We start from the raw sequence: 57,671 nt of genomic DNA, 5'->3' as shown, positions 1-57,671 counted from the left end.
GATTGGTTTTTCCTTGTCATCACTAACAAAATCCAATTCTTGTAGCAATGTATATTTTAAGATTTCTTGTTGATTTGATTTACGGGAACCTTTGCTAAATATGGCATCAAGAACAATATTGCGAACAGCTCGAGCGTTCCCAAAGCTTTCATCCACTTGTTCCCTCTCAAGTCTTTTTAATAATGCTTTTTTACCATCTTCCGTCATAACATAGTCATTACTCGAAGCCATTCTTTCACCAATTGCTAATAATTCACTAGGTGTATAATCAGGTAAATGAATCATATTAGAGGCTGGAAAACGACTTCTTAACCCATGATTACCATCTAGGAATTGACGCATTTCCTCTGGGTAGCCTGCTAAAATAACAGCAAACTTACCACCAAACTCAGACCCTGTCATTAAGGAAACAAGCGTATCAATTGCTGTCTGGCCATAATCATTACCAGATTGTCCCTCACGTTTTAAGCTATAAGCTTCATCAATAAACAGAACGCCGCCAACTGCTTGTTTAACAACAGAACGTACATTTTCTTCTGTTTGTCCCATATAGCCACCTATTAATTGGGATCGATCTGTTTCTACAACCTCTGCGCTAGGCAATACACCTAGTTCATGATATATCTTGGCCATTAGACGGGCAAGCGTAGTTTTTCCAGTACCTGGATTACCTGTAAAGATCATGTTTAGACTTAATTCATCCTGAATCATATAGCCTAATTTTTTTCTTGCTTTTTGGTAGCTTAAAAACTGATAAAAATCCTGTACTCTTTTTTTTACTGTTGCAAGACCGACCATTTGCTCAAGTTGCTCTAACGAGGAAAGTGTCGTCTGTTTTTCTTCCTTTTCTTCTACAAAAAGGCTTGCCCATTCCTTTTTAAGTTCTTGAAGCTCTTCTATTAACGTTTTTACACTTTCATAGTAAATCGATGTATGAAACACACCACTAATAGATTCGGCATACTCTTCAGCAGATTTCAATAGCTCAGACGTTTTCTCAATCACTATTTTTAGCGTTTGTTCAATGGTTTCATATTTCGCAACTGCCTCTTTATTATCGTAAACAGTAGCATTTATTCTCTGTTTCTTAATATGTGCCACTTCATCTTCCATTTGCTCTAAAAATGCGCGACAATTATTTATATATTGCTCTGCAATTTTGCGTTTTGCTGTTCGATTATCGGTTTCGCGAATATTAGGGAAGACAAGCTGATCGAGCAAGTGGCTGAAATTCTTCCAATCATATTGGGAAAGATATTTAAGAGCCATTGTATTGTCTGGGTTTAGCTCAATAGCTTTGTTTAACCATGCGACCGCAATTGTATCCTTTTGATTCCCATGCATCCTGGATAATGCCGCTATCGTTAATAATTGGGAAATTTCTTTTCCATTCTGTGCTTCATTTAGCGTTTGAATCGTATCTAAGATTTTTTTTTCATTTTCTACGAAACCATGCTCTTCAAACTCTTTCTCTAACAGATAAATTTCTTGATCTTTTATATTTGGTTTTACTTGTTCGTTATTCATATGTTCACTTCACTTAATAAATTTAGGATATACCTTTTTAATACTAACATATTCCTTTATTTTCGTTAATGATTATGTACCTTTCTCATAGGATTTATCTTAGTAAAGTACCTTTCATCCCTAATATCATTAGTACAAGCATTTTTTCCTTTTTTCCGTCAAAAATAAAGACAGCAATTACTCATTCTTTTCATCAAAAAAATGAGTGATTGCTGTCTAATTATGGTTTATATTTTGAGGAGACAATTATTCCCCTTTTGTTTGAATTACTTGAGCATGTTGTCCTGATTTATCTTGCATTTGCTTTCCTTTGTTTCCACCAAAGCTTCTTGATTTTGTCCCAATATGGCTTGGTACAAAGTGTTTGCTATCTTTTTTAGGATTACTCATCTAATCAACTCCTTCTTTTATATTTTGTACAAAAGTACAAGCAGAATAGATGGTAATTTCTAGATTTTAATATTAACGAGCTTTTTTCAAATGCTTTCTTTCTAATCGTTCTTCAATTTTTTCAATTGCTTCTCTATCCTTTAATAATTGCATTTTATTCTCTAATACTAATTCTTGAAATGAACGTTTGCGAGGTTTTCTCATGGCTCATTCTCCTTTATAAAAAATTTGTATTATCATATTTCCCAATAAGTAAAATAATTATTACATGAAAAGAAATAATTTTTGAATCTATTTGAAAAGTTTTTGTTTTCTGATAATTAAAACAAGGGGTGCACTCCTTATTACTACATTTGTAATTATAGTATATCACCAGCAGTTTGTAAAGCGCTTACATGCTAATTTATATTATTTTCATTATTTTTTACTTTTTGTCAATTCTCTCATTTCTTTGAGGGTTAACATCGTAAAATGCTTATGGATGATATCTCCTTCTCTATTTAGGAAATAGGTGGTTGGTATACTAAGTATATGATATTGATTAGCAACCATATCTTTCTTGTCCATTAAAACTGGAAAAGTTAATTTTCTCTCCTGGACAAATTGTCTAACCCCTGCTTCATTTCCGCCATCAACATTTACAGCAAGGACAACAAAATCATTTTGTTTCTCCTTTGAAAATGTTTCTATATCAAGCATTTCTTTTTTACACGGTGGGCACCAGGTTGTCCAAAAATTGATCATAACAAATTTACCTTTAAAATCGGATAACTCTACTTTATTTCCATTAAGATCTTTTAATGTAAAATTTGGAGCTTTGTCTCCAATGTTTAAACCATTCTTAGCTAGCATAACATCATTTGGTGTTGTAATAATAAGCATAGCCATTAGCAGCATAAGGAAAAATACTCGTTTAGGTGACATAACAGCCTCCTTTTATAATTAAATGAATTGTAAAAGATAACTTTATTAAGTCTTTCTTATAGATTATCCCAAATTTTTTTATTTATTATATTGAGTGCGTAAAATTATTTAATTATTATAATAATTAAATTTCCATAATGGATCAGTTAAGCAAATGCTGTTGTTACCAAGTTAGCAATGTAATTAGCATACATACTTTAACATTCTTTATTTCGAAAAAAACAGCCCAATTAAATGGACTGTTTCTTCTTTTCATCATTTAGCACCTTTTATTGTTCATTAAAGGCTTCTGTTAAGACTGGTACGATTTGTTTTTTGCGTGACACAACACCTTTTAATAAAGCTGTGTTCGTTTCTAGCTGTACGTTAAATGCTTTTTCTACTGCCTGTGCTTTATTACCTAAAGCAACAGCAACAGAATCATTATTTAGAATATCTGTTACAACAAGCAGGAATAAATCTAAGCCTTTTTTAGCAATGATCGCTTGAATAGAAGATTCTAATTCTGCTTGTTTAGAAATTACATCATTTGTGTCAACTGCATTTACTTGGGCAATTTCCACTTTGTATGTACCCATTGAGAATTCTTTCGCATCAATGCTTAATAATTGATCAACTGTTTTGTCGCTTAGATCTGCACCGGCTTTAAGCATTTCTAAACCATACTCTTCCACATTTACACCAGCAATCTCTGCTAATTCTTTAGCAGCTTGTACATCTTGCTCTGTGCATGTTGGAGATTTAAATAATAATGAATCAGAAATGATTGCGGAAAGCATTAGCCCAGCAACTTCTTTCTTAATTTCCACATTATTTTCTTTATACATTTTATTCAAAATAGTAGCTGTACATCCTACTGGTTCTGCACGATAGTATAAAGGATCACTTGTTTCGAAGTTTGCAATACGATGATGATCAATAACTTCTAAAATTGTTACATCTTTAATGTCTTCCACACTTTGCTGAAACTCATTGTGGTCAACTAAAATAACAGACTTTGTTTCTGAACTTGCTTTTTCGATGAAACGAGGAGCTTCCTTTTTAAAATAATCTAAAGCGAACTTTGTTTCGCCGCTAATCTCACCTAGACGAACAGCTTCCGCTTCCACTCCAAGCTCTTTTTTTAATTCTGCATATGCAATAGCAGAGCAAATAGTATCCGTATCCGGATTTTTATGACCAAAAATCAATACTTTTTCCATTTAGCAAATCTCCTTATTACCATAATCTGATGACGTAATAACTAAAATCATACATCCCACTTTATTTTATCATAACTTACCAAAATTTAAAGAAAAGAACAGAAAAAAGAGGCGATTTTGCTTGGCATTTAATCACAATTTAATGTTTGAAAAGTAGAATGCCACACTAGCTAAACAACAGACCCCATTTATCTATACTTATAAAAGAAATAAATAAAACTGCAAACAAACTACCCATACAGGTGTTTATTTGCAGTCTAATAAGAGTTTGAAGCTCCTATTCTATTTAACTAGTATATTAGAATTTATATTGATAGTTTTCGATTTCCCAAGCATGAATTGTAGTACGGTAGTTATCCCACTCTTCTTTTTTAGCAGCTACATATTCAGTAAATACGTGCTCTCCAAGAGTTTTAAGACCAATTTCCCCAGCTTCAAGTTCTGCGATTGCAGCATCTAAACCACCAGGTAAGCTATCAATGCCAAGTTCTTCACGACGTTCATCTGTCATATGGAAGATATCTTCGTTAATTGGTGCTGGAGCCTTCAAGCCTTTTTCTACTCCATCTAATCCTGCAGAAGCAATAACAGCAAATGTTAGATAAGGGTTTGAAGATGGATCTGGACAACGAAGTTCAACACGAGTTGCCATTCCACGTTTTGCAGGAATGCGGATTAATGCTGAACGGTTGGATGCAGACCATGCTAAGTAACAAGGTGCTTCGTAACCAGGTACTAAACGCTTATAAGAGTTTACTAGCGGATTCGTAATAGCTACGAAATTTTTAACATTTTCTAATACACCAGCAATGAAAGAATATGCAGTATCAGATAACTCTAAATCATTGTTTGCGTCATAAAAACTATTGTCTCCATCCTTAAAGAATGACATGTTAACATGCATTCCAGAACCATTTATTCCAAATACTGGTTTTGGCATAAATGTAGCATGCAAACCATATTGAGCAGCAATTGTTTTTACAACCCATTTATATGTTGTAGCTAAATCAGCAGCTGTTAATACATCTGCATATTTGAAATTAATTTCATGTTGCCCTTCTGCTACTTCGTGGTGAAGTGCTTCAATTGTGAAGCCCATTGCTTTCAAAGTTTTGAAAATTTCCACACGAACTTTTTCCCCTAAATCTTTTGGTGATGGCTCAAAATAACCGCCTTTGTCACCTAATTCAGTAGTTGGATATCCATTTTCATCCGTAGCAAATAAGAAGAATTCTAATTCAGGTCCAACTGAAATCGTATATCCTTTTTCAGCTGCACGTTCAACAGTTTTCTTAAGAACATTTCGTGTATCGCCTTCAAATAAAGTACCATCTGGGTTTGTAACAGAGCAAAGGAAACGAGCTTCTGAATAACCTTCTGTTTCTGTCCAAGGTAATACTGCAAATGTGTTTAAATCTGGTAGTAAATAAGAGTCTGATTTGTTAATGGGAGAAAATCCTTTAATGGATGAACCATCAATCATGATTTTTCCTTCTACAGCATCATCTAATTGTTGTGCAGTAATAGTAATGTTTTTTAAAATACCTTCAATGTCCACAAATTGTAGATGTAATAATTCTACACTTTTTTCTTTAACGATACTTTCAATTTTCTCTAATGTAAATTCAGCCATGTTAACTTACCTCACAATTCATGTTCTATTATCTAACTTGCTTTCATTATAAGGAATTATTTCTCTTAAAACAATGTTTTTTTATAATTTTTTAAAAATTATATTAGGTAGCGCTTTCATCCCTTTTCGTCGTTTTTCTCCTGTTATTGACACTATTCGCTAAGTGGATAAAGTAGGCATATGTCGAAATAATAGATTTGTATGATTCTTTTCCATATAGCTACTTTTGTAAGAATTAGTAAGCATAAAGTAAAGTGGATCTACCATCTGTAACTATTTCCACTATACTCTCTGTTGCGTAGTTAAACTATCCAGACCTTTAACGGCTGTTAAATAACCACCTACCCTCCCTTAACTCTTATAGTCATATTGTTTTTCCTATTTCACTTCTGAATTTCGTGTATTAAATAATTTTTATTATAAATTAATAAAATTCCGAATTTTTGTTATTTTATGTACTTTTTATCTTCTAATCTCTTGTTTTCTTTTATTTTTAAAGTTTTTTAATATTTCCCATTACGAAATAAATAGCTTATATTAATTGAAATAGCCTTTTTAAGAAAAGGAGTGACTTATTATCCTTTTAACAAGCAATGAACGCATTAGATAGTAAAGCTCTCTTTAATTTTTTTAAAATAACATATGGACGGTGGTAAACATGCATCTATTAAAGCAATTTTCATTTAGTAAAAGGTTCCCTGAAATAGAAGTTGTCGGATCTGCTTTTGCAGGGAAACAAGATGATCTGATCCCTTTATCTTTTGGCTTTCCTGCACCTGAATCTCTTCCAGTTGATAAAATGACCGCAGCGACAGAAGCTGCAATGAATACACAAGGAAGACAAGCTTTGGCTTATAGTGGTGGAACTGGTCCTAAGAACATCCTAAATTGGATTAAAGAGCGATCTAAGCTGAGAGAAATTGAAGCAACAGAAAAAGAAATTATCGTTACTGCAGGAAGCTCCCAAGCGATTGATTTAATCACAAGAACACTCACAGATCCTGGTGATGAAATATGGGTAGAAGCACCAACCTTTTTTGGAGCCCTTAAAACATTTCGCTTAGCGGAAACGAATTTGCTTTCTTTTCCAATCGACGAACATGGCTTACGAGTGGATCTAGTCGAACAAGAGCTAATTCAACGGGTAAAAAATAATCTTCCTTTGCCAAAATTGATGTATATCATTCCAAATTACCAAAATCCAGGTGGCGTCAATTTATCTATTGAAAGAAGAAAACGCCTTGCTGAATTGGCTTATGAATACAATTTCTTTATTATTGAGGATGACGCCTATGTGGAGCTTTCCTTCAATAAAAACTACACTCCAGCTATTTATTCATTTGGACCTGAAAGAGTTATTTACTTAAGTACTTTTTCAAAGATAATCGCACCTGGCTTACGACTTGGTTGGGCAATTGGATTAAAAGAAATAATCGAAAAAATGCAAATTTTAAAAATAGATGGGTTAACAAGTGTGTATGTACAAGAAGTCACAAAGAATTTACTTGAACAAATAGATATGGATGAACAAATCAATAATTTGAATTCTATCTATCTTTCACGTAAAAACGCGATGGTTTCTGCGATAAAGCAACACTTTGGTGAAGATGTTTCCTTTCATGAACCACAAGGAGGTTTCTTTCTTTGGCTTACTTTCCCAGATGACATTGATACTAGTGAGTTTGTTGATGCCGCAATGCTGGCTGGTGTTTCCTATATCGCTGGTAAGCATTTCTTCTTACAAAACGAGGGATACAATCATATGCGTTTATGTTTTACTTTCTGTGAAGAAGAAATTATCCAAGAAGCAATTAAACGACTTGCAAAAACCTATTATGAGCATGTTAATAGTAAACAAATGATTGAGGAAGCAAATTAATGACTAATGTATCAAATATGCCTAAAATTTATATCAGAAGAACTATACCAGAAAAGTATCTTGCTCAAATATCTGCATTAGGAGCAGAAGTTATTGTGGATCATTGGGAATACGGAGAACCTGAACCACCGATAAGCCAGGATATTAGTGACTGTAATATTGTATTAACTTTAGGTTTAACTGATACCCTATCGATTTTGAAAAATGCCCCAAATATAAAATGGGTGCAATCATTAAGTGTTGGTCTGGATGCTCTTTTACATGAGGAAGTAAGAAAGAGTGATATTGTTATTACGAATACAAAGGGTTGCACATCTGTTCCAATCGCAGAACATACAATTGCGATGATGGCTGGTTTGGCAAGAGGAATACACTTAATGATTCGAAACCAGCTGGACAATAGGTGGGCGCCCACTCCTATTACGGACCTTTCAGGCTCAACAGTTGGAATAATTGGCTATGGGGAAATTGGAAAACAAATTGCTAAACGGGCAAAAGCATTGGATATGTTTGTCATCGGCTGTAAGAAAAGACCTTCCAAATTATCTGGTGAGGATCCTGCAGATAAAATCGTTGGTCTGGACCATATAGATGATGTGATAGCAGTGGCTGATTTTCTTATTCTTGCTTTGCCTTCAACCCCTGATACATACCAGCTGATTAACAAGGAAAGATTAGCAAAAATGAAAGAAAGTAGTTTTCTAATTAATATTGGAAGAGGAAATACGATCGAAGAAGAGGAACTCATCCATTTATTAAACGAGAAAAAAATTGCTGGAGCTGCATTGGATGTATTTGAGGTAGAGCCTTTGCCACATGAACACCCATTATGGGAGGTGGAAAATGTTATTATATCTCCACATAATGCCTTCTTTTCGCCAAACACTATAAATCGTTACATGGAGGTATTTCTAGAAAATATCCAGCGATTTAAAGATGGCAAAGACCTAATCAATGTAGTTGATAAACAATTGGGCTATTAATAAGGAAAAAACTGCCGAGATTAAATTCGGCAGTTTTTTTACTTGCTCATTCACTTATACTGTTTCAAACCCTTCTTTTTTCCATGCAGTTGTTCCGCCTTCGATAAAAGCAACATCAGTAAATCCCATTTGTTTTAATAAATATGCACCAAGTGATGCTTGTCCACCAAGACCGCATGTAACAAGAACTGGACGATTACGATCAGCTAATTCTGGATCTCTTAATTCTTCCGGCAATTCCAAATCAGCACGAATTGGAAGCATTCCTAAAGAGATATTAACAGAGCTTGGAATTAAGCCACATGCTCCTGCATCTGCTGCATCTTGCACATCAATTATGTAAGTGTTTGGGTTTTCCTCCATTTTCTTTTTTGCTTCTACAGATGAAATTCCAGGTACATTCTTTCTTGCTTCTTCGACTAGTTGACCAAAAGTTAATGGCATTTACATCACTCCTTATATTATCTAACATTTACATAGTAACAAAATTTTCCTCCATTTACTAATAAATCGCTTCCTTTTTTTACTCAGACAAGAACCTTGACATTATAATGGTAGAATAGTATTCTCCGTCTTCAAGTAGTTTATCCTTTTTTAATATTCCTTCTACTTCAAATCCAAATCGTTTATATAATTTTATTGCTTTCTCATTCGTTTCGATTACAGATAGTGTCATTTTCGCCATTTTATTTTCCGTTGCCCATGTTAAGGATGCTTGTAATAATTTCGGTCCAACTTTATAGCCCCAATAGTCCTTTAATACTCCAATGCCAAATTCTACTTTATGCATAAGACGTTTCAAGCTAGAGCCTTCGCATCGTGAAAAAGCAATAATTTGACCTGTTTCTGTTTCAGCTAGTAAAAACAATCGATTGAATCCTTGTAAATCTGTATGAATCAATTGTTTAAAATCATTTGGAGTTAGCATCCCTTCACCAGGATTTCGATCAAAGAAAGATGTTTCTCCATCTATTTTTAGCCTTATTTGCGAAAGTTGATCTGCGTCTTTTTCTTCTGCACATCTTATCGTATAACGTAATCCATTTTGATGATAAGAAATGGGAATTATTTTCATGAAATAGTATTCTCCTTCATTTAAGATTGTAAATATATACTAATATTATAAAAAATTACGCTAAGGTATGTAGAGGAACTATTAAGTCAATAGAATGAATCAATAAAAATCCTACTAAGATAATAATTCCTAATGAAAAAAACTCTCTCTAGAATGAGACATTTTGTCTAACTATTGAGCATTAACTTACCCAAAAAGCTAGAAAAAACTTGTCAACCTTCCATAGAGAGAGCTTCTCTTAATCTATTAGTTTTTTAATTTCTCACGTAATACCATTGGCAAAATACCACCATGGCGATAGTAATCAATTTCTACTTCAGAGTCAAAACGCACTAACGCTTCGAATGTAATCTTCTTTCCATCTTCTGTAGTAGCTGTTACTTCTAAGAAATCACGTGGTTTAACCGTTTCGTCTACATATACGTTAAATGTTTCTTTTCCCGTTAAACCTAAGCTTTCAGCATTCTCGCCCTCTTTAAATTGTAATGGAAGTACTCCCATTAACACTAAGTTAGAACGGTGAATTCTCTCAAAGCTTTCTGCGATAACTGTTTTAATACCTAATAGGTTTGTTCCTTTTGCAGCCCAGTCACGAGATGAACCCATTCCGTAATCTTTTCCTGCAATAACCATTAAGCCAGTTCCTTCTTCTTTGTACTTCATACATGCATCATAAATGGAGGTTACTTCACCTGTTGGCCAGTGCGTTGTGAATCCACCTTCTGTTCCTGGTGCAATTTGGTTACGAATACGTATATTCGCAAATGTTCCTCTCATCATAACTTCATGGTTACCACGACGAGAACCGTATGAGTTGAAATCACGTGGCGCTACACCATTATCTTTTAAGTATTTACCAGCTGGAGTATTTACTCCGATTGCACCTGCAGGAGAGATATGGTCAGTCGTTACCGAATCGCCGAACTTCCCTACAACTCGCAAGCTTTTTAATGGTAATACTTGTTCAGGATCAGGCTTTAATCCTTCAAAGAACGGTGGGTTTTGAATATAAGTAGAAGTATCATCAAAACTATATAACGAATCACTGCTTGTTTGAATTTCGTTCCAGCGCTCATTATCATCAAATACTCTGTCATATTCTTTATTAAATAGATCAGGCGTAACTGTTCGATGAACTAGTTCGTTTACTTCTTCTGTAGATGGCCAAATATCCTTAAAGAATACATCGTTACCATCTTTATCTTTTCCAATAGGTTCTTTTTGTAGGTCAATATCCACTGTTCCAGCAAGTGCATAAGCAACAACCAATGGTGGTGAAGCTAAATAGTTTGCTTTTACTAGCGGATGAATGCGGCCTTCAAAGTTACGGTTACCAGATAATACACTTGTTACAAGTAAATCGGAATCTGAAATAGCTTTCTCAATTTCTTCTTTAAGCGGACCTGAGTTACCGATACATGTCGTACATCCATAACCTACAAGGTTGAATCCAATTTGCTCTAAATATGGTAGTAGTCCAGAATCTCTTAAATAACCAGTAACTACTTTAGAACCTGGTGCTAAAGATGTTTTCACAAACTTAGGTACTTCCATACCTTTTTCTACTGCTTTTTTCGCAACTAATCCTGCACCAACTAATACATATGGATTGGATGTATTTGTACAGCTTGTAATCGCCGCAATTGCAACAGAGCCAGTCTTCATTGTAGTGGAATCTCCATTTGCAAAATCAACTACTACTTCTTTATCAAATTCGTCTGCTTTTAAGCCAAAACCTTGGTTTCCTTCTGGTGCTGTTACAGACGCATTAAATACCTCTTTCAATTTAGAAAGTGGAATTAAATCTTGCGGTCTTTTTGGACCAGAAAGATTTGGCTCAATTTCTGCTAGGTTTATCTCTACAACATCTGTATATACCGGTTCTAAATTCGGATCGAAGAATAAACCGTTTTCTTTACAGTAAGCCTCAACAACATTGATTTGCTCTTCGGAACGCCCAGTTAAGCGCATGTAGGATAAAGATTCCTTATCGACTGGGAAGAATCCACAAGTTGCTCCATATTCTGGTGCCATATTCGCAATGGTTGCACGGTCTGCAAGTGGTAATTGCGGGACACCAGGTCCATAGAATTCAACAAACTTTCCGACTACACCTTTTGAACGAAGTACTTGTGTTACTTTTAAGGCTAGGTCTGTTGCAGTAGAACCGTTTGGCATTTCACCAACAAGTTTTACCCCTACTACTTCTGGTACTGGAAAATAAGAAGGTTGTCCCAACATACCTGCTTCTGCTTCAATTCCACCAACACCCCAGCCAAGCACACCGATACCGTTAATCATTGTTGTATGAGAATCAGTACCAACTAATGTATCTGGGAATGTTTCGTATTCGCCCTCTGGCGTTTCATTAACATGTACTACATTTGCTAAATATTCTAAATTTACTTGGTGAACGATACCGGTTGCTGGCGGTACGGCACGATAATTATCAAATGCCTTTTGCGCCCAGCTTAAGAATTGATATCTTTCTGCATTTCTTTCGAATTCTAATTCCATATTTGCTTTTAATGCATCTGGAGTTCCGTATTTATCTACCTGGACACTGTGGTCGATAACTAGGTCTACTGGTTTCTCAGGATTAATTTTACTAGGATCTCCGCCTAAGTCAGCCATTGCTTTTCGTAGAGAAGCAAGGTCAACAACTGCAGGAACGCCTGTAAAGTCTTGGAGGATTACCCTCGAAGGTTTAAATGGAACATCAATTTCCTTTACCTCATCCGTTCCCCATTTTGCAAGATTTTCTACATGCTCTTGTTTAATAACAAAATCGTCCATTTGTCGTAAAACTGATTCTAGTAACACCTTGATAGAATAAGGCAATTTCGATACTTTACCGATTCCCTTCTTTTCCAAAGCTGCTAATTGATAGTAATGATAGCGCTTCCCACCTACTTCAAATGATTGGCGGGCATTATAAAAATCCTTTGCCATATGTATTACCCCCTCATTGTAATCATATACCAAAAATAGAAAAATAGTCGAACAATTTGATCACTCTATTATCTATTTACCATCTATAATTTTAATACAAGGAGCATGATAAGTAAATAACAAGTAAGTTATCAAATACGATAAGTTTTTCTTATTGACTTTCATTTTCTTGCTGAAAAAATAGACCATCGAAAAAGACTGGCTTTTCAGATGGTCTCCTATTTTAGATTTCGTTTACTTCGTCAACAATACTTTTTAAATCTTTTTGAAAGCTTTCTAATTGCTCCTTTTGATGCTCAGAAGCTACTTCCAAAGCATTTTCAATTTGTTGATATGTTTCATTTATTTCTTGTTTTAAATGCTTAAGCTGATGTCCATAATTAGCTGAGTCTTTTACTATATCCTGATAAAGATTCTGCGTTTCATACAAATTTCGTTGGGCATCTTGAAAAGCTTCTTGTTTATTACTATGATAAGGCATGTTCATATCCTCCTGCATTATATATTCATGTTGCTTACCAATAAGTTGTGCAGAGAATCATAAAAATATGCGGTATAAATGTCGGCTTGAAAAACCATTCTATAAAGGTAGTGAAGCAATACCTCTTCATGAAAAAACGAAAGGAGAGAATACAAATGAACAAAAATGATAGCAAAGATATGAGAAGAAACGCGCCTAAAGGGAATCAATCAGGACAGCCCGAGCCACTTAGCGGTAGCAAAAAGGTTAAAAATCGTAACCATTCAAGACAAAAGCATAACAACCACCATGATATGTAAGCAACACTAATTTATTTTTAATATATTATACTTGTCACACATTTACATGATCATATATGTGGTAAAAAGAGCCTTCTCAAAGTTGAGTTGGGCTCTTTTTACTTCTGATAAAAAGCAACAAAGAATTTTGTCAATCCATAAGCAAGCATTGAAATAATAACATCTATTAAAAAAACATGAAAATTATTTAGTCCTTTTACAAGGGCAATAAATCCAATTTTCTTTTCAATAGGAACAAATAGGAAGGCAATTACAGCAGCCAATACTATGGAGCATAATAGAAAATTCTTATCCTGTTTTATACAATACTGATATAATAGCATAAAAGAAACGGGAAGTAAGGAAGAGGTTATTCCAATGGCTTGTGGTAAGAACGGAAGAAGAAAATAATGATGATCCATAAGCCCCAATCTGATCAATATTATTTCTGTATAAGTCCATAGCATATGTACAGTGTATCCAAAGAATAGAATTTGAAGTGCTTTCCCTTTATCCAGTTTTATTAAAAGAACAATAAGTGGGAGAATTAAACAGGTTAGAATAATCCAAAATTGCCAGCTAGTCCAATCAGAATGCTCATGCCAATAGGAACTAATTAAAGAGGATACTTTCGCGCTTGCGTGGTTAATTTTACTCCAATACTCTTCAACTGACATAGTATTTCCTCTCATTAAAATTATTTATCTATTCTTCTGTAATTTGTCCTAGATACGTCATTTTATACTTAGGTGAAATGACTCTTTTTTAGTTATAAACCTATCTATCATGCCGTTATTTTAAAGTTTTGCTATAAAATCTTAAGAAAAAATAAAGAAATCTTTCTTATAATTAATTATTATTAAATAGGAAGGGAAAGAGAAAGCATGATACAATCTATTTCAAATACCAGCACAGGAATTACTAGCACAAGCACCCGTTCCTCTGATGTGACCAATCAAATTAAAACATTAGAAGCCCAAAAGCAACAATTACAATCACAGCAAACTCAAATTGAGCAAAATGAAAGCATTCAAGAAGAAGAAAGAGAAAAACAGATTGAACAGCTTAAAAAGCAAATTTCTGAAATAGAAGAACAGATTCAAGCACTGCAGAATCAGAAATCAGAAGGAAGTAGTAGTTCCAATACAGCTTCAAAAATACAAGAAGATAATATACTTATCAGTAGGGAAGCATACACTTTGTACAAGGATTCAAAAAAAGAAACGGAGAATAATCCAAAATAGTCCATATATCAAAAGTGAATATCCTATTCTTCACTTGATAAATATTGTTCAAAGCTTTGCTAAGATAGTGAGACCGATTTCAAGAGGAAACCGGTCTCCGTTATCTTTTATACTGAATAAATCTTAGCCAATGCTTTCAATAGTATTTTTCAAACTTGTATTGTCATACAAGCCAATTGTTTTTTTAGTTATGAAATGATTCATGCCTTCAGTAAGCTGTCATTGTGAATAATTCATGTTATCTGGTCTCCACGAACTTCTCCTATTTTTTCATTACAATATAGGCAAATTTAAGGCTGTATCAATATTTTGCAAATTAAGATTGATTTGTTCCTTTGGCTCAAAAGCGTGATACCAGCCTTTTTCAGCCATATAACTTGATAATCTTTCATGCATATCAAGTGCTTCATCTAAATGACGTCCGAGTATCTCTTTTATTTCAGGATGAACAGTTTCCGTTATTGCCATAGAATAATTTCTGATTCCGCTTTTTACTGAAATTAATAAATCAGTCGCAATCATTTGATCGGTTAAAGCATCCATGCCTGTCAAATATTCAATAATAGAATTCATTGCATTTTCACTCCTAAGCCTTCCATCTCTTTCGCTTTTGATAAGATAGAGGAAAATTCTTGTAGCTGTCTAGTTGAAAGGTCTACATCCTCCATCATCATATCTTTTAGCAGAGGGTCTGATACTAACGCACGCATTGTTTTGGATTTTGTCAAACAAATCGTTTTAAAAGTAGCTAATTCTTGAACCTCTAGCACCTCATGTAAACAATAGTTCATTTTATTCCCTTCTTTCCTTATGGTTTGAGAACAACTTTTATACAATTGTCTGTTTTCGTATCAAAAATTTCATAGCCGTGCTTTGCTTCACTAAGAGGTATAACGTGGCTAACTACATCACTTGGATCAATTTTGCCACTAGAGACTAATTCAAACATATATGGCATATAATGAATAACCGGTGCTTGTCCAGAACGAATATTAACATTGCGCTGCATAATATCCCCTAATGGAAAACCATTATATCTACCACCATAAACCCCTGTTAGTTGAATGGTTCCACATTTGCGAACTGCTTGGGCTGCCATGACTAGGGCACTCATTGTTCCGCCTTGTAGCTTCATGCCACTTGCTAGAAATTCTAGGTCATTCATCTTCCCATCCATTCCAACCGCATCTATTACAACATCTGCTCCACCTTTTGTGATTTCCTTTAAATAGTTTCCTACGTTTTCATGCTGTTCAAAATTAACTATTTCTACCTTATTCGTCCGTTTAGCATGTTGAAGCCGATAATCAATGTAATCTACAGCTATCACACGCTTTGCTCCTTTTAGCCAAGCAAACTTTTGTGAAAAAAGCCCAACAGGTCCACAACCAAATACAATGACCGTATCACCTTCCTTAACACCTGCATTATCAACACTCCAAAAACCTGTTGTCATTGCATCGGAAATTACACTTAGCTTTTCATCGGGCTCCTCACAAGTTTCTGGAATTTTAAAATGGGTAAAATTAGCAAAAGGCACCCGTAGATACTCTGCTTGTCCACCTGGATAGCCACCTGTATTTCCTGAATAGCCAAAATAGGCACCCATATCTCCATGATCATTGGAATTATCACATTGACTCTCCAAATTATTTTTACAATACTGGCATTCTCCACAAGCAATATTAAAAGGAATAATGACTCGATCCCCTTTTTTTAGTTTCGTTACACCGGGTCCAATTTCTTCCACAATTCCCATCGGTTCATGGCCAATTATATAATTTTCCTCTAAATTTGGAATCATTCCATGAATTAAATGCAAATCAGATCCACAAATAGCAGTGCTCGTTACCTTTATAATCATGTCATCTGCCTTTAAAATCTTCGGATCCTCTACTTCTTTCACTTCCACATTTTTAATTCCTTGATATGTTACTGCTTTCATTCCATATACCCTCCAAGTTTAATGCGCATCAGGTGTCCGATCAAACATTCCTTTGCGATTTGTTTCACCAGTAAATAAGTTCATATTTCCAATCATTATTATATTCTTTGCAGAAAGCTGGTCCAATTGATATTGCTCACTTAAATCATGGGGATGAAACCACTTTTTTTCCAACATCAATTCGGTAATTTCTTGATGCATTTGAATTGCCTGCTTAAGCTGTTTGCGCAAGAGAATTCTTAAATCAGGTGATGCTGTTTCAGTTAGTGCTACTGCTAAATTTCTTACTCCTTCTTTAGCGCGAATAAGAAAATCGGTTGCTAAGGTTGTATCAGCAAGCTCTGGCATATTTAATGCATTAATGGGATCAAGATAGTCATTGTTCAACTTTTATACCTTCCTCTCCATCTAAAATTGGTGTTGGACGCATTTCTGGGATTACCGTTTCAAATGGGCCATTCTTATACATTTCTTGTAGTTCTGACAGTGCCAAAATAGACTGTTCAACATCTTTTTTCATTAAATTTTTTAAGTCTTGGTCAAAAACAAGACCTTGCATTAACTTTGATTTTGCTATGCATAGTGTTTTAAAATTGATAACTTCATGTAAATCCAATGATTCATGTGGAGTCAAGCTTTTGCTTTCCATGACCAATTACCTCCTGTCTTAATAAGAATTACTTAGCTATTTTCTCCTTCTTTCGTTGTCATCTCACTAACAATATTTAACAATTAATTCCTTTTATAATAAATCCTCTCTATTTCGGTAAAAGAGAAAATAAAATTATGTACATTTTCCCTTTAATGTTCTTGTTTCTTTTGCTCATACTAATAAAGCAAATGACTTCTTGAAAGGATTAGGTTCTTATGCTAAATAAACAACAAATGTCCCATTTTCAAAAAGTATTAGATGAACAGAAAATAGATTTAGAAGTAAGATTTGATCAAAATGATAATTTAGGATTGAAAGATGGGCATTACCATGAATCTGTTGGAGAGTTATCAAGTTATGATAATCATCCAGGTGATGAAGGAACAGAGCTTTATGAGCGTGAGAAGGATATCGCCCTTGCTGAACATTATCATCATGAATATATGGGAGTTTTAAATGCTTTAAAAGCAATAGACGAAGGAACATACGGAAAATGCGCAACCTGTTCTCAAGATATACCGATTGAAAGATTGGAGGTTATTCCTACTACACTTTATTGTAGGGAACATTCTCCTGATCAGAAAATTTCTGAAAAGCGACCTGTGGAAGAAGAAATTTTAATGCCTCCTTTCGGCAAGTTTGATATGGATAATAAAGATGAATCTGTCGTATTTGATGCAGAGGATTCTTGGCAGGAGGTTTCTAGCTGGGGAACATCCGAGACGCCATCTGATTTTGCCCATCCAGTCTTTGATCATTATAATGACGTATACACAGAGAGCAATGAGAATATTGGCTATGTGGAAGATTACGAAAATTTCATCGGTGTAGATATAGAAGGGAAAAATATAACTGTCTATCCGAATGAGCAGCATAAACGATATGAACAAAGCTTAGACGAAGAAGGCATTATGACAACATTTGGTGACTTGCCTGCATATGAGCATGAACCTTATGTTGAAAATGAGGATTAAAATTATTTGTCTTTCTTAGGGGAGAGTATTCTCCCCTATACTTTGTAGATTCTCCGTCACTCTTTCCCCCTCTTTAGAATATGCTACATATACTAAGGAGGACTTAATATGAATGATGATAACTGGATTCATTTAATGGATGAATGGTTTAAAAATCATTTTCTTGATCCACTTACTTCCGTATTAGATGAAGCAGAATTTCGCATTGATGTATATGAAACAGAGAAGGAGTATATTGTCGAAGCATTTTTACCAAATTGCCGAGCAGGCGATATTCATATTTCAGTTGAAAAAAATCTCCTAATTATTAAGGCATTCCTTCAAGATTCGATTTCTTCTGAGGAAAAGAGGAGAACAATTGATTTTCCGATTGCTATAACTCAAAATCCAATACATGCTGTATACACAAATCAAATTCTTGAAATTTTCATTCAGAAAGAAAAGCAACAGAACTATTTGCAATCATCTTCTGTCCCAATTCAAAATCTATAAAGATAATTCCCTTTCATATGTTTTTAACAATGTATAATATTGGATGCCTTTTGTATGCTTTAAAGCACTTTTAGCATGCCTTTTCGCAATGTCCTCTTCCCCATTTTTTAACGCAATTTCTGCTAATAGTGCTTCTTTCATCCATTTTTTCTTTATCGCTTTCATCGACTTATTAGCTTCTGCTAATTTATTTTCTTTAATAAAAATCAATGTTCGATAGTACAGCTTTTGTTCTGATTTCTTTATTTTCTCTACCTCTTCCCCAAGATATAACGTCTTATCAAAATAAAGAGAAAATATAATCGTGAAAAGAGCATACTGAGACTGATACTTTTTCTGTTTTATCAGTTTCCGATAGCTCGTAATCACCCTTTTATCGTCTTTATTGCTTATCGCATAAACAAAGCTGTAATAGGGATGCTTTCTATTTTTTTTAAATAGCTTTTCCAATTTATTTATATTTCTCGTTGCGTTAACACTAATCAATGTTGTTAAGTACATGATGATTAGGACTATAATATAACAAATTAATATATTCAGAGTGACAGGAAATGAAAAATAGTTGTCCAATAGAAAGAAAGTAAAAAAAGCAACTATTATCCCAATAATAAACGTTATTACGGAAACCAAAACTATTCCTCCCTTATGTAAATAAAGCACGTGCTAATCGTTGTATTCCTTCTTTTATTTCCTTTTCTTCCAATCCCCCAAAACCTAGTAAAAAAGGATATCTGTCTTTTTTCTCTGTATAATAAGATTCCGTTGTATAAATTTTAATCCCTATTCTTTCTGCTTCTTCAAGAAATCTATCTTCTTTATTTGGAATACGGATAAGTAAATGTAAACCAGCCTTCTCCCCAATTACTTGCACTTGCTCTCCCATATATTCCTTTATGCATTGGACTAAGAACACATATTTTCTTTCATATACCTTGCGCATTCGCTTAATATGGCGTTCAAAATCTCCGTTATGAATAAAGCTTGCCAATGCCTGCTGTAAAAGTGGAGAGCTTGCTTGTGAATCAGGCCTCCTTTTTTCTTTCCATTTTTCAAGCAACACGTCTGGTAAAATCATATAGCTTATTCGTAGAGATGGCAAAAAAGCCTTTGAAAATGTCCCTAAATAAATGACTCGATCCTGTTGATCAATGGCTTTCATGCTTGGAATTGGCGCTCCTTGAAAACGGAACTCACTGTCATAATCATCTTCTAAAATATAGCCATCTCTTCTTTCTGCCCATTTTAATAGCTCTATACGTTTTCCAATAGGCATAATCTTCCCTATCGGAAATTGATGAGAAGGGGTAACATATGTAAGGTTACATGCACTGTTTAGAAGTGCCGACAAGTCATGCCCGTCCTCTTCTAAAACAGGTATTGATTGAATCGGGATTCCCCTTTCCATAAATACATTTCGTACTCCATCATATCCTGGCTCTTCCATCCCAATAAATAAGGACTTATCTTCCATAAGAGATAGCACTAGATGAATTAAATGTTCTGTCCCTGCCGTAATGACAAGATTGTCAGCAGTAGTTTGAATGCCCCGAGATCTATATAAATACCCAACCAATTCTTCTCTTAATGCTAATTCTCCTTGTTTATTGCCATACTTCATCCAGTGGGTCTGATTGTCCTCCATGACGGCTTTAATCGTCTTCTTCCAACCGTTTAGAGGGAAATTAACCCCATCAATATCTCCATAATGAAAGTCTATACAAGCATTTGTACCCGTCTCTGGACTTTTTGCAACTACTTTTTTCTGTTGCTGTGCTGTATATTCATAGCTAGGTAATGCAACAACCGTATAGCCACTTTTCTCCTTGCTCTCCACATATCCTTCCATCCATAATTGTTGGTATGCATCAATCACTGTATTTTTGCTAATATGCAAGAAACTCGCTAAATAGCGAATCGACGGTAGCTTTGTCCCAGCTTCTATTTTCCCTGTCAAAATCTCCTGTTTAAAATAGTGATACAACTGTATGTATACAGGCTCCTTCTTATCTTTATGCAAATGAATCGCAATATTCACGTTCTTCCCCCTATTTTTCGATGCTATTTAAATTTGTACCTATAAAATTATCTTAAACTGTTCCTATTGAAATGACTATTTATATTTTAAAATATAGAAACAATACAAGGAAGGGATGGAATAAATAATGAATGCGATGCGACAATCAACGATGGAAGTGACAGACAAGGAAAAAATTAATGATTTTTTACATAAAACAAATATAGGGCATCTTGGATTAGTGGATGAAAATGTTCCATATGTTATTCCATTAAATTATGTTTGGTTCCATGAATGTTTATACTTTCACGGTGCCAGTGAAGGCAGAAAAACGCGGATTATCCTTAAAAATAACCATGCTTGCTTTACTGTCAGTGAAGCAAGAGGCGTGATGAGCAATCCCATACCAGCTAAAGTAGATACTGCCTATATGAGTGTTATAGTCTTCGGAGAAGTTACACTGCTTGAGAATATCAATGAAAGCCGTGATGTCATGCAGGCAATGCTAAATAAGTATGTACCTGGATATTATGAGAAACCGCTCGCTAAATCTCATTTAGAAAGATATGTCTCGGCATTGGGGAGTAAAACAGCTATTTATAAAATTACTCCAAGCCATATTTCAGCAAAAGAAAATAAGTTAGATGAAGTAGCAAAATTCACCCCTGGTAGAACGATTAAAATGGATTCGTAAAGATGATTGGAATGGATGGATAGCCTAATTATTATCGAGTTAAGTTTTTGTCTTTTATCCTCTAACTCTAACGCTCCCATTTTTGGATGTTTTAGGCTATCCTTCTGTTGCCTTTAGAATGCTGTGCTCTCGCTTTGGGCACTGACGACCGGACAATATATCTTCTATCATGCTTTGAATCATATATTAGTTTTTCCAATCATACCCCACTGCTCATCAGCCCTATCCTCCACTTCCTCCCAAAATAAATTTTCCTATTCACGTATTATTTTCATAAAATGACAAACACTACCAATAGAATTATGGAGGTGACTTGTCTTAATGAAAAAAATTCTTCCTTCTCTTCTTCTTTTCTTAGGAGTATGCATGCAAGCAACACCTGCATTCGCTTCTCCAAGTGAAAAAGAAATAGAGACTTTAGCTAGTAAACTAGGTTGGACTACAGATGATTTAGAAGAATATTTAACATTTAAAGGATTAAACGTTAATGATTTTGATAATATACATTTATTAGAAAAACAGCTGGGCACCCCTATCACTCCTACAAATCTGGAAGAACTGCTTATTCAAAATTCGATGACAAGAGAAGAATTAGATATCTTATTGGCAGGCTATCATGAAACAGTAGAGAATTTTTGGTTTTTAGAAGATTTAGAGGTTGCCATTGATTTTTATAAAAATCATGAAGAGAAAATGCTGCAATTAGAAGAGTTTCTTGAGAATATCGGGTTTGACGACACAGAAAAACAGCAATTTTACGGGCACTTAAATAAACAAAGCCCTACCTTACTCGCAGCAAAAGTCGTGGAATGGAAAGAAAATTTAAATCGATTCCAAGAAATAGACCAAGAAAGCGAGATTAGTGATAAAGAAAATGCAGCGTTAACTCATTTTTGGCAAGATTTTTTTACCACAACAGCTATGAAGCCTGTACTAATAAGTATTGATGATAATGGGAAAAGAAAAGAGCTTGCACTAAGTGATCTTTTTAATAAACAAATGGATACAACCGTTGCAATTGAATTATATGATACCAACAATACGTTAATTGGAGATGCCATTGTGTCACCAGACATGGTTTCCTCTGTCGATGCAGTAGATAAAATGGTAGAATTGACCGAAGTAACAAAAGGTTTAGCTACTCTCTATGCAGCACAGCTTCCAAATACAGCATCACCGCTCCCTGTCATCCTATGTATTGGATACATGCTTGTACTAATAGGCGTGTTATTAACCTTTAGGAAACCATCTTATGAATAAGCCCAATAAAATTGGAGTTTTCTTCCTATCGATAGGATTGATAATGGTTTTCTATTCTCTTTCTAGCTATTGGAAGATTAATGCCATTATAGAGCAACCAGTTTTTCAGCCCAGCAGACAAATGGCCTTATCCAATTTAAGACAGGTACAACCAGGTGAAACAATTGGAGCAATCATTGTCCCTAATACGAAGAAGTCTATTCCCGTCTATGAAGGGACAAGTGCAAAAATTTTAGAAAAAGGTGCGGGTCACTATCGAAAAAGTGCTCTACCTGGCGAAAACAATAATATTGTACTGTCTGGACATCGTGATACTTTTTTCAGATTCCTTAAGGATTTAGAAAAGAATGATTCATTAATTCTCGAAACAAGAGAAAATGATTATGAATATAAAGTTACAAAATTCTCCATTGTAGATTCAAATGATTCAACCATTCTAACCCCTAAATCCAGACCAATTCTTACCTTAACCACATGTTATCCTTTTGCCTTTATTGGAAATGCACCGAAGAGATATATTGTTACCGCTGAATTAATAAATACAATTACTCTAGTAAACAAATAGGCCTGAACTTTTAACCGTCCAGGCCATTATATTATTTCCATGTTTTTAAAAATAGCAGTAATCTATTTTTCCAATCAAGGAGCTTTGTAATAGCTAAAGGCTGCTTCCCTTGTTTTTGCATTTCGTAAATACTTGCAATCGCAATGAGAATGGACCCAGCAATTAATAAATACACCCACCATGGGAAATTCCCCCAATATGGTCTTGTTTGTAACAAAACATTGAGAACAAGTACACCAATGCCAACAAAGAAATAGGATTTATACCGGAAGTAAAAACCAGAGAGAATGGACAAAATAGCAAGACCACCTAAGATTATCGCATCATAGATAGTATGGGAAATATATCCATCAATAGCTAATATAAGAGCTACAATAACGATAACTCCCCATTCAATATAGTGTAATGCCATTAGCTTACTTATTATTTTCTTTGTAGCAATCACCATGATTATCCAAGGCAATACAACTAACTCTGTCACAATATATTCTTTGATAGTAATAATCATTAGAAACGAATAATACGGAACGAGCAACAAATATATGCTTACAAGTTTAGGTATCCATTCGATTTCTTTTTTAACTCGTTTAATTTGCAAATAAGCTAGAAAAGAAAGGAACAATCCTGGTATTATAATATCCCAATTAAAGGTTGTTTCCACTCCAAATAACGATATTGTAGAAAGGATACTACCAATTAGATAAAAATCAATCCATTTTTCCCCATCTTCCTTCCACTTCAATATGGACGAGTAGACTGTCGTACTTATAAACAAAAACAATACTCCCCAAACACAAGTAAATACATAACGATCAAATGGGATAAACTCCTTTGCATACATCAATATTTCATTATTGATAAGCAGGAAGACAACTCCTCCAATGGAGAATAAATGCAGTTTCTCCAAATGAATTACAAGCAGCACAATCATAATATATAGTAGGATTACAAAATAACTGACCGTCGAAAATGGGTAAGCAAACAGCCAAGAAATAATCCCTAATACACTAAATGGTAGAAAAAAGTAAAGAAGCCCTACCTTATTCTGTGTTAGAAAGTACAAACCAAATAAAACAATTGACAGTACCATAAATGCAAGTTGATACGAATTTCCTCCTGCAAAATCAAATGAGATAATTGTCGCTAGAAAGAGATAACTAGATAGATAGCTACCATATCGAAAAGCCATTTTCACATATTTATTCGCAACTAAATAGATACTTATGCTATAAACAATGAACAAATAGATAAACGGAAGGAAGGAATCACTTCCTATAAATAAACGATCAATGACCATACTTCCAATAATATACACATGGGAAATCGTTAGGAATGGAAGCTTAAATGATGTATGTTTTAGCCCTAACGCAATAATAAACAGGCCAATCCATCCATACTTCATAAGCGTTTCAAAAAGAAATGTATCACTGTTCCAAATAGAACCAACAAGGGTTAAATAGCTAATCAAACTAACAATACCAATTAGCCATGCGATAAGATTGTTTTTTATTTTTCGATATAAATCGTAAAAAACAAGGATTGCTACTAAATACATTCCAGTTGTGACCCATTTGTTTAATGTGAAATATTCAAGAATTAGAAGCAATCCAAAGCCGTACAAGATTTGACCAATATAATAACCAATCCTTCCCATGTTCTTATCCAGTCTTTCATACAAACTTCCAGTTATGACGGTGAATATACTTCCTATCGCAATCGATAACGATAGTCCTTGTTCTTGTATAAAGCTGAATGTCTCTGCAGTCGTAAAATAAACACCAAAAACAGTAATCGGAATGAGATAGGAAAGGAGTTGGTTATGCGTTTTATTTCTTATCAAGCGCCTTCCTAAATATAGACTTAATGCTATTCCTCCTATCATGACAGGAATATACCACTTTCCAATAAAAATTGCTGTTGATAAAAAGGCTATTAACACCATCCAGGATACATTATAGATGGTAGATTCCTTTCTAATATCTTGTAAATAATGCCACTTATTAAATATGCCTAACAGAAATAATAGCACTATATTTATTCCATAGATTACAAGGAATAAGCTATCAACATCGTTTATTAACGAAAACAATACAGCTATATTCCATAAAGCTAGGTTCAAAAAAAGAACTGGCAAATAACGAATAAACGAATATGTTAGTTTTTTCGTTAAAAGAAGAAATTCAACGGCCAGTAAGAGATAAGCAAACACTAAATACATACTGCCTTCGAGAAAAAGTTCCCCATAAAATACAATAGTTACGAAAAAAGTGGCAAGTGCAATGACAAAGCTTGTAAACTCCCAAACTTTTCCCCATTCCAGCTTCTCTTTTAAGATAAACACAAAAAAGAGAAGGAGAATACTAAAGCAAGCAAAAGCTACTGGTAATAAGTCTTGAAGAATTGGATTGGTGAAAATTCGATAAAGACCAAACGCAATTGCAATGGTAATAAAAAAATGATCATGCTTTCGTTTCGTTAACGCAACGGTCATCATGAAAAGACTGCTGATTACTAAATAATAAAAACCATTTATCATACTGCTATCAAATAGAAATGTCATAAATAATGCAGTTAAAATTAACTGTAGTTGAACAATTGGTGTCAGTTCCTTCTGATAGTATTGTATCCATTTTAAATGCTGACACTTCAATAAAACATATATCAATATAAATTGATAGATTATCATAAAAAAGAAGAATCCATCTTGAGCTAACGGGAGGAAAGCAAAGAGAAAAGCAAGCGTTCCAGTTATTGTCCCAATGGTCAGGATTTTATATAGACCAGACTTTAAATAAACAGCTAGAGCAGTATAGATTGGGAATAATACCAATCCAGCTATTACCCCTAATAAAAATCGACCTTCACCATGCATAGAAAGATAGTCCCCTGCTAGCTGAAAAAAGCTGACGGAAACAAATCCTATTGGCAAAAAAAGACTCCCAAGGAGAAAGAAAGCAAATGCAGTATGATCAATTTTGATAATTTTTTTCGATAATAAACCAACCCCAAAAAATAAAATCGAAACAAAAAAGATCGATACTGCTTTCATCCATCCTGGCATAGAGTCCCAATTACTAGTCGCAACGACTAACCCGCCTATTAGCAGTAGTGCTACTCCTAAATAAAGCATCACCCCTATATTTCGTTCACGGAGCTGTTCAGCAGTATACTTTTTCTTTTCCTTTACAGGCTGCTTTTTCACAATTACTTTTTTTACAGGTTTTTTTTCTAATCCTTCCTTTTCTAGCTCCTTCTTTTTCTCTTCATCTGTTATATACCGCTCAAAGCCAGCAGTTATGTCCATATAACTTTCGTATGATATGTATTGCTTTGTATATAAAATTTCCAAAATGCGATTAAAAATGGCAATCGTATTCTTCTGCATTCCATGCATCCTTTCTTCTTAACAAGCCTTAATTCTTACAATTTCATCTAATGGTGTAATTTTACATCATCATTTATGATTTTTCAATATATTTTATTTTCTAAAAAAGAGGATATTCTTTTTATATAACGAATTTATTTTTCATATCGAAATAATTGGAGGAATACAGAAATGAAAATGATTGAAGATTATTTAAAAGAGAAGCGAAATGTCCACTTGGAAGAATTATTTTCTTTCTTATCATTGGAAAGTATCAGTGCCCTCCCCGAGCATAAAGAAGATATACAGAAAACAGCTGAATGGTTAGTACAGGCACTTACGAATGCAGGCTTAGAAAATGCTTCCATCTATCAAACAAAAGGCAATCCAGTTGTTTATGCAGATTGGCTTCATGCAGAAGGAAAACCTACTGTATTAGTATATGGGCACTATGATGTACAGCCAGTCGACCCACTAGAACTATGGGATACTCCCCCTTTCTCACCTGAAATACGAGATGAGAAACTCTATGCAAGAGGTGCAAGTGATGATAAGGGACAGGTTTTTATGCATATTAAAGCTATTGAAGGGATTCTTCAAACAAATGGTTCTCTTCCAGTAAATATAAAATTTTGCATAGAAGGAGAAGAGGAAGTTGGCAGTCCTACCCTTCCTCTCTTTGCAGAAGAAAACAAGGAGTTATTAGGTGCTGATGTGATTGTTATTTCCGATACGGGGATGATAGAACAAGGGAAACCAACCATTTGCTATGGTCTTCGTGGTTTATGTGGCATGGAAATTCATGTTAAAGGTCCAAGAAGTGATCTTCATTCTGGATTATTTGGAGGAGCGATTCAAAATCCAATTGCTGCCATAAGCGGGCTATTAGCAAGCTTTCACGATCAAAATGGAGTAATTGCTGTAGAAGGATTTTATGATCGTGTAACACCTTTAACACCAGATGAAAAGGAAGCCTTTAAAGCATTGCAAATTTCAGATGACACTTTCATCGAGCAAACTGGCTCCCCTACTCTATTCGGTGAAGAAGGATTTTCTACTTTAGAAAGGCTTTGGGTGCGTCCTACTCTTGAAATCAATGGAATAAAAGGTGGCTTTCAAGGAACTGGCGTAAAAACCGTTATCCCTTCAGAAGCTAGTGCAAAAATTACCTGTAGACTTGTGCCTGCTCAGGATCCTGAAGAAATAGTTGCATTATTAGAGAAACATATTGAGGCTCATAAACCAAAGGGTGTAGATGTAACAGTTCAATTATTTGATAAAGGTACTCCTTTTGTTACGCCATTTGATCATAAAGCGATACAAGCAGCTGGCAAAGCTTATGAAACAGTGTATAAGGTGCCAACTTCCTATACGCGTGGTGGTGGATCTATTCCAATTGTTGCAGCATTTGACCAAATTTTAAATCTGCCTGTTGTGTTAATGGGATTTGGATTACCAGATGAAAATTTCCACGCCCCAAATGAACATTTCCATTTAGAAAATTATGATAAAGGCTTACAAACTATTTGCCATTATTGGTTTGAACTTGCAGAAGTCTGGTAAGAAAACCAAAAAAATTACTTACTAATAAAGCAGCAGCCAAAATACACTTTGTCACAGGGGCTCTCCCCTGTTTCGCGAAACATCGAGTTCGTGTATTTCGGCTGCTCCGTTTTACTTATTACTTCCAACCACTTTTAAATTCATCTATCTTTTTTTAGAAAAATATTATCTTCCATCAATTAACTCATAAGTATCTTCCTTTATCCACTCAAAATATGGATTCAGAATTCCATCTTCTATATACATAGCTAATCCATGCATGGCTCTTGTGCAGGCTGTGTAAAACAATTCCTTTTCTAAATCGCCCTGATAGCTTGATGCATTATAAAGAATCACTCCATCAAACTCGATTCCTTTAGCTAAATAAGCAGGGATAACGGAAATGCCTTTTTCATAGGATGTGGTGCCCTTTTGAATAAATCTTGCTTCTACTTTCTCTTTAAGCATTTCGTATACTTTACTGCTTTCTTTAATCGTTTTACAAATAACTGCAATTGTTTTATAGCCATTACCCTTCCAGTCTTCGATTCGCTTTAATAAATCATCTATTTGCTTAGCCGAATCTCCTACACTTACTACATGTGGTTTTTCACCATGACGATTAAAAGGTTCGATTTTGTCTCCATTTACAGCAAGGCCTCTTGTAAACTCCACAATTTCCTTGGTCGAACGATAGCTTTTCATTAAAACGATGCTTTCGACATCTTCCTTTTTTCCATTAGCAACAATCTCATTATGCTGGTGGGCATATATTGCTTGATTAATGTCGCCAAGTAGCGTCATTTTGCTATAAGGAAATAGCTCTTTTAAGTAATTAATTTGAAAATCAGAATAATCTTGTGCTTCATCAATAAATACTTGACGAATTCCCGAAGTGGATTTTTTTCCTTCCAATTTATCCTTTAAATACGCAAAAGGTGTAGCATCTTCGTACGACAGTGTTCTATTTTGCAGGTTTAAGATGGTTTGCTCGCCAATCCTTCTCCATTCGTCCATCGTTAATTGTGCAGGACAGCTTAAATCGAAAATCCCTTTATACATAGCAGAAACATCAATAAATCGCAATTTTTTAATAGCCGCATAGATAGACTTAAAGTGCTTATTAACAATAATTTTCCGCAAGAATTTTTCCTCTTGATCGAAATAGTCGAAGTCTTCTTCTTTTTGAGCTGCATGAAATGCTTCCAAATACTCCTCTTTATCCAACAGCTCCATTTCGTTATCAACCCAACCTTGTTTTCTTTCGGTTCTTGCATGCTTTTTCATTTCTTTTTGGGCCCATTCAATTAATAATTGCATTCGGTTTGGTATGGATATATGGCTCTCCATTTCATAAAATTTTCTCATCAATTCTTCACTTGATATAAATACTTTGTTTTGAAATACGATATCCTTAAATACGACACCATCTTTATGTAAATTATCTAAATACTCATCGATAAGCTTTTTAAACGCTTTACTACTTTTAAACTGAATACTTTTTAATCTATTTTCTTTTTTTAGTGAGTCCGTTTCCGTTAACAAATATTCTAATTGGGAAAAGGAATCCTCTACTTGAAAAGATTTTCCAATTCGTGATTGTAAATACTCATAAAAAGTAGACTGGCGCATATTTTCTTCCCCAAGCTCCGGCAAGACTGTAGACACGTAGCTATTAAATAATGGGTTAGGTGAAAACAGCATAATATTATCTGATTTCAATGTATCACGATGCTTGTATAACAAATAAGCTACACGTTGCAATGCAGCAGATGTTTTTCCGCTTCCTGCCACGCCCTGCACAAGTAAGTATTTGCTTTTTTCATTGCGTATAATTTGATTCTGTTCCTTTTGAATCGTCGCAACGATTGATTTCATCATGGAATTAGCATTATTGCCAAGTACTTCAAGCAATAGCTCATCTCCAATCGTTACTCCTGTATCAAATAAACTGATAAGCTTCCCGTCTCGGATGATAAATTGTCTTTTTAATAGTAAATCACCCTCAATTTTCCCACCAGGCGTTTCATAAGATGCTGGTCCTGGCGAATAATCATAATAAACACTTGAAATAGGAGCTCGCCAATCATAAATATAAAATGTCTCATTTTTTTTATCCATAAAAGAAGCAATGCCAATATATATTTCTTCTGTGCCTTCCCCTTCCTCATTGAAATCAATTCTGCCAAAGTAAGGAGTATCCTTCAATTTTTGAAGAACCTTTTGTTGCTGATGAATTTGCCCATAAGTTCGTTCCCGTTCTCCAAGGAGCTCTGCTTGTTGTTTTATACTCGTAAAGGTTTCAATAACATCATCTGGTTCATCAAGGTTTACCGTAACATCCTCCCAAAAGGTTGAACGTAATTGACCAACATCACCGCCAATATTGTGAATGTCTTTTTCCATCACATTCAACTTATCGTCGATTTCCTTGCGAACAAAATCTATCCTCTTTTGTTCCTGGACCTTTTCTTTCGCTTCTTTATTACTCATATTGCATACACCCCTAATCAATTATCTTGACAAGCAGAACAATTATGTGATATCATTATAATAGATAAATTATATGTATTTTACTGAAGATAAATTGATATCACTAAAAGATTCATTTATTTTAACATATTCCGAATTAATTTTCCACTTTAATAAGCATAGACATCCCATAGCCTTTACGGATATGGGATTTATTATGTGTATTTATATTTTTGCCATCTTGCGTTTGAATGAAACTCCTTCTCTCCTCTTTAAATATATATAGAGGAAAAAGAAAAATATCCCACTAAAAGCTCGTAAAAATCCAGAAATATTCATCGCTGTATAAATATTCGTTGTTTCCAAAATAAATACACCAAATTGTGGGGCAATAAAAGCAACAAACGCAAGTAAAATATTATAATTAGAAATACATAAACTGCGATTATCCTCATTTGTCACATCCAATAATTGATTAAATAGCATTAAGACAGTACCTGACACAAATAATCCAGCAAATATATTCGTTATCACAAGAAAAACAAGATTGGTTGAAAAGATCGTGATGAATGGGGCGATTGCCATTCCAAGCGATACTAAGATAAGCATCTTTGCATTGGAATGTTTATCTGCCATTCTTGCCCACCATTTAAAACTAATAATTTGACCAATTGAATTAGCAACGGCAAATAAACTGATCCATAATCCTGTAGCTCCAGCGTATTTTATTTGATAGATACTAAACAAGGTCCAACACATTTGCCATGCAAAATTAAAAAACAAGGCGCTAATGATAAAATATAAAAAAGCTTTATTTCTAAACACAGAAATCCCAAAATGCGTAGTCCTTTTTTTAGGCAATTCTTTCTTTTTCGGCTCCACATGCTTCTTCAAATAATTTATTTCAAGCAAACCTAATACAAAAGCTAATAAATATAATCCAACAAAAGGAATTGGATCTGTTTTATCAAAAAATTGAAGAAATATGCCAATAAAAAAAGTAGAGATCATCCCGATTAAAGTCATCATTTTATTTCTTGTGCTAAAAAAATCACTTCGTCTATCTTCTTGAATAATGTCCCCTATAAATGCCTGCCAGCTTAAATTCGCAAAGGAAAAAGGAAAATTCATGATCCCAACCAAAACAATAAAGACGATTACTTGATATTTATCAGGTATAAAAACGACTAATGCAATACCAACTAAAAAAAGCCTTGCAGCTAAAAAAGAATACACGGTAAACATCTTCTTCTCCTGAAGCCTATTAATGATCAATGAACCAATAATCATCGCAAACATTCCAATAAATGGAGGAAGCGAGCTAATTAAACCAACTTGATAATTGGTTGCTCCTAAAACACTTATTGCAAAGAGTGGAAAATAGTTATTAGAGATGTTCAAAATTATCGTTGTGTAAACTCCATTCTTGATGCTTAGCCTTTCATTTTCTGAATTCGTCTGTTCTGATTCCATCATTCCTATATCATCCTTTTTCTTATCAAAATTATTTCAATTTCTGAAATATTCATTGTTATCATACTCTCATCCTTCTTAACCTGCAAGCCTTTTTTAAAAGAATTTGATGAAATATTTTTGAACATTTAGAGCCTTTTTATAAGCCAAAAAAACAGCTTCAAACATCCGTATTTCAGCCAAAGAATTATAGATTCTTTGGCTTTATAGATTATCTATTATAGTATTTTTCTGCCTTTCTTTTTAAAGACAAAAAGAGGCTGGGACAAAACTAAATAACTAGTCTTTAAAGACGAACAATCTTTAATTTAGCTCTTAAATAAAGCTACTTTCTCATGATGGTTATCTATGTTTTTTAATATAGTTAAGTGTAAAAACTCAGTCGTTCCATTGCGCTACAGACGCACGATGCGCCGGGGAGGAAGCTGAGCCTCGCATGCGAGGGCACTGAAAAAGTCTAGTTCTCCAAATAAAATGAGGTTTTATTTATTTGAAAGCGAATAATAAGTTGGTTTGGAGAGGCGTCCGCTCGACTCCTACGGGAGATGCGAGAAAGTCCGAGACCCTGCAGGAGCGTAGCGACGAAGCGGCTCGGCGCTCGCCCCGTGGAAAGCGAGCGGTAAGCCTCGGAAAACAAAAATCTACACTAAGTTAGAATGGTTTGGTAACTACCGATTCACCAGGTAATTCACTTTTTCAGTGGCCTCCTCTCATGCGCTGCGGGGTCTTAGCCTTTCCTCTATTTCCCGCAGGAGTCGAGCGTCCTCCGCTTCATTTCACTTCGTTTTTAAACCTTTTTCTAAAAAAACAAACACGAACTTTTATGTAATATAATTACATTTTAGTCCGTGTTTGTTGTTGGTTGAAATACTTATGTCCCAGCCTTTTTTATTTCACATTATTCTTCTACTGATTCCTCAGTTTCAGTTGTTGTTGTAGAACCTTTTATATAATTATAATCATCACGATTAATTGGCGTGAATCCATCCGGCTGATGGAATCTTAATAAATCTTTCATGACAATGTTGTCTGATGCTTGTAATTCTGCAGCAGCTGCTTCTGCTTGTTCAGCACCTTGTTCTGCATCAACTAACTCGCCATCAGCATTATAATAGTTATCACCAATTTTTGTTAGGGTTGGAGACACATAGTCACCATTTCTAAATGGAACTGTTTCACGATGCTGTTCAGATAGTAAATCAGAACCTACTTGTAAATAATCCTTTGTATCAATACCTAGAAGATGCATTAATGTTGGTATAACATCTACTTCGCCACCAAATTCACTTACTACATTTCCTTCTACACCTGGTACATGGATAAATAACGGTACTCGCTGTAGCTGTGCGTTCATAAATGGTGTTACTTCATCGACGCCAAGCACTTGAGCCATTGCTTTATTATGATTTTCAGAAATACCATAATGGTCACCGTACATAACAATAACTGTATTATCATATAAGCCAGATTCTTTTAATTCTTCAAAGAATAAGCGAATCGATTCATCTAAATAATGAGCTGATTGGAAATAATGGTTTACGGCATTATCACCAAAGTCCCCTGCTGGGAAGTCCGTATCGCCTTCATCCATTTCGAATGGATGGTGGTTGGATAACGTAATAAACTTCGTATAAAAAGGCTGCTTTAATCCTTCAAGTAAAGGCATACTTTGTTCGAAGAACGGGATATCCTTCATTCCATAATTTTTCGTATTTTCCTCTGACATATCATAATACTCAGCATCAAAGAAATAATCGTACCCTATCGTTTTATACATTTCATTACGATTCCAGAAAGTTTTATAGTTACCATGGAACGCAGCAGAAGTATATCCTTCCCCTTTAAGAATGGCGGGTGCTGATTGTAAGGTATTTTGTGCTTTATTTACAAAAACAGCTCCTTGAGACATTCCATATAAGGAATTCTCCATCATGAATTCAGCATCAGAGGTTTTTCCCTGCCCTGTTTGATGGAAAAAGTTATCAAAATAGAAAGTATTATCATCTTTAATTAAAGAGTTTAAAAACGGCGTTACTTCTTCTCCGTTTAATTCATAATTAATAATAAAGCTTTGCAGTGATTCCAATGAAACGTAAATAACGTTTTTACCTTCAGCCGCACCAAAATATTTATCATTTGGCTCAGCATAATTAGCACTTATAAAGTTTTGCACTTCAGTAATATCACTGCTATCGGCTAAAGCTCTTTGACTTTCAGATCTAGCGTTTTGCACGATATCATAAATGGTAAAGTTGTATGCGCCTAAATATTTTACTAAATAATTTCTATCAAATGAACGACTTAATAATTGCGGGCGATCTGCCTCTGCTAATCCTAAATTGATAACAAATGTCAAAATAGCTAGTGCAAAAACAGATTTTGCTGCTCTTCTATTTTTTTGTATCGTAGGTTTATACGCTTTTGTTGCTAGTAAGACGATTAAAATAATAACATCTAGGAAATAAAGAATATCATAAGGTTTAAGTAATGATAAAATACTGTCACTTAACTGTCCACCATTAACTTTTACCTGCATTACAACTGGAACTGTTATAAAGTCTGTAAAGAATCGATAATACACAATGTTTGCATACAATAAAGCAGACATTAACGCTGTATTAATCGTAATATAAACAGGCTGTGCTTTCCCTTTAACAAATAAAGCAAGTCCAATAAAGAGAAGTGCAGAGCTTAATGGATTAATAAATAATAGAAATTCCTGCATAGGTCCTTGTACACCAATGCTGAACTCTACCTTATATCCAATATACGTTTTCATCCAAAATAAAAATATGGCGATTAAAAAGAAAGAAGAATGTTTAGATAACATTTTACGAAATAATTCTGCTGTACCTTTCAATCCCGTTCACCTCAATTCAAAATTTACAATTTCTAAAGTAATTTGTTTATTTTCCCTTAATTAGTGCTACCTTATCTACATATGTTACTGCCCTTCCTTTTGTTCATCCTAGTTAAGAAGTAGCAGCTAATGAAAATGCCGTTATCCATTATAACATATCATTTTCAAAATGGTTATTCCTTTTACTTCCTATTAATAGAAATTTACTTAAAGTAGATTTCAAATTAATCACATCTTACATTAAATTAATGAATATTTCCAGCAATATCTATATTTATACGAAAAATAGGGCTAAAAGAACAGAATTTGTGTTTTTTCGACAAGAATGAATAATAGCAGATATTTTCTAAAATGAAAATGGTAAATACTCACAGCCCTCTCTTTCTTCCCCAATCATAAGTATGATAAACAGCGAACAAGCATATTTAATATTCATTTTTTTAATAGTATAATGGTGTAGATAGTAAAAGGAGGAATTTCATTTGATACATATTGATCAAAAAGAATATTTTGCTCTATTAGAGCAATTGCTTAATGTCACTAGTCCATCAGGGAATACAGAAACAATTATTCAATTTATAGAGAAATATTTAAAAGAGGCCAATATTTCTACTTATCAAAATAATAAAGGAGGATTGATTGCGACACTTCCTGGAAAAATTACAGACAAACAGCGCATGCTTACTGCACATGTTGATACACTTGGGGCGATGGTAAAGGAAATCAAACCGAATGGCAGACTGCGCTTAGATTTAATTGGCGGTTTCACATACAATAGCATTGAAGGAGAAAATTGTATAATCGAAACTTCTTCTGGTATGACATATACAGGAACAATCCTTCTTCATCAAGCATCTGTCCATGTATATAAAGAAGCCAGAACGCTTGAGCGTAATCAAGCCAATATGGAAGTTCGCATTGACGAAATGGTTAAGAATCAAGAAGAAGTGAATAACCTTGGCATTGCTGTGGGTGACTTTGTATCTTTTTACCCACGTGTAGAGGTTACTCCTTCTGGCTTTATTAAATCAAGACATTTAGATGATAAAGCGAGTGCAGCGATTCTTTTACTATTAATAAAAAAATTGAAAGAAAATAACATTGAATTACCGTATACAACAAACTTTCTTCTTTCGAATAACGAGGAAATTGGCTATGGCGGAAATTCCAATATTCCTGTAGAAACTGTTGAATATATGGCTGTTGACATGGGAGCAATGGGAGATGGTCAATCAACAGACGAGTACACTGTATCCATTTGTGTGAAGGATTCAAGCGGACCTTATCATTATGCTTTAAGAAAGCATCTTATTCAATTAGCAGACAAGCATGAAGTACCATACCAACTAGATATTTATCCATATTATGGATCTGATGCTTCTGCTGCCATTCGATCTGGTCACGATATCAAACATGCTTTGATTGGGCCAGGAATTGATTCCTCACATGCCTATGAACGTACACATTTTTCTTCTGTTGAAGCAACAGGAAAATTAATTTATCATTATTTACTTAGTGAATTAGTCTAAATTGTTAACAAAAAGAGGATGACATTATCATGTCATCCTCTTTTTGTTATTCTGGTCTTTTGCCCTTTTGCAAATCTTTCATTGTTAATCCAAAATCCATTTGAAAATGGGGATAATCCTTAAAATTAGCCCAGTCTCCTCCCCACTGAAAACCTAATTCTTTTGCTATTTCAACCACTTCCATCCAATCACTTTTGCCATTTCCATTCCCATCATAGTCCATATCCCAGATGACTACACCGTTAATATCTAAAAGAGCGAAGTCTATTGCTAGTCCATAATTATGATAAGACTCCCCGCCCTTTGCATTGGTTACAATTGAACCATCTGTCGTTCTTCCTTGCTCATATAAACGATCTTGCTCTTCTATACTTCTAAAGTCCTCTGTAATGACAGTCCGAATTCCAATATCACCTGCCTTTTGAACAAGGATATCTTTCTTTTCCTTTACAATAGGATTCAATTCAGTAGGCATTGGCACATCATTATAGTCTCTTTCAGGCACATTTAATTTCCAATATATTAGAAGAATAAAGATAAAAATTAATAATATAAAAATGCTTCTGCCATGCTTCTTTCTTTTTTTTCGCAAAATTACGCTCCCATACTTCTGATGTTGTTTTCATTCATTAAGCCGATGATTTTGGACCGATAGTTAATTTTTTGGGGACATGAAATAGATGCCAGATCATGGACAGAAGGATTCCCCTTTTCTAGATTTGACATGCCAATACAGCCACTGACTTATCCATCCCGTCTCTACCATATTTTAATGTAAATATTCAAAGCGAGTAGTGCTTCCAGTCTGTCCAGCAATAACCTCTAATCTAACTTCCATTCGATCCTTTAATTCAGGAACGTGGGAAATGACCCCGACTAATCGTCCTGCATTTTGGATATCCATCAGTGTTTCAATTGCTTGATCTAGCGACTCTGGATCTAGCGTTCCAAAGCCCTCATCAATGAACATCGTTTCCAGTGAGATTCCACCAGCAAAATTTTGTACGACATCACTTAAACCTAATGCTAAGGATAATGCTGCCTTAAAACTTTCTCCTCCTGATAATGTTTTAACATGCCTTTCTTGTCCAGTATATTGATCAAATACGAGTAATTCTAATCCACTTTGCACATTTCCCTTTGATCGATCACTCTTTCGGACAAGCTTATATCGCCCACTAGTCATTTTTTTAAGTCTACTGTTCGCTTGAAGTAATATTTCATCTAAAAAGGATGCAAGAACATAGCGCTCAAATGTAATTCTTTGTGCATTTTGACCTCTTGAAATATCATATAAATGCCCAACAAGATTAAATTGATTTTCTAATTCTCTTACTTTCCGGTTTATTTCAAGTACTTGTGCTTGGATTTCTTTATTATCTTTTTGTTTTATTATCATATTTGTATGCTCTTGCTGGAATCTATTTTCTTCTTCCACTATTCTTGTTAGCTTCGTTTCGAGCTCTTCTATATTTGGAACCGCAATATCTTTAAGTGCAACTTCTAAATCCTTTAAGCGATCAGAAGCAGAACGACACTCTTCTCGATATGCTTGAACCGCTGCTTTTAGCTTTTCTACTTCTTGTTCCTGCAATTTACTTTCTGCATAGGATCGATAGGTTGGAAACCCTTGCTTTGCCATTTTTTCTAAGAATATATCCCTTTCTGTCTGTAAGCTTTCGGATAGCTGCCTAATTTGTTTTTCTAGGCTTTCTAAACGAACTAACTCCTTTTGTGATTTTTCTTTCGTATTCTGCAACTTTTCTTGAGCTAAAGCAAATTGAGCTTCCAATTTTTCTAACCGCAGCATACTTTCTTGCGATACTTTTTTATATTTGGGTAATTCTCTCAAGTCGGCCGGAATCGTATCCTGCATTTTTTTTAAGGTTGTATTTTGTTCCGTATATTCAATAGTTGTTTCTCTTATTACTTCTGTTGTTTGTTCAAGTAGTGCTTGCACTTCTTGAAATTGCACTTCAACATCAGATAGAGACAACTTCATTTTTTCCATCTCTATTGTTTGCGCCTCTAATTTCTTTTGCTCAAGACTCAATTCCTGCAATTGATTTTTAATTGTATTTGCTGTTATCTCGCTATCCCCATCACTAAATAAAGGATAGACATCGACAACCTTTTTTAGCTTATTCTTTGCATCTTCTGTATACCATTTCCATTGTGTATTGGCCTCAAGCCAAGCAGTTTCTGCTTTTGTTTTTTCTTTTTCTATGCTTTCAAGATCCTTTTTTGCACTTTTTCGATCCTCCTCAGAGAAATCTTCGGTATGAAGATGATTTGTTGCTGGACTTGGATGATGTACACTTCCACAAACCGGACATGCTTCATCCACTTTTAAACTTGCTGCTAAAATAAGCGATTGGTTGGCAATCCACTTATTTTCAAGTTCTTCTACTAATGCTTTTGCATCATCATATCTATTTAATACTTGATCTAGCAATTGTTTTTTTGAATTGGCATCAGACTTTCGTTTCATGCTAGTATGTTCTACTTCCATATATTCATTTATTCTTTCTAATATAGTTTGCAGATTCCGAATTTTATCTTTATTATCTAGAAGTAATTCCTTCATACCGTCTAGCTGTTTTATCCGCTCTTTATACTTTTGAATAGTAATCTCTTTTTCTTTTCGTTGTTTTTGAAGGATTTCTTGTTTAGAAGCATGGCTTTTCATCGCTTTTGTTAATTGATGGAGCTTTCCTTCTACTTCCGCATACTGCAGAACATCCTTTTCCATATTTTTCAATTCAACAAGGTAATTAGCTAATTGTTTACGCTCTTCTTCTTTCGTTATCTCTTCCTTATATAGTTGATCTGCTTCCATTAGTTGTGCTTTAAGCGCTTCTATAGATGTTCGAATTGCCTTTTCTTCTTCTTTTCTATCATCAATTTGTCTTTTTAAGTGATGACAAATTTCCTCTTGCTGTGCAAGGACGGCAGCTTTTTGGGCTAAATCGATTTTCTTTTCTATTTCTGTATATTCCGTTTTCTGACTTTCCAATTCCTTTAAACGTGTGGAAAGATCTTCTTTTAACTTCATTTGCTTAATTATCGATTCTGCTTCAAATAAATGCTGTTTAATGACATCTCGTTCTTTATTTTTCTCGTCGACCTTCGTTTGTAATCTTCCTACCTCTTTTTCCATCGACTCTATTTCTCGCTCTAATAGCGGGAGAATGGCGACATCGTTCTCACTATCTTGTGCCATTTGTGCAATTAAATCTTTATTAAATACTGCAGCTATTTTAGATAGTGAATTTGTACGTAATATTACCTTTTGCTCAACTTCCTTTTTTAGTCCTTGTGCCTGCTCCTTTAGTTTATCTTCAATACGCTTATACATTTCTGTATGGAATAAACGTTGCAAGATATTCTCTTTTTCTTTACTGTCTGATGTAAGTAATTTGCGAAATTCCCCTTGTGGAATCATCAGTATTTGGCGAAATTGATTGCTATCAATTTGCATAATTTCCTTCACTTTTTCATCTACATCACGAACAGAGGAAGCAACAAGCAATTCCTTTCCTTCTTCATCGAATGTAAAGAGTTCAGCTTTCGCACCAATTGTCGTAAATCCATCTCCTCTTTCTTTTTTCTTCTCTTGCTGAGGAGATCGAGTGATGAGATAACGTTTTTCCTTTAATTTAAATTCAAAACTGACTTCTGTTAATAAGGAATCATCGGCAAATTGACTTCTTAATTCTTGCCCATTGCGATCTTCCCCGCTGGCTTTGCCGTAAATAGCATAGCTAATCCCATCAAAAATAGTAGTTTTACCTGATCCTGTTTTTCCAGAGATGACAAACATTGTACGATTGCCTAAAACAGTAAAATCAATAACCTCTTTGTGAGCATATGGACCAAATGCCTGCATGGTTAGTTTTAATGGTCTCATTTTCGTCCCTCCTCTCTTAGAACTTGATTAATAACACTCGCCATCCAATCCTTTTTCTCTTCTGAAAAGGTTACAGTAGTCATTTCTTCGTAAAAAGATGCAAATAATTCCAGTTCATTTTGCTGTATTTCCTTTTGCACTTGCAAAACAGACTTATCTTTTCGATCTTTGTTTTCTATTTTTCTTTCTAAGTGCAGAACATTTGGGTAGACTTGTCTTAGCTTTTGGATTGGATCAAGTATCGCTCCTTCATCAAGCAAAGTTATTTTCAAATAATCATCTACTTTTTGTTGCTGATAAAAATTTATATCTAGCAGTTCTTCTATATGACCTTCTAGCTCTCTCATATCTTTCTCCGGTGTTAGCGCATGATATTTTTGCGTAAAATTCCCTTTTTCATCCATTTCAATAATGGACACAGATTTCTTTTGCTTCGCTTCGGAAAATGAATATTTCATTAAGGAGCCTGAATATTTAACCGTTTGATGATTAATAGCCTCCGGGCTATGCAAATGACCTAAAGCACTATAAGCAAAGGGGGCAAACAATTCAGCTCCGACACAGCCTGATCCACCGACAGATAAAATCCGCTCCGAATCAGATGTTTTCCCCCCCAGTACAAAGCTATGTCCAATCAACACATTTGGTTCATTAATCTGCAAATTATTTTCCATTTTACCAATAATGGCTTTCATTGCGTCATGATGATTTAGAATCGAATCATCCTCTAGCATTTTTCTGACTACTACTGGCTCGCAATATGGTACTAAGTAGAAATTAACCCCAGCTAAAGACACCGGTGAAAAGCTATTTTCGATTTTTCCATTTAAATAAAATTGATTTTTCTGGTACCAAGAACTTCCGAAAGATAATCTTTCTGCACTATCATGGTTTCCAGATATAGCAAGTATTGGTGTATTTAGCTCAACATTAATAAAATATAAAACCTCATCCAGTAAATTAACGGCATCTGTAGGCGGAATGGAGCGATCATATAAGTCGCCTGCAATAATGACAGCATCTGGCTTTTCTTTCTCTACCAGCTCCATAAATTGTTTCAGCATAAAGCGTTGATCTTCTGTCATGTATAATCCATGAACTAATTTCCCCAAATGCCAATCGGCAGTATGAATAAATTTCACTATTTTCACCTCTAAAATTTTTTATGAAAAAGCATTTTTGGCTGTTTTCGTAAAGTTTGTTGCTATATCTGCACCCTGTATACACTTCGTTTACAATCGGGCGCTACATTCTAATCTCATCAGATTGTACGTATATGCAGAGTGCTTCTTATTACTAATAATTTTTGTAACCCTATGAAAATGCAACTATTTATAAGCTGCATTTACGCTTATTATTTACTTCAATTTATTCCATGCAGTAAAGTCATAATGCATTTACATGGAGATAAAAGCATATATTCTATCATTATAGCAAACATTTTGTAAGAGAAGGAATGAGAGAAAAAGTAAACCAATTATTTCTATTTACATAAATCTAATAGAGCTGGTTATATATAATGAGGGATATGGTATAGAAAAAGGTCAGACCTTTTAAGAGATCTGACCTTTTTTATATGAGGAATGCTATTATTATATTTTAGTAACGTTAGCAGCTTGAGGTCCACGAGCACCTTCTACTACTTCAAATGAAACGTCTTGGCCTTCTTCTAAAGATTTAAAACCTTCCACTTGAATCGCTGAATAGTGAACGAATACATCATTTCCGTCTTCTGCTTCAATAAAACCAAATCCTTTTTCTGCATTAAACCATTTAACTTTACCGTTTTTCATGTGAAAAAATCCTCCTAAAAAGCTTTGCTAGCTTCATCTTTTAATTACCATTTTCATCGCATAAGCATTAAACTATTAATCTCTTAAAATATAAGTTCGATCAATAAATAACATACTAAATACGTTAATAACGGTTAATGTAAATTTAACATTTTTAACTATTATTGTCAATAGAAAACCCTTTCATTTTCCAAACAATTATAATTAATAGAGAAGCTCTTTCATTCTATCCTTTTATTAATTCGGGTAAACTTTGAATTGATTTGATCATAATATCCAGTTTCGTTTCAATTCTATTCAGCAAATAGAAACTGATTACAATTGGAAATCCAACTTGGCTTATAAATGAAATCAAGTCTTCCATTATAAGTTCCTCCTCATAGTATCTCTTTATTACCTTAGGGCTACTGGCATGGAAACCATTAGCCCTTAAGCAATTTGTTCAAAAACCGTTACTAATCGTTAAATCTCATAATCAGTTACATTTCTTTCAACAAGGCGTATTCCTTTCACTGCAATTAATTCTCCGTTCGCACTGCTTAATGCATTAGCTGAAATAATACTTTGCATGACTGTTGATACTTGTTCCGCATCTACTGGTTCAACAGGACTTTCAAGGGAAATTTTTGTTGACTTCCCATTACTCGTTTCAAAAGTTAACTCTAATGATTTCGCCATTTAAGATTCTCCTTTCATTCCTATTTAGGTGTTACTACGGCTGAATAATTTCTGAGACATCATTTCTTTCAATAGAAAATAAAGTATAAGTAACTAGCGATGATAAACTTGCTGCGATCTCAGCTAGCTGTTCAGGGGATGCCGTTTGCTTAACATTCCTAAACGTCTTTGTTACATAATTAGGATCCCCGTTTTCCTTCATACCATTTTGAAACGTTAGCTTAATACTTGATTCATTCCAAATTGCTTCTGCCATCTCCATCACCTCCTTTCACTCCCTAAATAGAGGAAAGGAAAGAAAAAGGACAGTGTATGAATAAATAAGATGATTTTTTCTTAGAGTGTTTTCTGTCATAGGTTATGTAACAATCATTTTTCTTCCTTAGTACATATGCTAGTAATATAGAATAAAAGGAGGGAAAATACTGTGGAATGGTTACAATCTTTTTTACTTGACCATTATTATATATTAGTACCGGTTCTATGGATCATCGGCTATGCTCTTAAGCAAACGCCAATAATACCTGATTGGTCTATCATTTGGATTCTTCTCCTAGCATCTATTGTATTAGCCACTTTTGCATATGGATTTAGCTTTGAAGCAGTTACTAACGGCATTATAGCTGCAGGAGTATCTGTATTCGGACACCAGCTTGTCAAACAGACAGTTAAGGATAGAACGAAATAGTTCTATTCTATAGATACATGGTAAAGGGATGATTACATGTTTTTGCTAAAAAAGAGCCGATCTTCCTTTTGTTTATACAAAAAGATCGACTCTTTCTATTTATAGCTAATTATAATGTAAAATGGGACACAGTTTTTTGAAGCCTTGATGCAATTTCCGATAACCTTTTAGCTGAATCTGTCATCTCGGTCATAGATGCTAACTGCTCCTCTGTTGCTGCAGACGTTTCTTGTGTAAAGGAAATACTTTCTGCCGAAATTTTATAAACACTTTCCATAATCCGCTTCATTTCATTGCTATTTTTTGATAGCTCTTCTATTTCATTCGTTACTTCTTGTACATTTTCTGATACATCGGAAACAGATTGAAAAATTTCTTTAAAGGCGATACTTGTTTTTTCCGTTTCTAAGAGACCTTTACTTACAATCGAGTTAGTATTATTCATGCCATCAACTGCCAGGCTTATTTCCTTTTGAATCGTATCCGTTACATGTTGAATTAAATGGGCAGAATTACTGCTCTCTTCAGCAAGTTTTCTAACCTCGTCTGCCACAACAGAAAATCCTTTACCATGTTCTCCTGCTCTTGCAGCTTCGATGGCTGCATTTAATGCCAATAGATTTGTTTGCTCTGCGACATTCGTTATTAATTCAGCAATTTTTTTAATTTCTACAGACTTTTCTTCCAGCATTTTGATGGTCAGGGAGGAATCTTCAACAGAATAACTTATGTCCTTCATTTTATGAACCACATCATCAATGGAGCGATTACCGTCCTTTGCCTTCTGCATGGAGCCAGTCATTTTTTCTTTCATACTGAAACTACGTACGGTTATTTCTTCCATGCTTTTATTCATAAGACTGTAATTCTCAACTGCAATTTGAAATTGGTTTAATTGGCTCTCCACTTGTTCTACCGTTTTTTCTGAAATACTAGAAACCTGTTCCGCCACAATCGCCGTTTCTTTTGCACTATTTTCCATTTCCGTACTACTGGCAGTAACGATATTAGCTGTCTCTCTTACCTCCTGGATAATTAAGCCTAATTCATCGTTCATTATACTTAATGATTGGACCATTTCTCCAAATTCATCATTTCGCTTTCCTTTCACTTCTTGCTTTGTAAGATTCCCTTCACTAACCTTTTTGATAATACGAGAAGAATCTCTCATGCCTCTTGCTATCGTTCTACTAATCCACACAGCAAGTATGACTGCTGAAATCATCGCAAAGGCACTTATTGCAAGGACTATATAAATATAAATCTTTGTTTCACTTTCTACTTTGCCTCTTATTTCACTCATTCTTGTTTCTTCATATTTAATTAACTGATCTGTTTGATTACTAAATTCAGTACGAATGTCATTAGACTGATTAATAAGGGAAAGATAATTTTCTTCATTTTCTAAAATTTTTTCCTGGACTGCCTTGTCACCTAGAACTAAAAAATCAGCTTGAAGCTTTTGGATGCTTTCAAATAAGTCTTTACTAGTAGCATCGTTTTCCATACTATTTAATGTATCAAAATCATTCACCAGTCTTTTCGAACTACTATCATAATTTGTCAGATAGGAGGTTTCTCCTGTAAGTAAATATCCATTTATACCATCTGATTGGAGCAACATGTCTATTTTCATGTTTTTTAAGATGATTACCTTATTTACTTGCTGATCAATCACATTTGTGTAGTTTTTATCAACCTTTGCAATTTGTGTTATAGAGAGAGTCGCAATTAATAAAATACATATAATAACTAAGAGAAAACCTAGCCCCAACTTTTTTGTAATTGTAAATCTCATAACCTTCTCCCTTCTATATTAACCAATTAAGATTTTTAAGAAATTAATGACTTTTTCTATTATTCTATGATGATTATTCTATTATACTAGCAATTAAGACTTTTTTACTAGATAGTTTTTTAGTAAAAAAATTTTTTCCATCGTTACAGATTTACTCCAACATAAAAAACTAGCAGGAATTCACACATGAATTCCTGCTAGTTTAGCGATATTTACCTTAATGGACAGTGCTTAATTTTTTTGCCAGCTTCTTGTAATTGAAATACATAGAAATTCGCCAAGGTACTATCATACAGAAAGCTAGCATCCAGAACATGCCTCCTAATGGTCCCACATCAATTGAACTGCTTAAAATAAATTTAGCAACAATTCTAATGGCTAATAGTCCAAATAAAATATAGACAAATGCTTTCGAATTAATTAAATATATATCCTGATCCTTAATTTCAAACTTTGTTGTTTTAATTAAAAGAAATGAGAATAATATTCCCGCAATGGCTGCTTCCAAAATTTCCTGTCCAGTAATCCGAAAATAAGGAAAAACAAACATAAGTGCACCTGTACTCATAAAAAATGGAGGAAGAATAATCTTTTTTGGTGAAACTGGCTTCGTAGCCGCTTTCATTCTTAACACCATAAAAAAGACACCCATAAACACTGCGATACATGTTGAAATTATGACAGAAGCCATAGAAAAAACCCCTTTACTTACCTTTTATCTCATAATAATATTTTTAATCTTACCATCAAGATTAGTCCTCTGTCCATTTTTTATAGAACAACAGTGTCTAATTAACGGCAAAAAAAAACGGATACGATAAACATATCCTTTAATACTACACAATCGTTATTTTAAAACTCTATTTATTGCATCTAGTACACGTGTATCATCAAAAGGCTTTACAATAAAATCCTTTGCACCTGCTTCAATTGCTTCAACGACCATTTTTTGTTGCCCCATTGCAGAACACATAATTATTTTTGCCTGCGGAAATTCTTGTTTTATTTCTTTAACAGCGTCCAATCCGCTCATCTCTGGCATTGTAATATCCATTGTGACCAAATCCGGATCTAATTCACGATACAATCTTACTGCTTCTTTCCCGTTTTCTCCTTCACCAACTACTTCATGATTTGATTTAGTTAAAATATTTGAGAGAGTAATTCTCATAAACTTTGCATCATCCACAATCAATATTCTAGCCATCTTGCTTCCTCCTCAACACCCAAAAACAAAAAATCTATTAATATAAATTTATTTACTATCCCTTATTTCAATATAGCGAATCTTTATGATAATTTCAATCTATTTTGTCATAATATATGACAAACCATGGCATGTATGTGTCTAACTTTTTGAGATTTTAAACGAATTTTCTATCCTACTTTTTAACTATCATTATACAGGAACATAAGACTATTAAAAGCCTTGAAAATCGCCAAATATTGGTGAAATGACGCGTGTTAACCATTTCATTCCATCCATATATAACAATATACCCATTAAAATCATACAATAACCACCAATTTTCATCCAATAATGACTATACTTTTTTAGCTTGTTCAAATGTGAGACAAAATAAGACAATAAGATAAACGGAAAAGCAAATCCAAGAATGTAGGCTGTTAAATATAGTAAGCTCGTTTCTGGATGAAGGCTTGCTAATGATAAAACTGTTGCTAGAATTGGACCATTGCATGGAGTCCAGCCTGCTGCAAAACTTAAACCGATTAAAAAGGAGCCAAGATACCCTGTTGGTCTTGTTTTAAAGGAAAAACGATATTCTTTCATCAACCACTTAGGCTGCCATAACCCAATTATCATGAGACCAAACAAGATAATAAGAATGGATCCTATCTTTCTAACTTCTTCTTGATATGTCTTAAAGTATGTCCCTATGATGGACGAACCGAAACCGAGCGTTATAAAAATAAGTGAAAACCCTAAAAGGAATAATAGTGTATGCCAAAAGCTAGCATTTTTAATGATACTTCCCTTTTCAAGCTGCCCAATTGACATTCCAGTAATATAGGATAAATATGCTGGATATAATGGTAAACAGCATGGAGAAATAAAACTTAAAAAACCTGCACCCAAAGCTATAAATAAATTTATATCAACCATTATTTATTTCTCACCTTCTCCCATATATTAACTATATGCTTGTTCAATCTGTTTATGTACTTTTCAATATTTTTGCATTTACTTCCAAAAATAGATATAATTAAATAAATCATTTTCAAAAAAATAGAAACTTGCATTAGTGGGGATACTTCCTACTATCTTGTATGAGTAAATTAATATCAAACTATGTTTCCTAACGATTTCACAACTATTAGAGTTATCAGGATTAATATACGGAAAGGACCATATACCATGCTAAAAAAGCAATTACTAACTCAAATTGAATTAAAACGGTCAGAGCTAATTGAAATTGCTATGAAACATGGTTTTTCATCGTCCTCAGCCATTATATGCAGTCAAGAATTAGATGTATTACTAAATAAATATAATGAAATGAATCTAAAAAAAGAATTTCCTAACTTTCGAAAATCAAAAGAGCAATGGAATGTTTAAGCAAAAAAACCGAAGTTAACCGCAAATACTGCGGAAATCTTCGGTTTTTTATTCGCTTAAAAGGCTTTTTGCTATTTTAAGTAAGTTCTACTTGATGCTCTACCGTTTCTTCAATAGAATCTGCCGCTCCATTTTGAAGAAGATACATTTTATAATACAATCCCTTTTGCTGAAGCAATTGCTGATGATTACCTCTTTCAACAATATTTCCTTTATGAAGGACAAGAATTAAGTCCGCATCTTGAATAGTAGAAAGACGATGAGCAATTGCAATTGTTGTTCTACCTTTACGCATTTTTGATAAGGCAAACTGAATTGCCTCTTCTGTTTCTGTATCAATATTTGCGGTTGCTTCATCCAAAATCAAGACTTTCGGATTGGTCAAGATTGTGCGCGCAAACGCAATAAGTTGGCGCTGTCCGCTAGAAAATGCAGAACCTCTTTCGACCACTTTATGATTATATTGATCCTCTAGCTTTTCTATAAACTGGTTCGCTTGCACAAATTTTGCCGCTTCGATTACTTCTTCGTCCCGAACTTCCCTATTATATAGACGGATATTATCCTTTACTGTCCCATAAAAGAGGAACGGATCTTGTAGTACCAAGCCCATTTTCTCGCGGAGTTCATGCTTGCTGAAGGTCTTTAACGATTTGCCGTCAATAAGAATATCCCCTTTTCCAAAATCATAAAACCGCATAAGTAGATTAACAATCGAGCTTTTTCCACTTCCGGTATGCCCTACTAATGCAACAGTTTCTCCTTCGCGAGCAGTAAAGGAAATATTTTTCAATACATCTTGTTTGCCATCATAGGAAAATGTAACATTTTTGAATTCAATAACTCCATTTTCAATTTTATTCTTGCTATCGGGCACAAGAGTTGGCTCTAAATCTTCCTCATCCAAAATAGTAAATACGCGAAACGCAGATACAATTGCTTGTTGGTATAGCGATAAACGCATCATCATATTATTTACAGGTTCGAAAAAACGGTCTAAATAGCTAACAAACGCGTATAATACACCGATTTCAATTGGATTCGTAAAAGAAGATATTCCAAAATAACTTAACACAAGAATTAGACCTAAGACATAGACTAGATCTATTGCTGGTCTAAGCAATAAACCTTCAAGCTTTATATTCTTCATTCCTGCTTTATAGTGCTTTGTATTAATATCATCAAACTCCGCATTTAATCTTTTTTCTTGTCTGAATACTTGAATAATATTCATTCCCTGTAAAGATTCGCTAAGTTTCGCATTTAACTGGCTTAATCGTTCTCTAATATCCTGATAAAAGCTAGCACTATACTTTCGATACGTATAAATAATAAATCCAAGAATCGGCAGTAAAATTAAACAAATGGCACCGAGCTTTACATTTAACACAAACATCGCGATTACGATGCCAAATATCATAAATCCACTTTGAATAAAAGTCGCAAGAACGCTAACAAACATATCTTTAATTGCCTCTGTATCATTCGTAACACGCGAAACAATACTTCCAGCGGGAATTTTGTCAAAAAAGCGTAGTCCTAGTGTATGAATTTTTGAAAATACATCAACTCGAAGCTGCTGGATAATGTATAACGCTATTTCTTGAAACTTAAACAATTGAAAATACATAATTACGACATTCATTATTTGAATAAGAATATAGGTTATGCCCAATACCGCTAATGGCTGTAATTCTAAATTACGTGGTGTTAAATAATCATCAATAAATACTTTAATTAAGTACGGTCCTGCAAGTTCTCCCAATGTTGATAAAATTAGAAGAGCGAAAGCAATCATTACCGCTTTCTTGTGTGGTTTAATATAACGCAATAAACGAAACAATACTTTTCGCTGTTGTTCACTCGTCAATTTAATTGTCTTATCCATTTGTATCCCCCATGCTGACCATTACTTCTAAAGCTTGGCGATGGTACATCTCTTTATACCAACCATTTTCTTTCACAAGCTTTTGATGGTCCCCACTTTGAATAATTTGCCCCTCATCTAATACAATGATAAGGTCTGCATGCTCAATTGCACTTAATCGATGTGAAGTAATGATCGTTGTTTTCCCTTCCCTATTTTCCTTCAGGGCTGTTAAAATGGTTTCCTCGGTTTTTGCATCCACCGCTGAAAGGGAATCATCTAAAATAAGAATTTCTGGATTCATCAGAAGTGCTCTTGCAATAGAAATCCGTTGTTTTTGACCACCAGATAAGGAAACTCCTCTTTCTCCGACAACTGTGTCGTAGCCATCTGTAAACATAAGGATATCCTCATGAATATTTGCCAACCTTGCAGCCTCATGGATTTCTTTCTCAGAAGCATTCGGATTTGTAAAAGCAATATTTTCTCTTACACTAGCGGAAAAGAGAAAATGCTCCTGTGGTACATACCCAATCGAAACTCTTAATGCATCTATATCTATTTGTTTTATTTCTGTCCCGTTAATCATTATCTTTCCATCGTAATGATCATATTCTCTAAATAACAATTTTAAGAGTGTTGTTTTCCCAGCCCCAGTTTTCCCTACTATTCCAAGTGTCTGCCCTCGTTTTAAATGATATTGGATGTTTTGTAGAACGTCTACTTTCTTGTTATAGGAAAATTTTTTCAAATCGTACATAATGTCTCCTGCTGGAGGAGTCTTGATAGCTGCTGGATTATTGATAATATCAACTCTGGTTTCAAGCAACGCAGTAACTCGGTCGTAAGACGCTCTCCCTCTTTCCATAATATTAAAGAGCCATCCAAATGCAAGCATTGGCCAAATCAGTAGTCCCAGATAGGTAGTAAAGGAAACAAGCTGTCCTAAACTGAGTTCACCATTAATAACATAACGAGAGCCAAAAACAATCGCTAAAAAGAAAGAGATACTTACAATAATAGAGATGGTCGGATCATATAACGCATCCACACGAGCCACCTTAATATTCTTATCTACAACATCAAGAGAGGACTTACGAAAATCTTCTACATCTTCTTTTTCTTGCCCAAATGTTTTTAATACCTTTATTCCCGAAATACTTTCTTGTGTCTTATCATTTAAAGAAGAAAAAGCAGCCTGTGCTTGATGAAAATATTTATGTATTAATGAGCCATAATAGCTAGTCAATATTGCCATTAAAGGCATGGGTAATAAACAAATAAGCGTAAGTTTCCAGCTTATGGTTGTAGCCATTGCTATAATAACAAATCCGCCTGTTGCTAATGAATCAACTAGTGTAAGCACTCCCTGCCCAGCTGTTTGCTGGATAGCTTGAACATCATTTGTTGCATGTGCCATTAAATCCCCCGTGCGATTTCGCTGATAAAAGGACTGGGACATCTTTGTAAAATGACTATATAATTGATTCCTCAATAATTTTCCAAGCTTGACAGCTGATCCAAATATCATCACTCGCCAATAATAACGTAGCACATACATGGCTATAGCTGATGCAACTAGAATTCCTAACCACTGTAATAAAATGGACCAATTCAACGTCCTTCCTTGAATATGGTCAACTACAATACCAACTACTCTTGGAGGAATAAGCTGCAGAACTGCAACTAAAATCAACAGGAAAACTCCTCCAACATATGCCTTCTTCTCCTGCATAAAATACCATTTTAAATCGAAAAAAACTTTCAAACTTATACACCTCTTGTCTGTTGGAAACTAATTATGTAAAAATACCCTTCATTAGTTTAGCAAAATATTTAGGAACTGGAAAGAAATTTTATTATATTTTCAAAATATTTAATGGAGTAAAAATATTAGTTCTTTTAGGATGATATTACTTTATTAATCGTCTTTTTATCTAGTGTGTATGTTGCTTTATATTTCTCGATAATGTTTTGTCTATTTCCCGTCTCTCCCCCTAATCGAATATGTGTTCGTATATAAATTTAGTTTAATATCGCCATTGTTAGCTGTCAATACAAAAAGGAATAAATGTTCGAATAACTCATCTTTTGTAATATGGTTTAAAAAAATTTAATTAAATTAATTTTCTGTATATATGTTATAATAAAAAGGTTGTTTATTTAGAAATCAAATTTGTTAAAGGAGGCGTTCATTATGACAAACAAGCAATTTAATCATATCGATTCCAAGGGGAATATGCCTAATTAACAAAACTATTTAGGATTCCCCAAATTTGAAAAGGGGAAACAATGATGAATACTGCCAAAGTAAAAATTGTAGAACTGAATGCTGATAATTGGTATACATGCTGTGGATTAAACTTATCAGAGGAACAAGCAAAATTTATGGAACCAAATGCTATATCTATCGCTCAATCTAAATTTGCACCAACTTTGAATCCGTTTGCTATCTATTATGAAGAGAATGTAGTAGGTTTTTTAATGTTCAATTCTTCAATCGAAGAACTTGGTGGCATTGGATATATAGAATCATGATTGATAAAGATTTCCAAGGACAAGGGATAGGAAAAGCAGCCACTTTATTAATGGTAGCGGAAATGAGAAAAATACCTGATCTCAAAAAAATTGTGGTTGGCTATCATCCCGAAAATAAAGCAGCCCATTCTTTGTATTCCAGTTTGGGGTTTATTGATAATGGAGATAGATTTGGGAAAGAAATGGCTGTTGTTAAAAATATAAAATAAAGCTTCTATCAGAATGGACATCTATCCTTACTGCAACTAAGGTTGGGACATAAACATTGCAGCTAACAATAAATACGAACGATTATGCGGTTAGTTTACATAATCGTTCGTATTTATATTTTAGAAAAAGGTTTAAAAATGAAGTGAAATGGAGCGGAGGACGGTCGACTCCTGCTGGAAGTAGAGCAAGCTTTAGACCCCACAAAACTTAAGCCGAGGAGCCTTTTTTTAATTTATTTACATTCTTTTTAAATAATCCAAAAAGGAATCCTTCATTTCATCTTTTAAATAGTTGCATCTATATTTTTCATATTTTTGGTCTGAATTAAGAGAAAAAAGATAGGTGGAATGTGGCATATTCACCTTTTCTCCTATCTAAAATAAACAGACCTTCACCAATTGTACTAACCTCAAAAAATTAAATTCTTTATTATAACTTTTAGCAATCAGTATAAATTTAGGAGAGGGTTTCTCATATTTCATTAATTAATTCGATAAAATCTTCAGCAGAAAGAACATTGAATGAATATTGTGATACATCGAACATGCCGCTTTTATAGTCATTTGAAATAATAAAGTCTGCGTTATAACCTATGGCACATTGCACAAACATTAAATCTGTTTTATCTTTAATCTCAGAAACATCATCCATATCTGCTATATTTACTGAACTACCATAATAAAATAATTTTGAAATGTAATTTAAAGTTTTCAATCTATCATTTTTATCATCGATAAATTTTCTAGCGAAATTTTTAGTAACATATAATAATTCGCCTATACTATCTTGTGAAAAACCTAAATATATTTTATTATCTCTTATTAGTTTAAGAATAGTTTGGCAATTTGAATTACCATAAAACTATCCTTGAATGAAAATGTTTGTATCAATAACTACTTTATACTTTTTCGTCATCTTCTTTTATAATTTAATGCTTTTTTAATTTCATCAGGAGTTAGATTTTTTTCACTAATTGTTTTTTGAATAATGTCTTGAAGATCATCCATGAAGTCTAATACTTGGTCTTCTTTTTTTATGACTGTTGCCATGTCTTTTTCCTCCCTATTATCCATATAGTAACACCACCTTAAAAGAAGTTATTACTATACTTTATTGCCTATATTGTACCATATATTCCTCTTCGGAAGAAGAAATTCATTGGGATATTTTCTCATTGACAAAACAAAATAATTTGAAATAAAGAATATTTTGTCAATTATCGAGGTTTTTGGAAAAATAAATAAGCCAGGAGTTAAAACCCGTCCTAAGCATTTTCAACAATGTTTTTAATTGTATCTACTAACTCTTCAATACGTTCTTTGTGCGAAATTATATATACTCTAGCTGTTGAATAAAGATTCCCTTACAACATACACGTAAATCAATAACTTCAGTCACGTTTGGAAAATTCTCAGTAGCTTGTAATCCTATAACTTCTGCATCTGAAAAAAGTTAAACCACTTCCTTCACCAAAAATCGATATACCAAAATCATTAATATATTTGTATTATTAGTTCGAGAAAGGTAACTAAAGCGATTCAACTTTTCTAGCAATCTTCTCTTCATATTTTTTAGATTCAAACCCTAAGAGGAATGCTCTGTGATCTTAAACATTGAAACAATAATTTGAGCTTGTAAACCCTCTAATTGTATAATTCTAATATAAGCTTTTACATCATGTACTGTTATAAAATCTTACACAGTAATTCCTTTTTTCTCTTGTAGATAATGTTTCATCGCTCGATACTCTTGATTTTTGTTAATAATTTTTTTGTGAATCTAATACAAAAAACCACCTTCCTATTGGTTTAGTTTCCAACAGAATAGGCGGTTTTAACTAGTTTGATGACAGATTAACCAATTTCACTTAAAACTTCTATGTTTGTTTCATCTATCACTAATAATCACGTTATAAAAACGAATGATTGCTATCTAATCAACCAAGAGAATAGGATGTCACCCCTTGTTACCAAGGGAGTTCGTCCTATTATTTTCCTTGTTGCTTGTTCATCGCTGTCATCATTTGATTGATTTTCTTTTGAGAAGGTTTCATTCCCATTTGCATCATCATCATTTTTAACATTTGCTCATTAATTGGTGGGTTTTTCTTTAAGTAGTTCATCATGTATTTACGCGCAATAAAAAATCCGATAACAATACCGGCGATTAAGGCTACGACAATACTTAACCAAGCGTACCAAGGCATATCTTTTTTCCTCCTTCATGTTGTCTATACTTTAGTGTACTAGACCAGATAATATTATACAATATCTGTTACAGAATTTCTCCATTTTACACAAAATTTCTTTCTTTTATCGGTTTTAACCAGCCGAATCTCCCATTTTCTACATCAATGGCTAAAAAAGAAGGCTCATGTTTGCGAATAATTTCAAAGAAAATAGATTCTGCATCATAGTAGCCATCTGCTTCTATCGATAAATAATTCTTTTCCACCGTTAACGATGCTTTGCTTAAATTTCCATTATCAATATAAAAAACTCCATCTTTTAATTGAAAGCTTTTATTTTGCTGCAGAGCGGCATATAATTGATTTTCAATCATCCATTTGGAAATAGGAAGTGTGATAAAATCAACCTGTTTTTGAAGAATTCTCTTTAATTGTTCATCGTCTGTTTTAGTATGGTCCGAAAATAAATTGTAAAACAAGCGTTCTCTACCGTTATAATGAATGGCGACCTTTTCTTTTATTAAATACAATTGATATCTTCTCATACTTCACCTTCACCAACCTGTCCACTTCTTTTCCTTCTATTATAAAGAAGGTTTATTTCAAGATGTGTCTCAAGGTGTAAAAAAAACAGACTTATTTTGTCGAATCAGAGAAAGTAGGATGGACTGATAGTAAACACAGCCATCCTGCACCATTTAATTTTCTAACAGTGCTTTTAATCGCTTCACTACGTTAGACACGCTAAATCCGTATTCTTCTAAAATTTCATTTCCAGGCGCAGATGCTCCAAAGGTTTCTATGGAGAGTACATCTCCTTCGTCCCCTGCATATTTATGCCAACCAAGAGAGCTTCCCATTTCAATCGCTAATCTTTTTTTCACTGTTTTTGGCAATACTTTTTGTTTATACTCTTTGGATTGCTGCTCAAATCGATCCCATGCTGGTAGACTAACGACTGAAACATTTATTCCTTCTTTCTCTAATTCTTTTTGGGCTTCAACCGCTAGGCCAACTTCTGAACCTGCTGCAATTAATAGGGCATCAGGCGTTTCTGCTTTTGAAGGAGAGATGATATAGCCACCCTTTGATACCCCTTCATAAGCACTATCCTTTGTACCTTTAATCGTCGGTAAGTTTTGTCTTGTTAACACTAATGCTGTTGGCTTATCCTTAGACTCTAGAGCAATTTTCCAAGCGGCAGCTGTCTCATTCCCATCGGCTGGTCGAATGACAGATAGATTTGGCATCGCTCTTAATGAAGCTAATTGCTCAACAGGCTCGTGAGTTGGGCCGTCCTCACCTACTGCAATACTATCATGGGTGAATACATAGGTTACAGGCAATCCCATTAGTGCTGCAAGACGAATGGCAGGTCTTAAATAATCGGAAAAAACAAAGAATGTTCCGCCAAATATTTTTAAGCCACCATGCAACATAATTCCGTTTAAAGCAGCTCCCATCGCAAATTCTCTTACTCCAAACCAAATATTTCTACCTTCTGGAGTTTCAGGTGTAAAATCTTTCTCTCCCTTTATCATTGTATTATTACTTCCTGCTAAATCGGCGGAACCACCAATTAAGAATGGAAGATTTTTTGCAATACTATTGATTACTTCCCCTGAAGATGCACGACTTGCTAAACTGCTTCCCTCTTCATAAACTGGCATTTCTCGATTCCAACCCTCGGGCAAGGTATCTGCTAATGCAGCTTTTAATTGTTTTGCAAGTTCTGGATATTCTTTTTCATAGCTTGAAAAAAGCTCATTCCATTCTTTTTCCTTGTTCTCGCCATGTACAGCAACAGACTCTTTAAAGTGATTATATACTTCATCTGGAACATAAAAATCTTCATCGAATGTCCAATTATATGCTTCTTTTGTTAGCTTAAGTTCATCTGCACCAAGGGGAGCGCCATGAACAAGGGATTTACCGGCTTTATTAGGCGCACCAAATCCAATTATCGTTTTCACTTCAATTAACGTTGGTTTCGTTTGATCATTTTTCGCTTCTTCAAGTGCTTTTGCGATCCGATCTGTGTCATTTCCATCTTCTACACGGATATACTGCCAACCATATGCTTTAAATCGCTGTTCCACACTCTCGGAGAAGGATTTATCTAAATCGCCATCTAAAGAAATATCATTGGAATCATACATTACAACTAATTTGCCTAGCTTTAGATGTCCAGCAAGAGAAGCAGCTTCAGCAGATACCCCTTCCATTAAATCGCCATCCCCACAAATGCTATATGTATAATGATCAACGATTGCATAGTTATCTTTATTGTAAACTCCCGCTAATTGTTTTTCTGCAATCGACATCCCCACAGCCATCGCAATTCCCTGTCCAAGAGGACCTGTTGTAGCATCAACCCCAGCAGTATGTCCATATTCAGGATGCCCTGGAGTCTTACTTCCCCATTGTCTAAATTGTTTTAGGTCGTCAAGGGTTAAGTCATAGCCTGATAAATGCAATAAGCTATACAGTAATGCAGAGCCATGTCCGGCAGATAACACAAAGCGATCACGATTAAACCAGTCAGGATTTTTAGGATTATGATTCATATAAGATGTCCATAAGGTATACGCCATCGGAGCTGCTCCCATCGGCATTCCTGGATGACCTGATTTTGCTTTTTCAATTGTATCAATGGATAGAGTTCTAATCGAAGCAATCGATAAATGGTCAAGCTTTGTATTCACTATTCAACATCCTCTCATTTTCAAATAATAATTATGCCTAAAAGATTCTTTTTCTCCAATAAACTAAGAAAATAAGCACCACTATATACTTTCGACATTTATTTCGTATTTTACCCATAAATTCCAATAGAAAACATAAAAAAAACTTACACGGCACAACTAACACAATGATTTAGTTGTGCCGATTCCACTTGCTTTCAATATTGTTTAAATATGCATTTGGGTCCTGCTTAAATCTTCTCTGTTTTGTGTGTTCATGTATTCGACTGTCCCACTTACTAACTTCTTTTTTATAGCCAGAATAAGTAGCATTC

At 34.3% G+C, this 57,671-nt stretch carries 52 protein-coding genes and 3 pseudogenes (1 of these 55 running past the window's edge); 14 read left to right on the top strand and 41 right to left on the bottom strand.

The genetic code is table 11. The features are described from left to right. From QQZ16_RS01255 to glnA, 6 genes are all read right to left on the bottom strand, one after another. Positions 1-1,527 carry the 5' portion of an AAA family ATPase gene (locus tag QQZ16_RS01255; RefSeq protein WP_235249317.1) on the bottom strand. 816 nt of this gene lie to the left of the window's left edge, so 1,527 of the gene's 2,343 nt are visible here — the first part of the coding sequence; it begins with the start codon at positions 1,525-1,527; its stop codon lies beyond the left edge, outside the window. 246 nt (positions 1,528-1,773) lie between these two features. Then, positions 1,774-1,917 carry an acid-soluble spore protein N gene (locus QQZ16_RS01250; protein WP_016205356.1) on the bottom strand — a complete coding sequence of 48 codons (144 nt, stop codon included), beginning with the start codon at positions 1,915-1,917 and terminating at the stop codon, positions 1,774-1,776. A 72-nt stretch (positions 1,918-1,989) separates the two neighbouring features. Then, positions 1,990-2,121, bottom strand: a complete 132-nt coding sequence (locus tag QQZ16_RS01245; protein ID WP_031540139.1) for an FbpB family small basic protein — start codon at positions 2,119-2,121, stop codon at positions 1,990-1,992. Positions 2,122-2,334: 213 nt separating this feature from the next. Continuing rightward, positions 2,335-2,841 carry a TlpA disulfide reductase family protein gene (locus QQZ16_RS01240; RefSeq protein WP_235249319.1) on the bottom strand — a complete coding sequence of 169 codons (507 nt, stop codon included), beginning with the start codon at positions 2,839-2,841 and terminating at the stop codon, positions 2,335-2,337. Between the two features lie 269 nt (positions 2,842-3,110). Next, complete coding sequence (locus QQZ16_RS01235) at positions 3,111-4,043, bottom strand: manganese-dependent inorganic pyrophosphatase (RefSeq protein WP_235249327.1); 933 nt, start codon at positions 4,041-4,043, stop codon at positions 3,111-3,113. A 298-nt stretch (positions 4,044-4,341) separates the two neighbouring features. Then, entirely contained in the window at positions 4,342-5,676 is a 1,335-nt protein-coding gene (gene glnA, locus QQZ16_RS01230; RefSeq protein ID WP_031537647.1) for a type I glutamate--ammonia ligase, read from the bottom strand. Between the two features lie 658 nt (positions 5,677-6,334). Between glnA and QQZ16_RS01225 the strand changes: the two genes are divergently transcribed. Continuing rightward, complete coding sequence (locus QQZ16_RS01225; RefSeq protein ID WP_235249336.1) at positions 6,335-7,555, top strand: aminotransferase-like domain-containing protein; 1,221 nt, start codon at positions 6,335-6,337, stop codon at positions 7,553-7,555. After that, positions 7,555-8,538 carry a D-2-hydroxyacid dehydrogenase gene (locus QQZ16_RS01220; protein ID WP_031537645.1) on the top strand — a complete coding sequence of 328 codons (984 nt, stop codon included), beginning with the start codon at positions 7,555-7,557 and terminating at the stop codon, positions 8,536-8,538. The genes QQZ16_RS01225 and QQZ16_RS01220 overlap by 1 nt, the downstream gene beginning before the upstream one ends. Positions 8,539-8,592: 54 nt before the next feature. On the opposite strand, the gene QQZ16_RS01215 is transcribed toward QQZ16_RS01220, so the two are convergent. From QQZ16_RS01215 to QQZ16_RS01200, 4 genes are all read right to left on the bottom strand, one after another. Then, the gene (locus QQZ16_RS01215; RefSeq protein WP_031537644.1) at positions 8,593-8,982 is read right to left on the bottom strand and encodes a rhodanese-like domain-containing protein; all 390 of its coding nucleotides are present in this window, start codon (positions 8,980-8,982) and stop codon (positions 8,593-8,595) included. Between the two features lie 79 nt (positions 8,983-9,061). Then, on the bottom strand, positions 9,062-9,613 hold the full coding sequence (locus tag QQZ16_RS01210) for a GNAT family N-acetyltransferase (RefSeq protein WP_235249338.1): 552 nt from the start codon (positions 9,611-9,613) through the stop codon (positions 9,062-9,064). A gap of 246 nt (positions 9,614-9,859) precedes the next feature. Further along, a complete protein-coding gene (gene acnA, locus QQZ16_RS01205; protein ID WP_031537643.1) occupies positions 9,860-12,565 on the bottom strand; it encodes an aconitate hydratase AcnA in 2,706 nt (901 codons plus the stop codon). A gap of 223 nt (positions 12,566-12,788) precedes the next feature. After that, a complete protein-coding gene (locus tag QQZ16_RS01200) occupies positions 12,789-13,046 on the bottom strand; it encodes a hypothetical protein (protein ID WP_031537642.1) in 258 nt (85 codons plus the stop codon). A gap of 155 nt (positions 13,047-13,201) precedes the next feature. Here QQZ16_RS01200 and QQZ16_RS01195 point away from each other — a divergent pair, with 155 nt between their 5' ends. Further along, complete coding sequence (locus tag QQZ16_RS01195; RefSeq protein ID WP_031537641.1) at positions 13,202-13,345, top strand: small acid-soluble spore protein P; 144 nt, start codon at positions 13,202-13,204, stop codon at positions 13,343-13,345. Positions 13,346-13,443: 98 nt separating this feature from the next. On the opposite strand, the gene QQZ16_RS01190 is transcribed toward QQZ16_RS01195, so the two are convergent. Beyond that, positions 13,444-14,001 (bottom strand): hypothetical protein, encoded by a 558-nt coding sequence (locus tag QQZ16_RS01190; RefSeq protein ID WP_235249346.1) that lies wholly within the window; start codon positions 13,999-14,001, stop codon positions 13,444-13,446. 207 nt (positions 14,002-14,208) lie between these two features. On the opposite strand from QQZ16_RS01190, the gene QQZ16_RS01185 reads away from it, so the two are divergent. Beyond that, positions 14,209-14,568, top strand: coding sequence for a FlxA-like family protein (locus tag QQZ16_RS01185; RefSeq protein ID WP_031537638.1), 360 nt, complete (start codon positions 14,209-14,211; stop codon positions 14,566-14,568). Positions 14,569-14,841: 273 nt separating this feature from the next. Here QQZ16_RS01185 and QQZ16_RS01180 read toward each other — a convergent pair whose 3' ends face one another. From QQZ16_RS01180 to QQZ16_RS01160, 5 genes are read right to left on the bottom strand one after another with little or no spacing between them, the layout of a single operon-like run. After that, positions 14,842-15,141, bottom strand: a complete 300-nt coding sequence (locus QQZ16_RS01180) for a spore coat protein (protein WP_235249361.1) — start codon at positions 15,139-15,141, stop codon at positions 14,842-14,844. Next, a complete protein-coding gene (locus QQZ16_RS01175) occupies positions 15,138-15,359 on the bottom strand; it encodes a hypothetical protein (RefSeq protein ID WP_031537636.1) in 222 nt (73 codons plus the stop codon). The genes QQZ16_RS01180 and QQZ16_RS01175 overlap by 4 nt, the downstream gene beginning before the upstream one ends. Positions 15,360-15,376: 17 nt before the next feature. Beyond that, the gene (locus tag QQZ16_RS01170) at positions 15,377-16,513 is read right to left on the bottom strand and encodes a zinc-dependent alcohol dehydrogenase (protein WP_031537634.1); all 1,137 of its coding nucleotides are present in this window, start codon (positions 16,511-16,513) and stop codon (positions 15,377-15,379) included. A gap of 18 nt (positions 16,514-16,531) precedes the next feature. Then, positions 16,532-16,900, bottom strand: coding sequence for a spore coat protein (locus tag QQZ16_RS01165; protein ID WP_235249369.1), 369 nt, complete (start codon positions 16,898-16,900; stop codon positions 16,532-16,534). Beyond that, the gene (locus QQZ16_RS01160; protein ID WP_031537628.1) at positions 16,890-17,162 is read right to left on the bottom strand and encodes a hypothetical protein; all 273 of its coding nucleotides are present in this window, start codon (positions 17,160-17,162) and stop codon (positions 16,890-16,892) included. Before QQZ16_RS01160 ends, QQZ16_RS01165 begins: the two co-directional genes overlap by 11 nt. Before the next feature lie 218 nt (positions 17,163-17,380). Between QQZ16_RS01160 and QQZ16_RS01155 the strand changes: the two genes are divergently transcribed. Continuing rightward, the gene (locus QQZ16_RS01155; RefSeq protein ID WP_235249383.1) at positions 17,381-18,139 is read left to right on the top strand and encodes a TraR/DksA C4-type zinc finger protein; all 759 of its coding nucleotides are present in this window, start codon (positions 17,381-17,383) and stop codon (positions 18,137-18,139) included. Positions 18,140-18,247: 108 nt separating this feature from the next. Beyond that, positions 18,248-18,631, top strand: a complete 384-nt coding sequence (locus QQZ16_RS01150) for an Hsp20/alpha crystallin family protein (RefSeq protein WP_048717490.1) — start codon at positions 18,248-18,250, stop codon at positions 18,629-18,631. Here QQZ16_RS01150 and QQZ16_RS01145 read toward each other — a convergent pair. Both QQZ16_RS01145 and pdxR read right to left on the bottom strand, forming a co-directional pair. Further along, complete coding sequence (locus QQZ16_RS01145; RefSeq protein ID WP_031537623.1) at positions 18,626-19,261, bottom strand: hypothetical protein; 636 nt, start codon at positions 19,259-19,261, stop codon at positions 18,626-18,628. The genes QQZ16_RS01150 and QQZ16_RS01145 overlap by 6 nt on opposite strands. Before the next feature lie 13 nt (positions 19,262-19,274). Beyond that, positions 19,275-20,666 (bottom strand): MocR-like pyridoxine biosynthesis transcription factor PdxR, encoded by a 1,392-nt coding sequence (pdxR, locus tag QQZ16_RS01140; protein ID WP_235249393.1) that lies wholly within the window; start codon positions 20,664-20,666, stop codon positions 19,275-19,277. 127 nt (positions 20,667-20,793) lie between these two features. On the opposite strand from pdxR, the gene QQZ16_RS01135 reads away from it, so the two are divergent. The 3 genes from QQZ16_RS01135 (at position 20,794) to QQZ16_RS01125 (ending at position 23,164) form a co-directional block, all read left to right on the top strand. Continuing rightward, positions 20,794-21,339, top strand: coding sequence for a pyridoxamine 5'-phosphate oxidase family protein (locus tag QQZ16_RS01135; RefSeq protein WP_031537619.1), 546 nt, complete (start codon positions 20,794-20,796; stop codon positions 21,337-21,339). Positions 21,340-21,660: 321 nt separating this feature from the next. Further along, complete coding sequence (locus tag QQZ16_RS01130; protein WP_235249407.1) at positions 21,661-22,599, top strand: processed acidic surface protein; 939 nt, start codon at positions 21,661-21,663, stop codon at positions 22,597-22,599. Further along, positions 22,592-23,164 (top strand): class D sortase, encoded by a 573-nt coding sequence (locus tag QQZ16_RS01125; protein WP_235249415.1) that lies wholly within the window; start codon positions 22,592-22,594, stop codon positions 23,162-23,164. The genes QQZ16_RS01130 and QQZ16_RS01125 overlap by 8 nt, the downstream gene beginning before the upstream one ends. Before the next feature lie 31 nt (positions 23,165-23,195). Here QQZ16_RS01125 and QQZ16_RS01120 read toward each other — a convergent pair whose 3' ends face one another. Beyond that, complete coding sequence (locus QQZ16_RS01120; protein ID WP_284560992.1) at positions 23,196-26,558, bottom strand: hypothetical protein; 3,363 nt, start codon at positions 26,556-26,558, stop codon at positions 23,196-23,198. Between the two features lie 162 nt (positions 26,559-26,720). On the opposite strand from QQZ16_RS01120, the gene QQZ16_RS01115 reads away from it, so the two are divergent. Next, positions 26,721-28,091 (top strand): dipeptidase, encoded by a 1,371-nt coding sequence (locus tag QQZ16_RS01115; protein ID WP_235249434.1) that lies wholly within the window; start codon positions 26,721-26,723, stop codon positions 28,089-28,091. A gap of 165 nt (positions 28,092-28,256) precedes the next feature. Here the strand turns inward: QQZ16_RS01115 and helD are convergent, their stop codons facing one another. From helD to QQZ16_RS01100, 3 genes are all read right to left on the bottom strand, one after another. Further along, a complete protein-coding gene (helD, locus tag QQZ16_RS01110; RefSeq protein WP_235249441.1) occupies positions 28,257-30,563 on the bottom strand; it encodes an RNA polymerase recycling motor HelD in 2,307 nt (768 codons plus the stop codon). Between the two features lie 204 nt (positions 30,564-30,767). Further along, the gene (locus QQZ16_RS01105) at positions 30,768-32,018 is read right to left on the bottom strand and encodes an MFS transporter (RefSeq protein ID WP_235249448.1); all 1,251 of its coding nucleotides are present in this window, start codon (positions 32,016-32,018) and stop codon (positions 30,768-30,770) included. Positions 32,019-32,913: 895 nt separating this feature from the next. Further along, complete coding sequence (locus tag QQZ16_RS01100) at positions 32,914-34,845, bottom strand: LTA synthase family protein (protein ID WP_235249531.1); 1,932 nt, start codon at positions 34,843-34,845, stop codon at positions 32,914-32,916. A gap of 512 nt (positions 34,846-35,357) precedes the next feature. On the opposite strand from QQZ16_RS01100, the gene QQZ16_RS01095 reads away from it, so the two are divergent. After that, complete coding sequence (locus QQZ16_RS01095) at positions 35,358-36,404, top strand: M42 family metallopeptidase (protein WP_235249456.1); 1,047 nt, start codon at positions 35,358-35,360, stop codon at positions 36,402-36,404. Between the two features lie 46 nt (positions 36,405-36,450). Here QQZ16_RS01095 and QQZ16_RS01090 read toward each other — a convergent pair whose 3' ends face one another. From QQZ16_RS01090 to QQZ16_RS01060, 7 genes are all read right to left on the bottom strand, one after another. Beyond that, the gene (locus QQZ16_RS01090; RefSeq protein ID WP_235249464.1) at positions 36,451-36,996 is read right to left on the bottom strand and encodes a M15 family metallopeptidase; all 546 of its coding nucleotides are present in this window, start codon (positions 36,994-36,996) and stop codon (positions 36,451-36,453) included. Between the two features lie 177 nt (positions 36,997-37,173). Next, on the bottom strand, positions 37,174-40,314 hold the full coding sequence (locus tag QQZ16_RS01085) for an AAA family ATPase (RefSeq protein WP_235249471.1): 3,141 nt from the start codon (positions 40,312-40,314) through the stop codon (positions 37,174-37,176). After that, a complete protein-coding gene (locus QQZ16_RS01080; protein WP_235249478.1) occupies positions 40,311-41,456 on the bottom strand; it encodes an exonuclease SbcCD subunit D in 1,146 nt (381 codons plus the stop codon). The genes QQZ16_RS01085 and QQZ16_RS01080 overlap by 4 nt, the downstream gene beginning before the upstream one ends. A gap of 450 nt (positions 41,457-41,906) precedes the next feature. Next, positions 41,907-42,107, bottom strand: coding sequence for a cold-shock protein (locus tag QQZ16_RS01075; protein ID WP_031537602.1), 201 nt, complete (start codon positions 42,105-42,107; stop codon positions 41,907-41,909). Between the two features lie 226 nt (positions 42,108-42,333). Continuing rightward, the gene (locus QQZ16_RS01070) at positions 42,334-42,471 is read right to left on the bottom strand and encodes a YvrJ family protein (RefSeq protein WP_031537601.1); all 138 of its coding nucleotides are present in this window, start codon (positions 42,469-42,471) and stop codon (positions 42,334-42,336) included. Positions 42,472-42,569: 98 nt separating this feature from the next. After that, a complete protein-coding gene (locus tag QQZ16_RS01065) occupies positions 42,570-42,785 on the bottom strand; it encodes a DUF2922 domain-containing protein (protein ID WP_031537600.1) in 216 nt (71 codons plus the stop codon). Positions 42,786-42,819: 34 nt separating this feature from the next. After that, positions 42,820-43,041: a DUF1659 domain-containing protein gene (locus QQZ16_RS01060; protein WP_031537599.1), complete on the bottom strand. Its 222-nt coding sequence runs from the start codon at positions 43,039-43,041 to the stop codon at positions 42,820-42,822. A gap of 171 nt (positions 43,042-43,212) precedes the next feature. Between QQZ16_RS01060 and QQZ16_RS01055 the strand changes: the two genes are divergently transcribed. Then, positions 43,213-43,473 (top strand): phage holin family protein, encoded by a 261-nt coding sequence (locus QQZ16_RS01055; RefSeq protein ID WP_031537598.1) that lies wholly within the window; start codon positions 43,213-43,215, stop codon positions 43,471-43,473. Positions 43,474-43,582: 109 nt separating this feature from the next. Here the strand turns inward: QQZ16_RS01055 and QQZ16_RS01050 are convergent, their stop codons facing one another. From QQZ16_RS01050 to QQZ16_RS01035, 5 genes and pseudogenes are all read right to left on the bottom strand, one after another. Further along, on the bottom strand, positions 43,583-44,698 hold the full coding sequence (locus QQZ16_RS01050; protein ID WP_414630343.1) for a methyl-accepting chemotaxis protein: 1,116 nt from the start codon (positions 44,696-44,698) through the stop codon (positions 43,583-43,585). Between the two features lie 81 nt (positions 44,699-44,779). Next, positions 44,780-45,109: pseudogene (locus tag QQZ16_RS23210) on the bottom strand (CHASE3 domain-containing protein); the annotation flags it as partial. Positions 45,110-45,488: 379 nt separating this feature from the next. Further along, positions 45,489-45,962, bottom strand: coding sequence for a CcdC family protein (locus QQZ16_RS01045; RefSeq protein ID WP_031537596.1), 474 nt, complete (start codon positions 45,960-45,962; stop codon positions 45,489-45,491). 156 nt (positions 45,963-46,118) lie between these two features. Beyond that, the gene (locus tag QQZ16_RS01040; protein ID WP_031537595.1) at positions 46,119-46,478 is read right to left on the bottom strand and encodes a response regulator; all 360 of its coding nucleotides are present in this window, start codon (positions 46,476-46,478) and stop codon (positions 46,119-46,121) included. Positions 46,479-46,691: 213 nt separating this feature from the next. After that, the gene (locus QQZ16_RS01035; protein WP_235249485.1) at positions 46,692-47,396 is read right to left on the bottom strand and encodes a cytochrome c biogenesis CcdA family protein; all 705 of its coding nucleotides are present in this window, start codon (positions 47,394-47,396) and stop codon (positions 46,692-46,694) included. A gap of 252 nt (positions 47,397-47,648) precedes the next feature. Between QQZ16_RS01035 and QQZ16_RS01030 the strand changes: the two genes are divergently transcribed. Next, positions 47,649-47,849: an aspartyl-phosphate phosphatase Spo0E family protein gene (locus QQZ16_RS01030; protein WP_031537593.1), complete on the top strand. Its 201-nt coding sequence runs from the start codon at positions 47,649-47,651 to the stop codon at positions 47,847-47,849. 76 nt (positions 47,850-47,925) lie between these two features. Here the strand turns inward: QQZ16_RS01030 and QQZ16_RS01025 are convergent, their stop codons facing one another. Together QQZ16_RS01025 and QQZ16_RS01020 are read right to left on the bottom strand one after the other, a co-directional pair. Continuing rightward, a complete protein-coding gene (locus tag QQZ16_RS01025) occupies positions 47,926-49,737 on the bottom strand; it encodes an ABC transporter ATP-binding protein (RefSeq protein WP_031537592.1) in 1,812 nt (603 codons plus the stop codon). Continuing rightward, positions 49,730-51,484, bottom strand: a complete 1,755-nt coding sequence (locus tag QQZ16_RS01020; protein WP_235249493.1) for an ABC transporter transmembrane domain-containing protein — start codon at positions 51,482-51,484, stop codon at positions 49,730-49,732. The genes QQZ16_RS01025 and QQZ16_RS01020 overlap by 8 nt, the downstream gene beginning before the upstream one ends. A gap of 527 nt (positions 51,485-52,011) precedes the next feature. On the opposite strand from QQZ16_RS01020, the pseudogene QQZ16_RS01015 reads away from it, so the two are divergent. After that, positions 52,012-52,463, top strand: a pseudogene (locus QQZ16_RS01015) (GNAT family N-acetyltransferase). 472 nt (positions 52,464-52,935) lie between these two features. Here QQZ16_RS01015 and QQZ16_RS01010 read toward each other — a convergent pair. The 5 genes and pseudogenes from QQZ16_RS01010 to tkt form a co-directional block, all read right to left on the bottom strand. Next, positions 52,936-53,301, bottom strand: a pseudogene (locus QQZ16_RS01010) (PIN domain-containing protein); the annotation flags it as partial. 74 nt (positions 53,302-53,375) lie between these two features. Next, the gene (locus tag QQZ16_RS01005; RefSeq protein ID WP_235249495.1) at positions 53,376-53,513 is read right to left on the bottom strand and encodes a hypothetical protein; all 138 of its coding nucleotides are present in this window, start codon (positions 53,511-53,513) and stop codon (positions 53,376-53,378) included. A 938-nt stretch (positions 53,514-54,451) separates the two neighbouring features. Beyond that, the gene (locus tag QQZ16_RS01000; protein WP_016205025.1) at positions 54,452-54,670 is read right to left on the bottom strand and encodes a YneF family protein; all 219 of its coding nucleotides are present in this window, start codon (positions 54,668-54,670) and stop codon (positions 54,452-54,454) included. Positions 54,671-54,756: 86 nt separating this feature from the next. Continuing rightward, a complete protein-coding gene (gene sirA / locus QQZ16_RS00995; protein ID WP_235249504.1) occupies positions 54,757-55,197 on the bottom strand; it encodes a sporulation inhibitor of replication protein SirA in 441 nt (146 codons plus the stop codon). A 153-nt stretch (positions 55,198-55,350) separates the two neighbouring features. Next, positions 55,351-57,357: a transketolase gene (tkt, locus tag QQZ16_RS00990; RefSeq protein ID WP_235249517.1), complete on the bottom strand. Its 2,007-nt coding sequence runs from the start codon at positions 57,355-57,357 to the stop codon at positions 55,351-55,353. Positions 57,358-57,671: the final 314 nt, after the last annotated feature.

The sequence above is a fragment of the Bacillus sp. T2.9-1 genome (genome assembly GCF_950097965.1).
GTDB classification, from domain to species: Bacteria; Bacillota; Bacilli; order Bacillales; family Cytobacillaceae; genus Niallia; species Niallia hominis.
The sequence above is the reverse complement of the archived record's forward strand: the minus strand, read 5'-3'. Positions and strand labels throughout refer to the sequence as shown.

Bases quoted from the DNA above. Each gene is read 5' to 3' on its own strand.
- QQZ16_RS01250 (WP_016205356.1), bottom strand. From the start codon at position 1,917: ATGAGTAATCCTAAAAAAGATAGCAAACACTTTGTACCAAGCCATATT.
- QQZ16_RS01245 (WP_031540139.1), bottom strand. From the start codon at position 2,121: ATGAGAAAACCTCGCAAACGTTCATTTCAAGAATTAGTATTAGAGAAT.
- QQZ16_RS01240 (WP_235249319.1), bottom strand. From the start codon at position 2,841: ATGTCACCTAAACGAGTATTTTTCCTTATGCTGCTAATGGCTATGCTT.
- QQZ16_RS01235 (WP_235249327.1), bottom strand. From the start codon at position 4,043: ATGGAAAAAGTATTGATTTTTGGTCATAAAAATCCGGATACGGATACT.
- glnA (WP_031537647.1), bottom strand. From the start codon at position 5,676: ATGGCTGAATTTACATTAGAGAAAATTGAAAGTATCGTTAAAGAAAAA.
- QQZ16_RS01225 (WP_235249336.1), top strand. From the start codon at position 6,335: ATGCATCTATTAAAGCAATTTTCATTTAGTAAAAGGTTCCCTGAAATA.
- QQZ16_RS01220 (WP_031537645.1), top strand. From the start codon at position 7,555: ATGACTAATGTATCAAATATGCCTAAAATTTATATCAGAAGAACTATA.
- QQZ16_RS01215 (WP_031537644.1), bottom strand. From the start codon at position 8,982: ATGCCATTAACTTTTGGTCAACTAGTCGAAGAAGCAAGAAAGAATGTA.
- QQZ16_RS01210 (WP_235249338.1), bottom strand. From the start codon at position 9,613: ATGAAAATAATTCCCATTTCTTATCATCAAAATGGATTACGTTATACG.
- acnA (WP_031537643.1), bottom strand. From the start codon at position 12,565: ATGGCAAAGGATTTTTATAATGCCCGCCAATCATTTGAAGTAGGTGGG.
- QQZ16_RS01200 (WP_031537642.1), bottom strand. From the start codon at position 13,046: ATGCCTTATCATAGTAATAAACAAGAAGCTTTTCAAGATGCCCAACGA.
- QQZ16_RS01195 (WP_031537641.1), top strand. From the start codon at position 13,202: ATGAACAAAAATGATAGCAAAGATATGAGAAGAAACGCGCCTAAAGGG.
- QQZ16_RS01190 (WP_235249346.1), bottom strand. From the start codon at position 14,001: ATGTCAGTTGAAGAGTATTGGAGTAAAATTAACCACGCAAGCGCGAAA.
- QQZ16_RS01185 (WP_031537638.1), top strand. From the start codon at position 14,209: ATGATACAATCTATTTCAAATACCAGCACAGGAATTACTAGCACAAGC.
- QQZ16_RS01180 (WP_235249361.1), bottom strand. From the start codon at position 15,141: ATGAATTCTATTATTGAATATTTGACAGGCATGGATGCTTTAACCGAT.
- QQZ16_RS01175 (WP_031537636.1), bottom strand. From the start codon at position 15,359: ATGAACTATTGTTTACATGAGGTGCTAGAGGTTCAAGAATTAGCTACT.
- QQZ16_RS01170 (WP_031537634.1), bottom strand. From the start codon at position 16,513: ATGAAAGCAGTAACATATCAAGGAATTAAAAATGTGGAAGTGAAAGAA.
- QQZ16_RS01160 (WP_031537628.1), bottom strand. From the start codon at position 17,162: ATGGAAAGCAAAAGCTTGACTCCACATGAATCATTGGATTTACATGAA.
- QQZ16_RS01155 (WP_235249383.1), top strand. From the start codon at position 17,381: ATGCTAAATAAACAACAAATGTCCCATTTTCAAAAAGTATTAGATGAA.
- QQZ16_RS01150 (WP_048717490.1), top strand. From the start codon at position 18,248: ATGAATGATGATAACTGGATTCATTTAATGGATGAATGGTTTAAAAAT.
- QQZ16_RS01135 (WP_031537619.1), top strand. From the start codon at position 20,794: ATGAATGCGATGCGACAATCAACGATGGAAGTGACAGACAAGGAAAAA.
- QQZ16_RS01130 (WP_235249407.1), top strand. From the start codon at position 21,661: ATGAAAAAAATTCTTCCTTCTCTTCTTCTTTTCTTAGGAGTATGCATG.
- QQZ16_RS01125 (WP_235249415.1), top strand. From the start codon at position 22,592: ATGAATAAGCCCAATAAAATTGGAGTTTTCTTCCTATCGATAGGATTG.
- QQZ16_RS01120 (WP_284560992.1), bottom strand. From the start codon at position 26,558: ATGCATGGAATGCAGAAGAATACGATTGCCATTTTTAATCGCATTTTG.
- QQZ16_RS01115 (WP_235249434.1), top strand. From the start codon at position 26,721: ATGAAAATGATTGAAGATTATTTAAAAGAGAAGCGAAATGTCCACTTG.
- helD (WP_235249441.1), bottom strand. From the start codon at position 30,563: ATGAGTAATAAAGAAGCGAAAGAAAAGGTCCAGGAACAAAAGAGGATA.
- QQZ16_RS01105 (WP_235249448.1), bottom strand. From the start codon at position 32,018: ATGATGGAATCAGAACAGACGAATTCAGAAAATGAAAGGCTAAGCATC.
- QQZ16_RS01100 (WP_235249531.1), bottom strand. From the start codon at position 34,845: ATGTTATCTAAACATTCTTCTTTCTTTTTAATCGCCATATTTTTATTT.
- QQZ16_RS01085 (WP_235249471.1), bottom strand. From the start codon at position 40,314: ATGAGACCATTAAAACTAACCATGCAGGCATTTGGTCCATATGCTCAC.
- QQZ16_RS01075 (WP_031537602.1), bottom strand. From the start codon at position 42,107: ATGAAAAACGGTAAAGTTAAATGGTTTAATGCAGAAAAAGGATTTGGT.
- QQZ16_RS01070 (WP_031537601.1), bottom strand. From the start codon at position 42,471: ATGGAAGACTTGATTTCATTTATAAGCCAAGTTGGATTTCCAATTGTA.
- QQZ16_RS01065 (WP_031537600.1), bottom strand. From the start codon at position 42,785: ATGGCGAAATCATTAGAGTTAACTTTTGAAACGAGTAATGGGAAGTCA.
- QQZ16_RS01060 (WP_031537599.1), bottom strand. From the start codon at position 43,041: ATGGCAGAAGCAATTTGGAATGAATCAAGTATTAAGCTAACGTTTCAA.
- QQZ16_RS01050 (WP_414630343.1), bottom strand. From the start codon at position 44,698: ATGATTTCAGCAGTCATACTTGCTGTGTGGATTAGTAGAACGATAGCA.
- QQZ16_RS01045 (WP_031537596.1), bottom strand. From the start codon at position 45,962: ATGGCTTCTGTCATAATTTCAACATGTATCGCAGTGTTTATGGGTGTC.
- QQZ16_RS01040 (WP_031537595.1), bottom strand. From the start codon at position 46,478: ATGGCTAGAATATTGATTGTGGATGATGCAAAGTTTATGAGAATTACT.
- QQZ16_RS01035 (WP_235249485.1), bottom strand. From the start codon at position 47,396: ATGGTTGATATAAATTTATTTATAGCTTTGGGTGCAGGTTTTTTAAGT.
- QQZ16_RS01030 (WP_031537593.1), top strand. From the start codon at position 47,649: ATGCTAAAAAAGCAATTACTAACTCAAATTGAATTAAAACGGTCAGAG.
- QQZ16_RS01025 (WP_031537592.1), bottom strand. From the start codon at position 49,737: ATGGATAAGACAATTAAATTGACGAGTGAACAACAGCGAAAAGTATTG.
- QQZ16_RS01005 (WP_235249495.1), bottom strand. From the start codon at position 53,513: ATGGCAACAGTCATAAAAAAAGAAGACCAAGTATTAGACTTCATGGAT.
- QQZ16_RS01000 (WP_016205025.1), bottom strand. From the start codon at position 54,670: ATGCCTTGGTACGCTTGGTTAAGTATTGTCGTAGCCTTAATCGCCGGT.
- sirA (WP_235249504.1), bottom strand. From the start codon at position 55,197: ATGAGAAGATATCAATTGTATTTAATAAAAGAAAAGGTCGCCATTCAT.